Annotated in this window: 60 protein-coding genes (2 of these 60 only partly in view); 36 read left to right on the top strand and 24 right to left on the bottom strand. The window is 67.8% G+C overall.

Annotated elements, in window-relative coordinates; all coding sequences use genetic code 11:
- The 3 genes in view from C8N44_RS09050 to dtd are tightly spaced (at most 19 nt apart) and all read left to right on the top strand, a layout consistent with a single transcriptional unit that may run on beyond the window.
- On the top strand, window positions 1-369 hold the 3' portion of the coding sequence (locus tag C8N44_RS09050; RefSeq protein WP_107975869.1) for a glutathione S-transferase family protein. The gene continues 306 nt to the left of window position 1, outside the view; only the last 369 of its 675 coding nucleotides appear in the window; the start codon falls outside the window, past its left edge; it ends in the stop codon at window positions 367-369.
- Window positions 370-388: 19 nt separating this feature from the next.
- Window positions 389-1,288, top strand: a complete 900-nt coding sequence (locus C8N44_RS09045; protein ID WP_107975868.1) for a carbohydrate kinase family protein — start codon at window positions 389-391, stop codon at window positions 1,286-1,288.
- Window positions 1,285-1,728, top strand: a complete 444-nt coding sequence (gene dtd, locus C8N44_RS09040) for a D-aminoacyl-tRNA deacylase (RefSeq protein ID WP_107975867.1) — start codon at window positions 1,285-1,287, stop codon at window positions 1,726-1,728. Before C8N44_RS09045 ends, dtd begins: the two co-directional genes overlap by 4 nt.
- A gap of 562 nt (window positions 1,729-2,290) precedes the next feature.
- On the opposite strand, the gene C8N44_RS09035 is transcribed toward dtd, so the two are convergent.
- The 4 genes from C8N44_RS09035 to choX all read right to left on the bottom strand — a co-directional run bounded on the left by C8N44_RS09035 (window position 2,291) and on the right by choX (window position 6,564).
- Window positions 2,291-3,331 carry an aldo/keto reductase gene (locus C8N44_RS09035; protein ID WP_107975866.1) on the bottom strand — a complete coding sequence of 347 codons (1,041 nt, stop codon included), beginning with the start codon at window positions 3,329-3,331 and terminating at the stop codon, window positions 2,291-2,293.
- A gap of 305 nt (window positions 3,332-3,636) precedes the next feature.
- Complete coding sequence (choV, locus tag C8N44_RS09030) at window positions 3,637-4,632, bottom strand: choline ABC transporter ATP-binding protein (RefSeq protein WP_107975865.1); 996 nt, start codon at window positions 4,630-4,632, stop codon at window positions 3,637-3,639.
- On the bottom strand, window positions 4,629-5,462 hold the full coding sequence (gene choW / locus C8N44_RS09025; RefSeq protein WP_107975864.1) for a choline ABC transporter permease subunit: 834 nt from the start codon (window positions 5,460-5,462) through the stop codon (window positions 4,629-4,631). The genes choV and choW overlap by 4 nt, the downstream gene beginning before the upstream one ends.
- Window positions 5,463-5,643: 181 nt before the next feature.
- Complete coding sequence (gene choX, locus C8N44_RS09020) at window positions 5,644-6,564, bottom strand: choline ABC transporter substrate-binding protein (protein ID WP_107975863.1); 921 nt, start codon at window positions 6,562-6,564, stop codon at window positions 5,644-5,646.
- A 334-nt stretch (window positions 6,565-6,898) separates the two neighbouring features.
- On the opposite strand from choX, the gene C8N44_RS09015 reads away from it, so the two are divergent.
- Entirely contained in the window at window positions 6,899-7,327 is a 429-nt protein-coding gene (locus tag C8N44_RS09015) for a phasin family protein (protein ID WP_107975862.1), read from the top strand.
- A gap of 101 nt (window positions 7,328-7,428) precedes the next feature.
- On the opposite strand, the gene C8N44_RS09010 is transcribed toward C8N44_RS09015, so the two are convergent.
- Window positions 7,429-8,607 carry a lytic murein transglycosylase gene (locus C8N44_RS09010; protein WP_107975861.1) on the bottom strand — a complete coding sequence of 393 codons (1,179 nt, stop codon included), beginning with the start codon at window positions 8,605-8,607 and terminating at the stop codon, window positions 7,429-7,431.
- Between the two features lie 175 nt (window positions 8,608-8,782).
- On the opposite strand from C8N44_RS09010, the gene C8N44_RS09005 reads away from it, so the two are divergent.
- Window positions 8,783-9,145 (top strand): response regulator, encoded by a 363-nt coding sequence (locus tag C8N44_RS09005; RefSeq protein ID WP_107975860.1) that lies wholly within the window; start codon window positions 8,783-8,785, stop codon window positions 9,143-9,145.
- Window positions 9,146-9,148: 3 nt separating this feature from the next.
- Here C8N44_RS09005 and C8N44_RS09000 read toward each other — a convergent pair whose 3' ends face one another.
- The 9 genes from C8N44_RS09000 to folK form a co-directional block, all read right to left on the bottom strand.
- Complete coding sequence (locus tag C8N44_RS09000; protein WP_107975859.1) at window positions 9,149-10,138, bottom strand: glutathione S-transferase family protein; 990 nt, start codon at window positions 10,136-10,138, stop codon at window positions 9,149-9,151.
- Window positions 10,139-10,252: 114 nt separating this feature from the next.
- The gene (gene fmt, locus C8N44_RS08995; protein WP_107975858.1) at window positions 10,253-11,164 is read right to left on the bottom strand and encodes a methionyl-tRNA formyltransferase; all 912 of its coding nucleotides are present in this window, start codon (window positions 11,162-11,164) and stop codon (window positions 10,253-10,255) included.
- A gap of 154 nt (window positions 11,165-11,318) precedes the next feature.
- A complete protein-coding gene (def, locus tag C8N44_RS08990; RefSeq protein WP_107975857.1) occupies window positions 11,319-11,816 on the bottom strand; it encodes a peptide deformylase in 498 nt (165 codons plus the stop codon).
- Window positions 11,813-12,295 (bottom strand): peptide deformylase, encoded by a 483-nt coding sequence (def, locus tag C8N44_RS08985; RefSeq protein ID WP_107975856.1) that lies wholly within the window; start codon window positions 12,293-12,295, stop codon window positions 11,813-11,815. The genes def (C8N44_RS08990) and def (C8N44_RS08985) overlap by 4 nt, the downstream gene beginning before the upstream one ends.
- Window positions 12,295-12,819 (bottom strand): peptide deformylase, encoded by a 525-nt coding sequence (gene def, locus C8N44_RS08980; protein WP_107975855.1) that lies wholly within the window; start codon window positions 12,817-12,819, stop codon window positions 12,295-12,297. Before def (C8N44_RS08980) ends, def (C8N44_RS08985) begins: the two co-directional genes overlap by 1 nt.
- 52 nt (window positions 12,820-12,871) lie before the next feature.
- Entirely contained in the window at window positions 12,872-13,462 is a 591-nt protein-coding gene (locus tag C8N44_RS08975) for a DUF2062 domain-containing protein (RefSeq protein WP_107975919.1), read from the bottom strand.
- Between the two features lie 85 nt (window positions 13,463-13,547).
- Window positions 13,548-15,686, bottom strand: a complete 2,139-nt coding sequence (locus tag C8N44_RS08970) for a RelA/SpoT family protein (RefSeq protein ID WP_107975854.1) — start codon at window positions 15,684-15,686, stop codon at window positions 13,548-13,550.
- 34 nt (window positions 15,687-15,720) lie between these two features.
- Window positions 15,721-16,074, bottom strand: a complete 354-nt coding sequence (rpoZ, locus tag C8N44_RS08965) for a DNA-directed RNA polymerase subunit omega (protein ID WP_107975853.1) — start codon at window positions 16,072-16,074, stop codon at window positions 15,721-15,723.
- A gap of 99 nt (window positions 16,075-16,173) precedes the next feature.
- Window positions 16,174-16,719: a 2-amino-4-hydroxy-6-hydroxymethyldihydropteridine diphosphokinase gene (folK, locus tag C8N44_RS08960; protein WP_244641045.1), complete on the bottom strand. Its 546-nt coding sequence runs from the start codon at window positions 16,717-16,719 to the stop codon at window positions 16,174-16,176.
- A gap of 179 nt (window positions 16,720-16,898) precedes the next feature.
- Here folK and C8N44_RS08955 point away from each other — a divergent pair, with 179 nt between their 5' ends.
- Both C8N44_RS08955 and C8N44_RS08950 read left to right on the top strand, forming a co-directional pair.
- Window positions 16,899-17,471, top strand: a complete 573-nt coding sequence (locus tag C8N44_RS08955; protein WP_107975851.1) for a LabA-like NYN domain-containing protein — start codon at window positions 16,899-16,901, stop codon at window positions 17,469-17,471.
- A gap of 36 nt (window positions 17,472-17,507) precedes the next feature.
- On the top strand, window positions 17,508-17,945 hold the full coding sequence (locus C8N44_RS08950; protein ID WP_107975850.1) for a YqaA family protein: 438 nt from the start codon (window positions 17,508-17,510) through the stop codon (window positions 17,943-17,945).
- On the opposite strand, the gene C8N44_RS08945 is transcribed toward C8N44_RS08950, so the two are convergent.
- Window positions 17,942-18,370: a c-type cytochrome gene (locus C8N44_RS08945; protein ID WP_107975849.1), complete on the bottom strand. Its 429-nt coding sequence runs from the start codon at window positions 18,368-18,370 to the stop codon at window positions 17,942-17,944. The two genes, C8N44_RS08950 and C8N44_RS08945, sit on opposite strands and share 4 nt — an antisense overlap.
- A gap of 114 nt (window positions 18,371-18,484) precedes the next feature.
- Between C8N44_RS08945 and ispH the strand changes: the two genes are divergently transcribed.
- From ispH to C8N44_RS08915, 6 genes are all read left to right on the top strand, one after another.
- Complete coding sequence (gene ispH, locus C8N44_RS08940; protein ID WP_107975918.1) at window positions 18,485-19,447, top strand: 4-hydroxy-3-methylbut-2-enyl diphosphate reductase; 963 nt, start codon at window positions 18,485-18,487, stop codon at window positions 19,445-19,447.
- 131 nt (window positions 19,448-19,578) lie between these two features.
- Complete coding sequence (locus C8N44_RS08935; RefSeq protein ID WP_107975848.1) at window positions 19,579-20,052, top strand: pyridoxamine 5'-phosphate oxidase family protein; 474 nt, start codon at window positions 19,579-19,581, stop codon at window positions 20,050-20,052.
- Entirely contained in the window at window positions 20,049-20,663 is a 615-nt protein-coding gene (locus C8N44_RS08930; protein WP_107975847.1) for a LysE family translocator, read from the top strand. Before C8N44_RS08935 ends, C8N44_RS08930 begins: the two co-directional genes overlap by 4 nt.
- Before the next feature lie 112 nt (window positions 20,664-20,775).
- Window positions 20,776-21,228 carry a DUF3429 domain-containing protein gene (locus C8N44_RS08925; protein ID WP_107975846.1) on the top strand — a complete coding sequence of 151 codons (453 nt, stop codon included), beginning with the start codon at window positions 20,776-20,778 and terminating at the stop codon, window positions 21,226-21,228.
- A gap of 42 nt (window positions 21,229-21,270) precedes the next feature.
- Window positions 21,271-21,732: a ribonuclease HI gene (rnhA, locus tag C8N44_RS08920; protein ID WP_107975845.1), complete on the top strand. Its 462-nt coding sequence runs from the start codon at window positions 21,271-21,273 to the stop codon at window positions 21,730-21,732.
- A 145-nt stretch (window positions 21,733-21,877) separates the two neighbouring features.
- On the top strand, window positions 21,878-23,179 hold the full coding sequence (locus tag C8N44_RS08915; protein ID WP_107975844.1) for an acetoacetate decarboxylase family protein: 1,302 nt from the start codon (window positions 21,878-21,880) through the stop codon (window positions 23,177-23,179).
- Here C8N44_RS08915 and C8N44_RS08910 read toward each other — a convergent pair.
- A complete protein-coding gene (locus C8N44_RS08910) occupies window positions 23,161-25,110 on the bottom strand; it encodes an FAD-dependent oxidoreductase (RefSeq protein ID WP_107975843.1) in 1,950 nt (649 codons plus the stop codon). The genes C8N44_RS08915 and C8N44_RS08910 overlap by 19 nt on opposite strands.
- A gap of 59 nt (window positions 25,111-25,169) precedes the next feature.
- Between C8N44_RS08910 and C8N44_RS08905 the strand changes: the two genes are divergently transcribed.
- From C8N44_RS08905 to C8N44_RS08885, 5 genes are read left to right on the top strand one after another with little or no spacing between them, the layout of a single operon-like run.
- The gene (locus C8N44_RS08905) at window positions 25,170-25,469 is read left to right on the top strand and encodes a hypothetical protein (protein ID WP_107975842.1); all 300 of its coding nucleotides are present in this window, start codon (window positions 25,170-25,172) and stop codon (window positions 25,467-25,469) included.
- 11 nt (window positions 25,470-25,480) lie between these two features.
- On the top strand, window positions 25,481-25,972 hold the full coding sequence (locus C8N44_RS08900; protein ID WP_107975841.1) for a hypothetical protein: 492 nt from the start codon (window positions 25,481-25,483) through the stop codon (window positions 25,970-25,972).
- Window positions 25,954-26,940 carry a polyprenyl synthetase family protein gene (locus C8N44_RS08895; RefSeq protein ID WP_107975840.1) on the top strand — a complete coding sequence of 329 codons (987 nt, stop codon included), beginning with the start codon at window positions 25,954-25,956 and terminating at the stop codon, window positions 26,938-26,940. The genes C8N44_RS08900 and C8N44_RS08895 overlap by 19 nt, the downstream gene beginning before the upstream one ends.
- 1 nt (window position 26,941) lies before the next feature.
- Window positions 26,942-30,094, top strand: coding sequence for an ATP-binding protein (locus tag C8N44_RS08890; RefSeq protein ID WP_107975839.1), 3,153 nt, complete (start codon window positions 26,942-26,944; stop codon window positions 30,092-30,094).
- Between the two features lie 51 nt (window positions 30,095-30,145).
- Complete coding sequence (locus tag C8N44_RS08885) at window positions 30,146-30,829, top strand: Crp/Fnr family transcriptional regulator (RefSeq protein ID WP_107975838.1); 684 nt, start codon at window positions 30,146-30,148, stop codon at window positions 30,827-30,829.
- A 38-nt stretch (window positions 30,830-30,867) separates the two neighbouring features.
- Here C8N44_RS08885 and C8N44_RS08880 read toward each other — a convergent pair whose 3' ends face one another.
- On the bottom strand, window positions 30,868-31,323 hold the full coding sequence (locus C8N44_RS08880; protein ID WP_107975837.1) for a hypothetical protein: 456 nt from the start codon (window positions 31,321-31,323) through the stop codon (window positions 30,868-30,870).
- Between the two features lie 702 nt (window positions 31,324-32,025).
- Here C8N44_RS08880 and C8N44_RS08875 point away from each other — a divergent pair.
- Window positions 32,026-32,481 carry a universal stress protein gene (locus C8N44_RS08875; protein ID WP_107975917.1) on the top strand — a complete coding sequence of 152 codons (456 nt, stop codon included), beginning with the start codon at window positions 32,026-32,028 and terminating at the stop codon, window positions 32,479-32,481.
- Window positions 32,482-32,502: 21 nt separating this feature from the next.
- On the opposite strand, the gene C8N44_RS08870 is transcribed toward C8N44_RS08875, so the two are convergent.
- Both C8N44_RS08870 and C8N44_RS08865 read right to left on the bottom strand, forming a co-directional pair.
- Complete coding sequence (locus C8N44_RS08870) at window positions 32,503-33,111, bottom strand: class I SAM-dependent DNA methyltransferase (protein WP_107975916.1); 609 nt, start codon at window positions 33,109-33,111, stop codon at window positions 32,503-32,505.
- A gap of 50 nt (window positions 33,112-33,161) precedes the next feature.
- Window positions 33,162-33,623 (bottom strand): GFA family protein, encoded by a 462-nt coding sequence (locus C8N44_RS08865; protein ID WP_107975836.1) that lies wholly within the window; start codon window positions 33,621-33,623, stop codon window positions 33,162-33,164.
- A gap of 150 nt (window positions 33,624-33,773) precedes the next feature.
- Between C8N44_RS08865 and C8N44_RS08860 the strand changes: the two genes are divergently transcribed.
- The 8 genes from C8N44_RS08860 to C8N44_RS08825 all read left to right on the top strand — a co-directional run bounded on the left by C8N44_RS08860 (window position 33,774) and on the right by C8N44_RS08825 (window position 41,041).
- Window positions 33,774-34,340, top strand: a complete 567-nt coding sequence (locus tag C8N44_RS08860; protein ID WP_107975835.1) for a NifU family protein — start codon at window positions 33,774-33,776, stop codon at window positions 34,338-34,340.
- 101 nt (window positions 34,341-34,441) lie between these two features.
- The gene (tsaB, locus tag C8N44_RS08855) at window positions 34,442-35,017 is read left to right on the top strand and encodes a tRNA (adenosine(37)-N6)-threonylcarbamoyltransferase complex dimerization subunit type 1 TsaB (RefSeq protein WP_107975834.1); all 576 of its coding nucleotides are present in this window, start codon (window positions 34,442-34,444) and stop codon (window positions 35,015-35,017) included.
- Window positions 35,007-35,417, top strand: coding sequence for a GNAT family N-acetyltransferase (locus C8N44_RS08850; protein WP_107975833.1), 411 nt, complete (start codon window positions 35,007-35,009; stop codon window positions 35,415-35,417). The genes tsaB and C8N44_RS08850 overlap by 11 nt, the downstream gene beginning before the upstream one ends.
- Window positions 35,418-35,557: 140 nt before the next feature.
- Window positions 35,558-36,562 carry a BMP family lipoprotein gene (locus C8N44_RS08845; RefSeq protein WP_107975832.1) on the top strand — a complete coding sequence of 335 codons (1,005 nt, stop codon included), beginning with the start codon at window positions 35,558-35,560 and terminating at the stop codon, window positions 36,560-36,562.
- 112 nt (window positions 36,563-36,674) lie between these two features.
- A complete protein-coding gene (locus C8N44_RS08840) occupies window positions 36,675-37,157 on the top strand; it encodes a hypothetical protein (RefSeq protein ID WP_107975831.1) in 483 nt (160 codons plus the stop codon).
- A gap of 29 nt (window positions 37,158-37,186) precedes the next feature.
- Entirely contained in the window at window positions 37,187-38,758 is a 1,572-nt protein-coding gene (locus tag C8N44_RS08835; protein WP_107975830.1) for an ABC transporter ATP-binding protein, read from the top strand.
- Between the two features lie 125 nt (window positions 38,759-38,883).
- Window positions 38,884-40,005 carry an ABC transporter permease gene (locus C8N44_RS08830; RefSeq protein ID WP_107975829.1) on the top strand — a complete coding sequence of 374 codons (1,122 nt, stop codon included), beginning with the start codon at window positions 38,884-38,886 and terminating at the stop codon, window positions 40,003-40,005.
- A gap of 4 nt (window positions 40,006-40,009) precedes the next feature.
- Window positions 40,010-41,041, top strand: coding sequence for an ABC transporter permease (locus C8N44_RS08825; protein ID WP_107975828.1), 1,032 nt, complete (start codon window positions 40,010-40,012; stop codon window positions 41,039-41,041).
- 431 nt (window positions 41,042-41,472) lie between these two features.
- Here C8N44_RS08825 and C8N44_RS08820 read toward each other — a convergent pair whose 3' ends face one another.
- Both C8N44_RS08820 and C8N44_RS08815 read right to left on the bottom strand, forming a co-directional pair.
- On the bottom strand, window positions 41,473-42,582 hold the full coding sequence (locus C8N44_RS08820; RefSeq protein WP_107975827.1) for a Gfo/Idh/MocA family protein: 1,110 nt from the start codon (window positions 42,580-42,582) through the stop codon (window positions 41,473-41,475).
- Window positions 42,579-43,280: a GntR family transcriptional regulator gene (locus tag C8N44_RS08815; protein WP_107975826.1), complete on the bottom strand. Its 702-nt coding sequence runs from the start codon at window positions 43,278-43,280 to the stop codon at window positions 42,579-42,581. The genes C8N44_RS08820 and C8N44_RS08815 overlap by 4 nt, the downstream gene beginning before the upstream one ends.
- A gap of 89 nt (window positions 43,281-43,369) precedes the next feature.
- On the opposite strand from C8N44_RS08815, the gene C8N44_RS08810 reads away from it, so the two are divergent.
- The 6 genes from C8N44_RS08810 (at window position 43,370) to C8N44_RS08785 (ending at window position 48,988) form a co-directional block, all read left to right on the top strand.
- Window positions 43,370-44,524: an LLM class flavin-dependent oxidoreductase gene (locus tag C8N44_RS08810; protein ID WP_107975825.1), complete on the top strand. Its 1,155-nt coding sequence runs from the start codon at window positions 43,370-43,372 to the stop codon at window positions 44,522-44,524.
- Window positions 44,524-45,411 carry an aldo/keto reductase gene (locus C8N44_RS08805; RefSeq protein WP_107975824.1) on the top strand — a complete coding sequence of 296 codons (888 nt, stop codon included), beginning with the start codon at window positions 44,524-44,526 and terminating at the stop codon, window positions 45,409-45,411. Before C8N44_RS08810 ends, C8N44_RS08805 begins: the two co-directional genes overlap by 1 nt.
- Before the next feature lie 9 nt (window positions 45,412-45,420).
- Window positions 45,421-45,930 (top strand): flavin reductase family protein, encoded by a 510-nt coding sequence (locus C8N44_RS08800; RefSeq protein WP_107975823.1) that lies wholly within the window; start codon window positions 45,421-45,423, stop codon window positions 45,928-45,930.
- Between the two features lie 44 nt (window positions 45,931-45,974).
- Window positions 45,975-46,559 (top strand): TRAP transporter small permease, encoded by a 585-nt coding sequence (locus tag C8N44_RS08795; protein ID WP_107975822.1) that lies wholly within the window; start codon window positions 45,975-45,977, stop codon window positions 46,557-46,559.
- A 4-nt stretch (window positions 46,560-46,563) separates the two neighbouring features.
- Window positions 46,564-47,856: a TRAP transporter large permease gene (locus C8N44_RS08790; RefSeq protein WP_107975821.1), complete on the top strand. Its 1,293-nt coding sequence runs from the start codon at window positions 46,564-46,566 to the stop codon at window positions 47,854-47,856.
- Window positions 47,857-47,929: 73 nt separating this feature from the next.
- Window positions 47,930-48,988, top strand: coding sequence for a TRAP transporter substrate-binding protein (locus C8N44_RS08785; RefSeq protein WP_107975820.1), 1,059 nt, complete (start codon window positions 47,930-47,932; stop codon window positions 48,986-48,988).
- A 34-nt stretch (window positions 48,989-49,022) separates the two neighbouring features.
- Here C8N44_RS08785 and C8N44_RS08780 read toward each other — a convergent pair whose 3' ends face one another.
- Window positions 49,023-49,409 (bottom strand): hypothetical protein, encoded by a 387-nt coding sequence (locus tag C8N44_RS08780; RefSeq protein WP_107975819.1) that lies wholly within the window; start codon window positions 49,407-49,409, stop codon window positions 49,023-49,025.
- Between the two features lie 86 nt (window positions 49,410-49,495).
- Between C8N44_RS08780 and C8N44_RS08775 the strand changes: the two genes are divergently transcribed.
- The gene (locus C8N44_RS08775) at window positions 49,496-50,224 is read left to right on the top strand and encodes a Crp/Fnr family transcriptional regulator (RefSeq protein ID WP_107975818.1); all 729 of its coding nucleotides are present in this window, start codon (window positions 49,496-49,498) and stop codon (window positions 50,222-50,224) included.
- 96 nt (window positions 50,225-50,320) lie between these two features.
- On the opposite strand, the gene C8N44_RS08770 is transcribed toward C8N44_RS08775, so the two are convergent.
- Complete coding sequence (locus C8N44_RS08770; RefSeq protein WP_107975817.1) at window positions 50,321-50,830, bottom strand: tetratricopeptide repeat protein; 510 nt, start codon at window positions 50,828-50,830, stop codon at window positions 50,321-50,323.
- Here C8N44_RS08770 and C8N44_RS08765 point away from each other — a divergent pair.
- Complete coding sequence (locus C8N44_RS08765) at window positions 50,822-52,117, top strand: cytochrome-c peroxidase (protein ID WP_107975816.1); 1,296 nt, start codon at window positions 50,822-50,824, stop codon at window positions 52,115-52,117. The genes C8N44_RS08770 and C8N44_RS08765 overlap by 9 nt on opposite strands.
- Before the next feature lie 11 nt (window positions 52,118-52,128).
- On the opposite strand, the gene C8N44_RS08760 is transcribed toward C8N44_RS08765, so the two are convergent.
- Window positions 52,129-52,581: an NUDIX hydrolase gene (locus C8N44_RS08760; RefSeq protein ID WP_107975915.1), complete on the bottom strand. Its 453-nt coding sequence runs from the start codon at window positions 52,579-52,581 to the stop codon at window positions 52,129-52,131.
- Window positions 52,582-52,874: 293 nt separating this feature from the next.
- On the opposite strand from C8N44_RS08760, the gene C8N44_RS08755 reads away from it, so the two are divergent.
- Window positions 52,875-53,415, top strand: partial view of an NAD-dependent epimerase/dehydratase family protein gene (locus C8N44_RS08755; protein WP_107975815.1) — the start only. The gene runs 644 nt beyond the window's last position; the window shows 541 of its 1,185 coding nt (coding positions 1-541); the start codon lies at window positions 52,875-52,877; its stop codon lies beyond the right edge, outside the window.

Genomic DNA, 53,415 nt, shown 5'->3' with positions numbered 1-53,415 from the left:
GGCTCGGCCATGCCGCTGCTGGTCATGAAGCTCGTCTTCTCCGCCATGCCCGCGCGCCTGCCCGCCCTCCTGCGCCCGCTCGGCCGCAAGATCGCCCAGGGCATGGACGAGACCTTCCTCGACCCGCAGCTGAAGGACCACCGCGCCTTCTGGGAGGCGGAACTGGAACGCGACGGCTTCTTCGCCGGGCCCGCCTTCACCGCCGCCGACGTGATGATGAGCTTCCCGGTCGAGGCGGGCCTGTCCCGCATCCCGGGCCGGACGCCCACGCCCGCGCTCGACAAGTGGCTCGAAACCATGCGCGCGCGCCCGGCCTACCAGCGGGCGCTCGACCGCGGCGGCGCTTACCGCTATGGCAAGGCAAAGTGACGACCCAAGGACCCGGACCATGATCCTCTGCTGCGGCGAAGCCCTGATCGACATGCTGCCCCGCGAAACCGCACAGGGCGACCCCGCCTTCGCCCCCCTCGCGGGCGGCGCGGTCTTCAACACCGCCATCGCGCTCGGCCGCCTCGGCGCGCCGGTGGGCTGGTTCGGCGGGCTCTCCACCGACCTCTTCGGCGACGTGCTGGCCCGCGCCATGACCGCCTCCAACGTCGACTACACCCACGCCGACCGCAGCGACCGGCCCACCACGCTCGCCTTCGTCACCCTCACCGACGGCCAGGCCCGCTACGCCTTCTACGACGAGAACACCGCCGGGCGCATGCTGACCGAGGATGACCTGCCCGAGCTTGGCGAGGAGATCACCACGCTCTTCCTCGGCGGCATCAGCCTCGCCGCCGAACCGGGGGCCGACACCTACGCCGCGCTGGCCGAACGGGCCGGCGACCGCATCGTCATGGTCGATCCCAACATCCGCCCCGGCTTCATCCGGGACGAGGCCACCTTCCGCGCAAGGCTCGACCGCATCCTCGCCCGCGCCGACATCGTCAAGCTCTCGGACGAGGACATGGACTGGCTCGGCACCACGCCGCAGGATCTCATCGCGCGCGGCACCACCGTGGTGCTGGTCACCCGCGGCGCCGAGGGTGTCGACATCGTCACGCCCAAGTCCGACGGCCACGCCGACGCCCACCCCGTCACCGTCGTCGACACCGTGGGCGCGGGCGACACCTTCAACGGCGGCTTCCTCGCGGGCCTTTCGCGCGAGGGGATCCTGACGCGCGGCGCGCTGCGCATGGCCAAGATGGAGGTGCTGGAGACCGCAGCCGCCCTCGGCACCCGCGCCGCCGCCGTCACCGTCAGCCGCGCCGGCGCCAATCCCCCGTGGGAGAGCGAACTGTGAGGGCGCTCATCCAGCGCGTCTCGCAGGCCCGGGTCGAGGTCTCGGGCGCCACGCTGGGCGAAACCGGCCCCGGCGTGCTCGTGCTGATCTGCGCCATGCAGGGCGACACGCAGGCGCAGGCCGACAAGCTCGCCGCCAAGATCGCCAAGCTGCGCATCTTCAAGGATGACGCGGGCCGCATGAACCGCTCGCTGCTCGATACCGAGGGCGGCGCGCTGGTGGTCAGCCAGTTCACGCTCGCCGCCGACACACGCAGCGGCAACCGCCCCGGCTTTTCCACCGCAGCGCCCCCGGACGAGGGCGAGAGGCTCTACGAGTATTTCGCGGCGCAACTGCAGGCGCAGGGCGTGCCCGTGGCCACGGGCCGCTTCGGCGCCGACATGCAGGTGAGCCTCGTCAACGACGGCCCCGTGACCATCTGGATGGACACCGAGGCCTGAGGGGCAGACCGATACGCACTCGCACCGAGCCGCGCATCGCAGCCGCTCGCGGTGGCCTTCCCGAGCTTTGATCACGCCGCACTAGCTGCGCAAGACCCAACCGAGCGGGACAAGGGCCGAAGGCCCGCCGGGCGAGCGCCGGACCGTCCCGTCGCACCAGAGGTGCGCCGACTATCCTGTCGGCACGCCTCCGGCGTGACGGTCTGGCGCTTTGGCAATTAAAGCATGTCGATCAGATGTCATCCGGATCTGGCCAACATAAAACACCCACCCCGAAGGTCGCAGCGCCAAACCACGGTCCGGCGCCCGCCCGGCTCAGCGCCCCACCAACCCCAGGCGCAACAGGTCCCCTCTCCCCTTGGGGGAGAGGGTTAGGGTGAGGGCTTCCGAGCGCCCGGAAATCATGCCGGGGGCATGATTTCAGCGAGGAAGGGTCGGAGACCAGGCACGCTCGGAAAACAGCCCCCCCACCAGCCGCCAAGCGCAACACATCCCCTCCCCCTGCCAGGGGGAGGGCTAGGGAGGGGGCAGGCAGTGGGACGGGGTAGCTCGGCCGCGACCCTCAGTAGGGCAGCGGATGGGCCCGGTGCACCTCGTCGAGCTTCTCCAGAAGCTCCTCGCTCAGCGTCACGTCCGCCGCTCCGAGCGACCGCTCGAGCTGCGCCACGGTGGTCGCCCCGAAGATCGACGAGGACACGAAGGACCGCCGCGCCGACCACGCGAGCGCCATGTGCACCGGATCCAGCCCGAAGTCCTCGGCCACCTTCAGGTAGGCGTCCACCGCCTCGAAGGCGCGGGGATACTTGCGCCCGCCGAGATCGCCGTTGATCGCCATGCGCGATCCCTCGGGCAGCGCGCCGCCCTGGTACTTGCCCGTCAGCAACCCGCAGGCCAGCGGCGAGAAGGGCAGCAGGCCGACCTGCTCGTTGATGAGCGCCTCGGCAAGGTCCGTGTCGGCCAGCCGGTACATCAGCGAATACTCGTTCTGCACCGACACCACGCGCGGGCCGCCGGTCTCCTCGGCCATGCGCGCCCATTGCGCCGTGCCCCAGGCGGTATCGTTCGACAGGCCGAAATAGCGGATCGTGCCCCGCTCGACTTCGCGCTGAAGCGCGCCCAGCGCATCCTGCATGTGCTGCAGGTTGGCGGCCTTGTCCTGCCCCGCCGGATCGTAGCGCCAGTTCTGGCGGAAGTGGTAGCTGCCCCGGTTCGGCCAGTGGAACTGGTAGAGGTCGATCACGTCGGTCTTGAGCCGCTTCAGCGATCCCTCGATCGCCTGCGGGATGGTCTCGGAGCTGATCGCCGTGCCCTCGCGCCAGAGCGAGCCGACACCGGCCTGCTTGGTGGCGAGGATCCAGTCGTTGCGCTTCCCGCTCTTCTCGAACCAGTCGCCGAGGATCTGCTCCGTCAGGCCGATGGTCTCTTTGCGCACCGGGTTCACCGGGTACATCTCGGCGGCATCCATGAAGTTGATGCCCGCCGCCTGCGCCATCTCGATCTGGGCGTAGGCATCCTCGGGCGGGGTCTGGTTGCCGTAGGTCATCGTGCCGAGGCACAGTTCCGAGACCTGAAGGTCGGTCCAGCCCAGTTTCCGCATCTGCATCGTCGCGTTCCCCTGTTCGTTTGCGCGCGCAGCATAGGCACCTTTGCGGCGGTGCCAAGAGCACCCTTGGTGCCTCCTTGCACGAGGTCCCTGCGCAGCGCATCTCACGGGCCCATCCCGCGGGACATTCCTAAGATCTGGTTAAGCAGAGTTATTAAGCCATTGATTTTACTGGGGTGCGCGAATGTCCCGGCCCGGGACACCCTTGGGGAGCGATTATCCCTCCGGGAAAATCGAAGGGGGCTCTGCCCCCTCCCGCCCCTTCGGGCCGGTTCACCCCCGGAGTATTTCTCCCAAGAAGAAGCTCAGGCAGACAGCCTCTCGACCACGCTCTGGGCCGTCACCCGCCCGAGGTGGTGATCGCCCTCCATCACGCTCAGCGGCCCCTCGCGCAAGAGGGGCATGACCTCCCGGATGGGGGTCTCCGCCGCGATGGACCGCTCCCCCTCGCCGGGTTCCAGAACGTCGCGGGCGGTCAGCACGCCGAGCGGGTTCATGTTGGCCACGAAGTCGGCCACGTAGTCCGAGGCGGGGTTCGAGAAGATCTCGCGCGGGGTGCCGCACTGCACGATCCGCCCGCCCTCCATGATGGCGATGCGGGCACCGATCTTGAAGGCCTCGTCGAGATCGTGGCTGACGAAGATGATGGTCCGTTTGAGTTCATCCTGAAGCTGGATCAGCTCGTCCTGCAACCGGGTCCGGATCAGCGGGTCGAGCGCGCTGAAGGGCTCGTCCATGAGCAGGATCGGCGCGTCCGTGGCGAAGGCGCGGGCGAGGCCCACCCGCTGCTGCATGCCCCCCGAAAGCTCGCCCACCTTGCGCTCCCCCCAGCCGTCGAGGCCCACGAGATTCAGCTGCCGGGCGACGCGCTCGCGGCGGTCCTCGGCCCCGGCCAGTTCCAGCCCGAAGCCGACATTTTCCGAGACCGTCCGCCAGGGCAGCAGGCCGAACTGCTGGAAGACCATGGCCACGCGGTTCTGCCGCAGCTTTCGCAGGCGGGTGGCGGAGCAGGCGGTGACGTCGACCTGCTCCTCGCCGTCCTTGACCAGCACCCGGCCGCGGACGACCGGGTTGAGGCCGTTCACGGCCCTCAGGAGTGTCGACTTACCCGAGCCGGAGAGGCCCATGAGCACCAGCGTCTCGCCCTCCTCGACCTCGAGGGAGGCATCGTGGACGCCGAGGACCTGGTCGGTGGCCTGCTGGATCTCGGCCCGGCTCTGGCCCTGATCGGCGAGCGGCAGCGCTTTCTCGGGGGCGTCGCCGAACATGATCGAGACGTTGTCGAAGGTCACGGCACTCATTTGTCGATCCTCAGGGCGCGGTCGAGAAGGATGGCGACGACGACGATGATGAGCCCCGCCTCGAAGCCGAGGCCGGTGTCGACGCGGTTGAGGGCCCGGACCACCGGCACGCCGAGGCCGTCGGCGCCCACGAGGGCGGCGATGACGACCATGGAGAGCGAGAGCATGATGGTCTGGTTCAGGCCCGCCATGATCTGCGGCAGGGCCGAGGGCAACTCGACCTTCCAGAGCTTCTGCGAGGGGGTCGCGCCGAAGGCGTCGGCGGCCTCGATCAGCGAGGTCGGCGTCGAGGAGATGCCGAGGTGGGTCAGGCGGATCGGGGCGGGCACTACGAAGATGACCGTGGCGATCAGGCCCGGGACCATGCCGATGCCGAAGAAGACGATGGCGGGGATGAGGTAGACGAAGGTGGGCAGGGTCTGCATCAGGTCGAGCACCGGCCTCAGCCAGCGGTAGAGGGCGGGGCGGTGGGCGGCGGCGATGCCGATGGGGACCCCCACCCCCATGCAGACCACGCAGGCCGAGAGGACCAGCGTGAGGCTTTCGGAGGTTTCCTCCCAGTAGCCCTGGTTGAGCACGAAGAGGAAGCCGGCGGCGACAAGGGCTGGCACCTGCCAGTTGCGGTGCAGCGCCCAGGTGGCGGCGGTGAGGATGGCGACGACGATGAAGGGATGGGGCGCCTGGAAGAGGAAGAGGATCCAGTCGATCAGCCATTCCATGGCCAGCGCCAGGCCGTCGAAGAACCAGCCGCCGTTGGCCTGCAGCCAGTCGAAGACGGCCTCGGCCACGTCGCCCACGGGGAGCTTGTATTCGGTCAGCCAGTCGAGCATCGAGGCCGGTCCTTTGCAGGGCCGCACGGGATGTCCCGGGCCGGGACATCTTTCGCGACATGAAAAATCAATGGGTTACAGAGACGGATTCACCAATCATTAGGAATGTCCCTGATCGGGTCTCGCCCGGAGAAGGCCGGAGGCGGGCACGGGGAACCCCCCGCGCCCTGCCCTGAAACCCTTACTCGAGCGCGGCCATGACGGCCTCTTTCGCGTCGCCACCGTCCTTGGTGGTCACGCCGTCGAGCCAGCCATCGAGCACGCCGGTGTTCTCGGAGAGCCAGGCGGCCGCCGCCTCGTCCGGGTCCATGCCGTCGTCGAGGATGGAGCCCATGATCTGGTTCTCCATCTCGAGCGAGAACTCGAGGTTCTGCAGCAGGGTGCCGACGTTCGGGCATTCCTCGACGAAGCCGGCGGAGGTGTTGGTGTAGACCGTCGCGCCGCCGAGGTTGGGACCGAACCACTCGTCACCGCCGGTCAGGTAGGTGAGGTCGTAGTTGGCGTTCATCGGGTGCGGCTCCCACGCGAGGAAGACGATGGGTTCGTCCCGGTCCGAGGCACGGCCGACCTGCGCCAGCATGCCCTGTTCGGAGCTTTCGCGGATGTCGAAGTCCGACAGGCCGAAGGCGTCGGCCTCGATCATGTCCATGATGAGCCGGTTGCCGTCGTTGCCGGGTTCGATGCCGTAGATGGTCTCGTCCAGCGCGTCGGCGTGATCGACGATGTCCGAGAAGTCGGCGATGCCCGCCTCGGCGCCCGCGGCGTTGGTGGCCAGCGTGTACTTGGCCCCTTCGAGGTTGGCGCGCACGGTCTCGACGCTGCCGTCCTCGCGGTACGGCGCGATGTCGGCCTCCATCGTGGGCATCCAGTTGCCGAGGAAGACGTCGACGTCGCCGTCGGCCATGGCGCGGTAGGTCACCGGCACCGAGAGCACCTCGATCTCGGTGTCGTAACCCAGCGCGTCGAGCACCTTGGTGGTTGCGGCGGTGGTGGCCGTGATGTCGGTCCAGCCCACGTCGGAGAAGGTAATGGTCTCGCAATCGGCGTAGGCGGCGGTGCCGGACATGGCGAGCGTCGCCGCGATGATGCGGGTCATGGTCATGGCAGTCTCCCTATCTTGTTGTCGCTGTCGGTTTGGCGCGCAGTGAACGCGGAAACCCGCCAGTTTGCAACCGGACTGCCATGGGGATGACCCATCGGGGGCGCCTGACACGCCCCGCGTGTGTCCGGGTGATGCGGGACCAGAGACCGGGGCCGGACAGACCCCGGCATCGGGCCCCACCGGGGAGGGTTTGCGACCTGCCCGTGCCGAGAGCAGGAATTTCGGAGGTGTGTTGCTTCCCGGGGGTCGAAATGCTGCACTGCAGCATTATTTTCCGGTCAGTAGCGCGGGACAGCGCGAGAGACACCCGATCTTCTTTGAAAGGAGACCCGACATGACCAAGCAGAACACCAAATCCGCAATGGCCGACATGCAGTCCCTGTTCGACCCGCAAGGCTACCAGGACGTCTTCAAGACATGGGCCCAGAACAGCGAGCGCATGATGGCGCTGACCACCGACGCCGCGAGCCAGTCGACCGACATCGCAAGCGAGACCGCCAAGGAAGCGTTCTCGAACCTTCGCGAGGTCACCAAGGTCCGCAACGAGCCCGCCGACTACGGCAAGGCCTTCAGCGATTTCGCGCAGAAGCAGATGGACCTGTTCATGCGCACCGCTCAGACCATGTCCGAGGTCGGCCAGAAAACCGGCGCAGAGGCGCGCGAACTGGCTACCAAGGCCGGTGAGGACATGAGCCAGAAGGCACAGTCCACCGCGCAGAGCGCCGCCGACAAGGCGACCTCGGCTGCCAAGAAGGCCGCCTGAGGCGAGAGCGTCTAAAGGCCAGAATGAAAGACGGCGGGTCCCTTCGGGCCCGCCGTTTTCATGTCTGGCGCGCGGGACGGATCGCCCGCCCCGGCTCGCGTTCAGAGCCGGTTGAGAAGCTGCGGCGTGGGCCACGCGTCGGCGGGCATGCCGAGCTGGCGCTGCACCTCGCGCACGGCGTCGCGCGTACCGGCCCCGAGGATGCCGTCGGCGCCGCCCACGTCGTAGCCGCGCGCCTGCAGCTTACGCTGGAGCTGCTGCATCTGGTTGCCCGAGAGACCCGGCTCGGGGTTGCCCGCGTCATAGACCGGCGCCCCTTCGAGCCGCGTGGCGAAATAGGCCGCGGTCAGCACGTAGGTGAAGCTCTGGTTCCACTCGAAGAAGACGCGGAAGTTCGGGTAGGCGATGAAGGCCGGGCCGTTGCGGCCCTGCGGGATGATGATCGAGGCCTGCAGGCGCCCGTCGTCCAGACGCCCGCTGCGCGCACGCACGCCCATGCGCTCCCACTCGGCCACGCTTTTGGTTTCGTGCACGCCGGTCTGGTACCAGTCGAAGTTCTGCGGCAGCTGCACCTCTTGGAGCCAGGGCTCGCCGTGCCGCCAGCCGAGGCTGGAGAGCATGCTGGCCCCGGACATCAGCGCATCAGGGGCCGAGGTCTTGAGCGTCACATGCCCGTCGCCGTCGCCGTCGACGCCGTTCTCGATGATGTCCTTGGGCAGCATCTGCACCATGCCGATCTCGCCCGCCCAGGCGCCGGAGGTGGTCGCCGGGTCGAAATCGCCCCGTTCAAAGAGCTCGAGCGCGGCGAAGACCTGCGGGCGGAAGATCTGCGGGCGGCGGCAGTCATGGGCCAGCGTCACCAGGGCGTTGGCGGTGTTGAAGTCGCCCTGCACCGCGCCGTAGTCGGTCTCGAAGGCCCAGAAGGCCAGCAGCACGCCGCGCGAGATGCCGTACTGGCGTTCGATCCGGTCGAAGACGCTGTCGTAGCGCTGCGCCATCTGGCGGCCGCGGTCGAGGCGGCTCTGGCTGATGAGCTTGCGCGAGAAGATGATGAAGGGATCCTGGAAGATACCCTGCTGGCGGTCGGCGCGCAGCACCGACTGATCCAGCGAGACCTGGCCGAAGAAGCGCGCGGCGGCCTGCGGGTCATGGCCCCGGCGCACGGCTTCCTGCTGCAGGTCGGAAACGAAGCCGGAGAAGCTGCCCCCGCAGGGCACCGACTGCGCCTGAGCGGCCGTGGCGCCCAGGACGAGGGCAAGGATCGCTGGTCTTGTGAACATGGGTCTCTCCGCCTGTTTGGCGACAAAGGTAGCAGGCAATCACGTCTCCGCAACCGGACATGGTTTGCGATTCCTTGCCGGCCCCGGGGCGCAGTAAGACAAAATTAACCAAATATTGAGGAAGATGACCCAGAACTTCGATCGACGGTCCGGCGCTTTCACAAGGACATGCCGCATGGACGTACTCATCATCGAGAGCCGCAAAGCGCTGGCCGACCTCTGGAGCCGCCATCTTGACCGGATGGGCGCCGGTGTCGTCTGTGCGACCGGCGAGGCCGAGGCGGTCGCGCATCTCGAGAGCGAGCATTTCGACGTCGTCATCCTCGATCTCGTGCTCGAGGAGGGCAGCGCCTTTGCGGTGGCCGATTACGTGGCCTACCGTGACGCGGCCACGCGGATCATCTTCGTCACCAATACCACGTTCTTCTCGGACGGGTCGATCTTTTCGCTCTTCGCCAATGCCTGCGCCTACCTGCCCCGGGCGACCCCGCCCGAGGACCTGTCGGCCATGGTGGAGCATTACGCTCGCCCGCATTGATCTTCAGGCGGCGTCGAGCCTGTCGCGTCCGTGCGGCGCCATGAGGTCGAGCACCGGGCCGATGGGGACGATCCGGTTGGGATTCACCGTCTCGTGGCTGTAGTGGTAGTGGCGCACGATATGGCCGAAATGCACGGTCTCGGCCACGCCGAGCCACTGGTAGAGCTCGCGCAGGTAGCCCCAGAGCGCGGGGAAATCGACGATCCGGTTGCGATTGCACTTGAAGTGGCCGTGGTAGACCTTGTCGAAGCGGATCAGCGTGGTGAAGAGCCGCCAGTCGGCCTCGGTCACGCGGTCGCCCATGAGGTAGCGGTTGCCCGAGAGCCGCTCCTCCAGCCAGTCGAGCGTCTCGAACAGCGGGAAGACCGCCTCCTCGTAGGCATCTTGCGTGGTGGCGAAGCCGGCCTTGTAGACCCCGTTGTTGACCGTGTCGTAGATCCGCGCGTTCACCGGCTCGATGTCCTCGCGCAGGTATTGCGGCCAGTAGTCGTCGTGGTTGCCGGTGATCTCGTCGAAGGCGCTGTTGAACATGCGGATGATCTCGGCGCTCTCGTTCGACACCATCGTCTCGCGCTTGCGGTCCCAGAGCACCGGCACCGTGACCTTGCCCGAGACCTGCGGATCGGCCTTGGTGTAGATGTCGCGCAGGTAGGGCAGGCCGTACAGGCGGTCACCCGTCGCCCCGTCGAAATCCGTACCGAAGGTCCAGCCCTCGTCGAGCATGTCGGGATGCACCACGCTGACGCCGATCAGGTCATCCAACCCCTTGAGCTTGCGGAAGACCAACGCCCGGTGCGCCCAGGGACAGGCATAGCTGACATAAAGATGGTAGCGGTCGGGCTCGGCGCGGAAGCCGCCTTCGCCGGTGGGCCCGGCGCTGCCGTCGGCGGTGATCCAGTTGCGGAAGCCCGTGTCCGAGCGCACAAAGGCCCCGCCTTCGTTGCGGGACGTGATCGATCCCTTTTCCCACTTGCCGTTGACGAGCTGACCCATGGTGCCTCTCCTGGTGCCTCTCCTGTTCGCTTGAGAGGAAACCTAGGCTGCGCCCGGGGTTTCTCAAACAAGGGCCACAGCGCAGCCTCCCTGCGCAGCCGCACAGGCGGCGGATCAGGCGCCCAGCACGGTGCCCTTCGGGACCCTGTGGCCCAGCAAGAAGGTCGCTGCATCCTGCGCGCCGCGCCCCGCCCGCTGCGCGCGCGTCACCTGCACGGCACCCTCTCCGCAGGCCACGCTCAGCGCGTCGTCGAGAACCTCGCCCGGCGCGCCATCCCCGGGCACCACACGCGCCCCCAGCAGCTTGATGCGGTCGGTGCCATGCTCCGTCCAGGCCCCCGGAAAGGGCGCAAGCCCGCGGATCTGGCGCGACACCGCCTCGGCATCCTGCGTCCAGTCCACGCGCGCCTCGGCCTTGTCGATCTTGGAAGCATAGGTCACGCCGTCCTCGGGCTGCGCCTCCGGCACCAGCGCGCCGAGGTTGTCCAGCGCCTGCACGATCAGCCCCGCGCCCATGGCGCTCAGCCGGTCATGCAATTCCGCCGTGGTCTCCTCGGTCCCGATCTCCGTCTCCTCGCGCAACAGCACCGGCCCGGTGTCGAGCCCCGCCTCCATCTGCATGATGCAGATGCCGGTCGTCTCGTCGCCCGCAAGGATCGCGCGGTGGATCGGTGCCGCCCCGCGCCAGCGCGGTAACAGAGAGGCATGGATGTTCAGGCAGCCCCGTTCGGGCGCATCGAGGATGGCCTGCGGCAGGATCAGCCCGTAGGCCACCACCACTGCCACCTCGGCGCCCAGCGCCGCGAACTCGGCCTGCTCCTCCGCGCCCTTCAACGATGTCGGATGCCGCACGGGCAGGCCCAGCGCCTCGGCCCGCGCCTGCACCGGGGTGGGCCGGTCCTTCTTGCCACGGCCCGCCGGGCGCGGCGGCTGGCAGTAGACACAGGCGACCTCGTGGCCGGCCTCGACCAGAGCCTCCAGCACCGGGACGGAAAAATCGGGTGATCCCATGAAGATCAGACGCATGACAGGCCCTCCGCTCAACAGGGTTCAGGCATGGCCCCGCCCGATCCGGATCGCAAGCCCCGCGCGCTTCTTCTTGGTCCAAATACTCCGGGGAGTCGCCCGGAACGGGCGACGGGGCAGAGCCCCTGCCTCGCCCGCCGCAGGCACGACCGCCTCAGAGGCGCGCCTTGCGGAATCTCTTCAGGATCATCTCGCGCTTCACCCGGCTCAGACGGTCGATGAAGACATGCCCGTCGAGGTGGTCGATCTGGTGCTGCACCGAGGTGGACCAGAGCCCTTCGAACTCCCGCTCGGCCTGCGCGCCGCCTTCGTCGAGGTAGCGCACGCGTACCTTCGCCGGGCGTTCGATCTTGGCCGAGACGCCCGGCAGGTTGGGGCTGGCTTCCTCGTGGGGGCGCATCTCGGCCGAAGCCCAGAGAAGCTCGGGGTTGGCAAGCCGCACCGCCTGCCCGCCCGTATCCGAGCCGTCGACCACGGCAAGGCGCAGCATCACGCCGATCTGTGGCGCGGCGAGGCCGACGCCGGGCATGGCCACCATGGTGTCGACCATGTCGTCCCATATCGTCCGGATCTCGTCCGTGACTTCCGTGACCGGCTCGGCGGGCGTGCGCAGCCGCTTGTCGGGCCACATGACAAAGGGGCGCGGGCTCATACCCCCGGTCCGGCCCCGGGTCCGGGATCGGGCTTGTCGGTGATGAGCACCCCGTCGAGGTGGTCGCGTTCGTGCTGCACGCAGACCGCGTCGAAGCCCTCAAACCGCGCCTCGTGCCAGTGGCCGGACAGGTCCTGCCAGCGCAGGTCCACCCAGGCGGGCCGCGCCACGCGGCGGGGCGTGTCGGGGATCGACAGGCAGCGTTCCTCGTGCGGGACAAGCTCTTCCGCCGCGCCGATGATCTCGGGGTTCACGAAGACCTGCGGCGCGGGCGTGCCCTCTTTCCAGGTGGTGTCCATGACGAACAGCCGCCGGGTCACGCCCACCTGCGGCGCGGCAAGGCCCCGGCCATGCGCGGCGTAGAGCGATTGCAGCATGTCCACGGCCAGCACGCCCAGCGCGCCGTCGAACACCTCGGCCGGTTCGCACATGGTGCGCAGCGCCCGGTCGGGATCAAGCAGGACCGCAAGCCGAGTCATCAGCCAGCCGCCCGGGCGCGCTCTTTCTTGAGCTTGAGCATCTTGCGGGTGATCATCTGGCGCTTCAGCGGCTTGAGGTAGTCGATGAAGAGCTTGCCATCGAGGTGGTCGATCTCGTGCTGGACGCAGGTGGCCCAGAGCCCGTCGAAGTCCTCGGTCTGCAGGGTCCCGTCGCGGTCGAGCCATTCGACCGTGACCTCGGCGGGGCGCTCGACCTCGGCGTATTGATCCGGGATCGAGAGGCAGCCTTCCTCGTAGGTGCTGCGCTCGTCCGAAGCGGCGATGACGCGCGGGTTGAACATCACCAGGGGACGCGGGGCGGCGCCTTCTTCCTTGACGCAATCGAGCGTGATGAGGCGTGTCGAGACGCCCACCTGCGGCGCGGCCAGCCCGATGCCCGGCGCGTCGTACATGGTTTCGAGCATGTCGTCGGCCAGCTTCCGCAACTCGTCGGAGATGTCCTCGACGGGCGGCGCGGCCTTCTTGAGGCGCGGATCGGGATGGATGAGGATGGGCCGTTTCATGGGGCTGATGTAGGCAAAAGAGGGCTCTGGAGCAAGCGAGGGTGTGACGTCATTACTCGGCGCCGCCACCGCCCTCGGCGCGCTTCTTCTTGATCATGGCGAGCCGCTCCTGGATCAGGCCCTTGCGGCGGTTCTGGTAGGCGGTGATGAGCGGCAGCGAGACGTAGTAGGCGACGCTGGCGGCGATCAGGCCGGGGATGATTCCCCCGATCATGTAGGGGAAGAAGACCTCGTGATAGAAGATCGACAGCGCCGACCAGTTGGCCTCGGTGTCGTTGAACATCGCCTCGAAGTTGCCCCAGAGATCGCGGCCGGCCATGACGAACTTTTCGCCCAGCCCCCCGTGTTCGGGATCGTCCTCGAGCCCGAGCATCCAGTAGCCGGTGGTGAGCGAGATCACCCCGATGGGCACGTAGGTGAGCGGGTTGCCCACGAAGGTGGCCAGCAGCGACGCGATGACATTGCCGCGCATCATCATCGCAATGCCGGCGGCGATGAAGAAATGAATGCCGTAGAAGGGCGTGAAGGTGGTGAACACGCCGGCGAAGATGCCGCGCGCGATGCGGTCGGGCGGATCGGGCAGACGGTTGACGCGGTGCTTGATGTAGACCGCGGCGCGGCCCCAGCCGCCGCGGGGCCACATCGCCTCGAAGACGATACGCCACAAGGGTCGTCTGTCGCGCCTCTTGAACACGGGGACCCGTCCCTTTCCAGTTCGCTGCGTTCGCTTACTCGGCCGCGTCGGGCATCGCCGTCAGGCCCGGATCACGGCGGCGTGCCACCGCGGCCACGTTGCTTTCCGCATCCAGGGTCACCATCACCGAATGCAGCTGCTCCGCGTCGCTTAGCTCTACATCCATTAACAAACGATAGAAATCCGGCTTTCGATCCAGGAAGCGCAGGTCCGAGATATTGGCCTTCCGCTCGCCGATCAATGTGCAAATCCGACCAAGTACGCCCGCGTCGTTGGTGATCACGAGTTCGAGCGAAACGGGATAGACCGCGGGGTGGCGGCCCTCGGCCCAGTGGAGGTCGAGCCAACGTTCGGGTTCGTCCTCGTATTCGGCCAGGCGGGTGCAGTCGATGGCGTGCACCTGCACGCCCTCGCCGCGATGGGCGATGCCGACGATGCGTTCGCCGGGGAGCGGCTGGCAGCAGGGTGCGCGTTCGAAGCCCTGGCCGTGTTCGAGGCCGACGACGGCGCGCTTGGCCTCGACCTCGGAATCGTCGTCAGGGACGAGGTCGGGATAGACGGCGTCGACCACCTGCCGGGCGGTGATCTCGGCGCTGCCGAGGCGCGCCAGAAGCGTGTCGGTGTCGGCGACGCCCAGCGTGCGCGCGGCGGTGGCGAGCGCCTTGTCGGTGGCCTTCTTGCCGACGTTCTCGAAGGCAGCGCGGGCGAGTTCGTGGCCGAGCTTGATGTAGCGGCCGCGGTTGGCCTCGCGCAGGGCGCGGCGGATGGCGGTCTTGGCCTTGCCGGTGGTGGCGATATCGAGCCAGGTGGCCTGCGGGGTTTGGCCCTCGGCTGTGATGATCTCGACCGACTGGCCGTTCTTGAGCCGGGTCCAGAGCGGCACGCGGATGCCGTCCACCTTGGCGCCGACACAGGCCGAGCCGATCCGGGTGTGGATGGCGTAGGCATAATCGAGCGGCGTCGCGCCCTTGGGCAGCTTCACCACGTCGCCCTTGGGCGTGAAGCAGAAGACCTTGTCCGAGTACATCTCGAGCTTCACGGCCTCGAGAAATTCCTCGTGGTCCTCTTCGCTGCTGAACTGTTCGGTCAGCGAGGAGATCCAGCGCGAGGGATCGACGGCGAAGGGGTTCTCGGCCCGGACCCCGTCGCGGTAGGACCAGTGCGCGGCCACGCCGGTCTCGGCCACGTCGTGCATCTGGCGGGTGCGGATCTGCACCTCGACCCGCTTGCCGTCACGGCCCGAGACGGTGGTGTGGATCGAGCGGTAGCCGTTCGATTTCGGGTTGGAGATGTAGTCCTTGAAGCGGCCGGGGACGAGCTTCCAGCGGTGATGGATCACGCCCAGCGCGGTGTAGCAGTCGGCCTCGGTCCGGGTGATGACACGGAAGCCGTAGATGTCGGACAAGCGCGAGAAGCCGATCTTTTTTTCCTGCATCTTGCGCCAGATGCTGTAGGGCTTCTTGGCACGACCGAAGACCTCGGCCTCGACCCCGGCCTCGTCGAGTTCATGACGCATGTCGCTGGTGATCCGGTGGATCACGTCGCCCGCTTCCTTCTGGAGCGTTATGAAGCGGCGGATGATCGAGCTGCGGCCCTCGGGGTTCAGCACGCGGAAGGCGAGATCCTCGAGCTCTTCGCGCATGGACTGCATGCCCATGCGTCCGGCGAGGGGCGCGAAGATGTCCATCGTCTCGCGCGCCTTCTGCATCTGCTTCTCGGGCTTCATGGCGCGGATGGTGCGCATGTTGTGAAGCCGGTCGGCGAGCTTGACCAGGATCACGCGCAGATCCCTGGACATGGCCATGAGCAGCTTGCGGAAGTTCTCGGCCTGCTGGGTTTCGGAGCTGGAGAGCTGCAGGTTGGTGAGTTTGGTCACGCCGTCCACGAGGTCCGCGACCTCACGGCCGAACCGCTCGGAAATTTCCTGGTAGGTGGAGCGCGTGTCCTCGATCGTGTCGTGCAGGAGCGCGGTGACGATGGTGGCATCGTCGAGCTGCTGCTCGGTCAGGATCGCGGCAACGGCGACGGGATGCGTGAAGTAGGGCTCGCCCGACTTGCGCATCTGCCCGTCGTGCATCTCGCGGCCGTAATCATAGGCCGCGAGGATCAGGTCCGCATTGGTACGTGGATTGTAATTGCGAACGAGCGCGACAAGGTCTTCGGCGGCAATCATCGTGCGCCACTCTCCCTCGACGCGTGGTGCGCGATCACCCCTGGCCCTGGGCCTCCATGAGCGCGCGCAGCAGTTTCTCTTCGGACATGTCGTCCTCGGCCGGCTTGTCGGGCTCGGCGCCCATGAGCAGGGCCATGGCGTCGTCCTCGGGCTCGTCGACCTCGATCTGGGTCTGGTTCGACTCGATCAGACGCTCGCGCAGCTCGTCGGCGGACTGGGTTTCCTCGGCAATCTCCCGCAGGGCGACGACCGGGTTCTTGTCGTTGTCGCGATCGACGGTGATCGCGGCACCGGAGGACACCTCGCGCGCCCGGTGGGCGGCAAGCAGCACCAGCTCGAACCGGTTGGGCACCTTGTCGACGCAATCTTCCACTGTGACGCGGGCCATGTGACGCTCCCTCCTGAGGATCGGCTTGGAAAAGGCTGGGATAACGCTGACGCGGCCGGAATACAAGCATGATTCGCCCACTGTGCTCCGGCGGGGACTTCACCTTTGCGGGATCACCTCGGCCAAGGCCACAGGATCCAGAGCCTGCGTCATTTCCGCCACTGTCCACGAAAGAAGCGGATGGCTCCAGTCCGCGGCAATGTCGCGCAGGGGCACGAGAACGAAGGCCCGGTCCTGCAACCGGGGGTGTGGAAGCACGAGATCGTCGGGTGCGTCGTGCAGGCGCCGCTCCTCCGGAAGGTGGCGCCACCTTTCCTGCGTCGCGGTGTCAGGCCAGACCGTGTCATCCGCCGCGAGCAGGTCGAGATCGAGGCTGCGGGCCCCCCAGCGCTGCACGCGCTGGCGTCCGAAGGCTGCCTCGACGGCATGCAGACGCTCAAGCATGGCACGCGGATCGGCGGGCCCGTCCACCGCGGCGCAGGCGTTCACGTAGTCGGGCCCCGCGCCGGGCGGAAAGCAGGGCGTGACGAAAAACCGGCTGAGACGGCGTAGGCGCAGCCCCTCTGTCGCCATCGCGAGGAAGCCTCCGCGCAGCGTTTCGGACGCGTCACCCTCGGCAGATCCGAGGTTGGAACCTGCAGCCACAAGATACGTTTTCGACGTAGGGGAAATGGTTGACCTCTTGTGTCAGGTAGCTCAATCAGCTTGATCGACTTTGATCTTTGCCTAACTTAAGCGGCGGGATCGTGGAACTCACTCACTCACCACTCACACTCACGAACCTCACGGAACGTACCAAGTCCCATTATTAGAAAGGACTTTTGATGTTTTACAAGGATGAAAGGCTGGCCCTATTTATCGACGGGTCCAACCTTTATGCTGCAGCCAAATCACTTGGCTTCGACATCGACTACAAGCTGCTCCGGCAGGAATTCGCCCGCCGCGGGAAAATGGTTCGCGCCTTCTACTATACGGCCCTGCTGGAAAACGACGAATATTCGCCGATCCGTCCGCTTGTCGACTGGCTGCACTACAACGGCTTTTCCATGGTCACGAAACCGGCCAAGGAATACACCGACAGCCAAGGCCGCCGGAAGGTGAAGGGCAACATGGACATCGAACTGACCGTCGACGCCATGGAACTCGCGCCCCGTATCGACCACGTCGTGCTGTTCTCGGGTGATGGCGATTTCCGTCCGCTGATCGAGAGCCTTCAGCGCCAGGGCGTGCGCGTCTCGGTCGTGTCGACCATCCGCAGCCAGCCGCCGATGATCGCCGACGAACTGCGCCGCCAGGCCGACAACTTCATCGAGCTCGACGAGCTGCGTGAAGTCATCGGTCGTCCGCCGCGCGAGCAGCAGGCCGAGCGGAACTTCGAGGTTGCCGGAAGCAAGTGAACAGGCGTGCGGCCGTTATGGGGATGAGGGCCGCTCGTGTGGGATGAGGCCGCCGCTCTGGGCGGCCTTTTCCTTGCCGCCTTCGGGGCGGCGACCATCCTGCCCTTCCAGTCCGAGATCGTCTTCGTCGGCCTGCAGGTGAAGGGGCTTGCCAGTCCGCTCGCGCTGGTCGTCGTGGCAAGCATCGGCAACACGCTGGGCGCGGTGGTGAACTATTTCATGGGCATCGGCGCCGAGCGGCTGAAGGGCAGCCGCTGGTTCCCGGCCTCCGAGCGGCAGCTGGAGCGTGCCCAGCGATGGTATTCGCGCTGGGGCGTCTGGACGCTGCTTCTGAGCTGGGCCCCCTTCGGCGACGCCTTCACTGTGATCGCCGGGATCATGCGCACGCGCTGGTGGGTCTTCCTGGCGCTGGTCGCGCTGGCCAAGACCGGGCGTTACGTGCTGCTCGCCTGGGGCACGGCGGGGATGTCCTAACCGCCGCTGGCGCGGGCGTTCATTTCGTCATGCATCTTGCGGATCTCGTCCGGCCAGGTGCTCTTGATGTAGGCCAGCACGTTCAGGATCTCCTCCTCGCTCAGGATGTCGCCGAAGCCGATCATGGTGGACCGGTAGTCGCCGCCGACGATCGCCTCGGTGCCCTCGGTGACGATCCGCACCAGCAATGGATCGGGGTGGTGCCAGGTATGGCCTGTCTCGTCGTGGGGCGGCGCGGGCAGGTAGCCCTCGGCATCGGGGGTCTGCCAGTCCGGTTCGCCTTCAAGGTCGGCGCCGTGGCAGGAGGCGCAATTCTCTGCATAGAGCGCCCTGCCCTCGGCGACACGCTCCGCGTCCTCGTAGGGCAGAAGCCCCTCCCCCAACGCCGGGCCCGCGACCAGGGCCAGTGCCAATGCCAGTCTCATATCCGTCTCCTCGTGCAGATGGTCGCACAGATATGACCGCCTTCCCGCAGGTGGAAGCCAATTCAAGAAAGCGTGGGTCTGGACGGCCCGGCGCACAGCCACTACCTCGGGAATATGGAAACGCCGACCCCGAAACCGCCGCTGACACTCTACCTCGCCGCGCCGCGCGGATTCTGCGCGGGCGTGGACCGGGCAATCAAGATCGTCGAGATGGCGCTCGAGAAATGGGGCGCGCCGGTCTACGTGCGCCACGAGATCGTCCACAACAAGTACGTCGTGGACGACCTGCGCGAGAAGGGGGCCGTCTTCGTCGAGGAGCTCGAAGAGTGCCCCGACGACCGGCCGGTGATCTTCTCGGCCCATGGCGTGCCCAAGGCCGTGCCCGCCGAGGCCGCCAAGCGCGAGATGATCTACGTGGACGCCACCTGCCCGCTGGTGTCGAAGGTCCACATCGAGGCCGCACGTCACCACGAGAACGGGCTCCAGATGATCATGATCGGCCACGCCGGCCACCCCGAGACCGTTGGCACCATGGGGCAGCTGCCCGAGGGCGAGGTGCTGCTGGTGGAGACGGTCGCGGACGTGGCGGGGGTCGAGGTGCGCGATCCCGACAAGCTCGCCTTCGTGACGCAGACGACGCTCTCGATCGACGACACGGTGGACATCGTGACCGCGCTGCGGGCGCGGTTCCCCAACATCGTCGGCCCCCACAAGGAAGACATCTGCTACGCCACCACCAACCGGCAGGAGGCGGTCAAGGCCGCGGCGCCGCATTGCGAGGCCATGCTGGTGGTGGGCGCGCCGAACTCCTCGAACTCGAAGCGACTGGTCGAGGTCGCCCGGAAGGCAGGCTGCAGCTACTCGCAGCTGGTCCAGCGGGCCGCCGACATCGACTGGCGGTCGCTCGAAGGCGTGCGCTCGGTCGGGATCACGGCGGGCGCCAGCGCGCCCGAGGCGCTGATCGACGAGGTCATCGACTCGTTCCGGGCCCGCTACGACACCACCGTGGAGCTGGTCGAGACCGCGCAGGAAGACGTGGAGTTCAAGGTGCCGCGGGTGCTGCGCATCCCCGCCTGAGGAGGATGTCCCGGGCCGGGACATTTTTCAGACCAAGCAGAATCAACGGGTTATCGCCTCGCGTTTACGAAACGTCAGGGATTGGCGCTTTCGGTCTCGCCAAGCGCGCACGGTCCTGACAGTCTGCGCTCATGCCCCGGCCCTTCGATCCAGAAGAGGTGCTGTGCCAGCCGCTGATGGCGATGCTCGCCACCGTGGACGGCGACGGTGCCCCGCGCAACGCCCCGGTCTGGTTCGACTGGGACGGCGCAGTGCTGTCGATGCTGGGCAATCGCGGGGGCAGCTCCGTGAAACGGATCGAGGCCGAACCGCGTGTCGCGGTCGAGATCGTGCAATACGACAACCCGGGCGGCGTGCTGCGCCACCTCGGTCTTCGCGGCCGGGCCGAGATCTCCCCGATGGACCCCGACCTCTTCCGCCGGCTCCTGCACCGCTACCTTGGCCCCGAGCCGGAGTGGAATCGCTGGTTCGTCGATACCATCGCGCGGATCGACGACCCCGACGGACGGCTGATCCGGATGCGCCCCGAGAGCATCTTCACCAACGACGTGAGCTATTTCCGCACCGGGCCCGAGTTCGCCACTGCCACGAAGGACACACCGTGATCTCCTACCAGTTCCTGCTGACCGCCCTGGTGGTCGTCCTCGCGCCCGGCACCGGCGTGCTCTACACCCTCGCGCTCGGCCTCGGGCAGGGCCGCCGCGCCGCGCTGGCCGCCGCCGCCGGCTGCACGCTCGGCATCGTGCCGCATCTTGCGGCTGCGATCCTCGGGCTGGCCGCCGTCCTGCACGCCAGCGCCCTGCTCTTCTCGGTGATCAAGTGGGCGGGCGTGGCCTACCTGCTCTGGCTCGCATGGCAGGCGGTGCGCGAGGGCGGCGCGCTGTCGATCGGTGCGGCCCCCGCGCAGGAGCCCGGCTGGCGGATCGCCCGGCGCGGCGCGCTCATCAACATCCTCAACCCCAAGCTGTCGCTCTTCTTCCTGGCGCTGCTGCCGCCCTTCCTGTCGGGCGATCCGGCGCGCGCCACGGCCGAAATGACGCTGCTGGGCGGCATCTTCATGGCGCTGACCTTCGCGGTCTTCGCGCTTTACGGGATCTTCGCGGCCCGGGCGCGCGACTGGCTGCTGGGCTCCGAACGGGCCATGCGTTGGCTGGGCCGCTCCTTCGCGGCGGTCTTCGCCCTGCTCGCCGGCCGGCTTGCACTCGAACGGGCCTGAGGCACCGCATCGGTCCCCTCGGTGGCCCTGCGCTTCTTTTCGCCCTAAATACCTCGGGGAGCGCGAGGGGCAGAGCCCCTCGCTTCCGACACCTGCCAGACGGAGGCCCCCGTTGAAGGACATCCCCCGCTCCGCCCTGATCCTCGGCCTTGCCGGGGTGCTGCCCTTTGCATGGGGCGCGCTGACCTACCTGCACGGGCCGCTGGGCATCTGGACCACGCAGACCATCGGGCCGCGCTACACCGGGCCCTTCGTGCAGCTGCTCTACGGCGCGGTGATCCTGGCCTTCATGTCCGGCGTGCTCTGGGGCTTCGCCACCAAGGTCGAGGGCCGCCGCGCGGGCGTGGCCTACGCGCTGTCGGTGATCCCGGCGCTCTGGGCCTTTGTCGCGGCGGGCGGCGGGCCGGTCGTTGCCTCGGGCAACCTGATCGCCGGCTACCTCGGGCTGCTGCTGCTCGACTGGCAGTTCTGGCGCTGGGGGCTGGCGCCTCAGTGGTGGATGAAGCTGCGGGTGCTGCTGACCGTGCTGGTGGTGCTCTGCCTCTCGGTGACGCTGCTGCTCTGAGCCCGCTTGACGGCCCGCGCGGGCGCGGGCAAGAGCCGCCCCATGACCGAGCTTTTTGCCTATACCGACGGAGCCTGCTCCGGGAACCCCGGCCCCGGGGGCTGGGGCGTGCTGCTGCGTGCCATGGAGGGCGGGACCGTCCAGAAGGAGCGCGAGCTCAAGGGCGGCGAGGCAGCCACCACCAACAATCGGATGGAGCTGATGGCCGCGATCCAGGCGCTCGAGACGCTGGCGCGGCCCTCGAAGATCACCATCATCACCGACAGCGCCTACGTGAAGAACGGCGTGACGGGCTGGATCCACGGCTGGAAGAAGAACGGCTGGAAGACGGCGGCCAAGAAGCCGGTGAAGAACGCCGAGCTCTGGCAGCGGCTGGACGCCGCCCAGGCGCGCCACGAAGTGCGCTGGGAGTGGATCAAGGGCCACGCCGGCCACGCCGAGAACGAGAAGGCCGACGAACTGGCGCGCGCCGGCATGGCACCGTTCAAGCCCGGCAAGGGCTGACGCGCGGAGCCGGCCTCCGCTGCCCCATTCGCAGGCCTTGTCGGGGACGGGGCGCCACAGTCGGATGCCGCGCGTGACGGTCAGGCTTGGCTGCGCGGGGCAAACTCCCCTAGGGTCCGCAGGACAAGTTGGAGGGAGTGGCAGGATGACCAGGCGGCCCGGGTTCGAGACGCGCCACGTGAGCGCAGAGGATGCCGCGCGGCTCTACCAGGCCTGGGCGCGGCTGGGGCTGGAGATGGTGGAGCGGCCCCTCGGCCTGTCGCGCAGCGCCTGCGAGCGGCTGGCCGGTGCCGCGGTGCAGGGGCTGGTCGGCCCCTGGGCGCCGCAGAGGCTGGCGCAGACGGCGGGGCGCGAGGGCCTCGATTTCGCGACCGGGCTGATGGCGACACCCGCCGAGGCTGCAGCCGCCGCCGTCGAGACACTCGACGCGCCGCGCCCGGCGGTGCCCGAGGTGCTGGAGAAGACGCTCTGCGCCTCGGCGCCGGTGCCGCTGGGCGGGTCGGTCACGGTACGCCCCGGAATCGCGATCGAACAGCTTCACGCGCTGGCCGAGGCGGCCCGGACCACCCGCGGCGACGAGGACATGGCCCGGGTGCGGGCGGGCGTTGCCGACCGCATCTTGCTTCCGGCGCGGATCGTCGATTCCTCGCAGGGCTGGGCCTCGTGGTTCGTGCCGGCCGAGACAGCCGAGGCGCTGATGCGCGAGGCGGTGGAGCTGGGCCACCAGCCGCCCGAGGTACTGGAGGCGTTCGAACCGGTCATGGTCGGCCGCGGCGCGGCGATGGTGACGCTGATGGCGACGGACTACCGGACCTCGGATTTCGGCAAGCTGACCGAGATCGGCCTGACACTGACGGTGACGCCGCGCGGCGCGGGCTTTCCCGATCCGGGGCAGATGTTCCTGCGGCTGATTGTCGACGATCCGTGGTCGCTGGCGGTGGCGCGGCGGGTCTGGGGCATCCGGAAGGATTACTGGGACACGCACGAAGGGCCGCGCATCGACGTGGCCTACAGCGCGGATGCGGTGCGCTTCGGATCGGCGCTGGTCCGGGCGCCCAAGGCCGTGCGGGGCGACGTGCTGGCGATGACCTTCCCGCGGTTCGGCCGGGGCCGGAGCCAGGAAATGCGTAGCGGGATCTATTCCATGCGCGAGCGCGGACCCGAGCCTGGCGGCCCCTGCGAGCCCGTGCGCGCCAGCCTCTGCAGGACGAACGAGCGCGAGGGGACGCAGTACGGCGGCAAGGTCGAACTGGAGCTACCCCGGTCGAAGGCCCTGGGCAGCGGCGGCGGGTGCCTCTGCTCGGAAGGCATGGCCTGCCTGTGCGAGACGCTGCGGGGCATCGGGCTCGACCGGCGACGGCCAGCGGCGAACGGCTGGACCGACCGGATGACCGGCACGCTGGCGGCGCCGGAGCCGGTGACCCCAGCCTATTCGCCCGGGAAGTAGCGCTTGAAGGTGCGGCGCAGCGTGGTGTCGGTCTCGGAGACCGCCCGCGCGGCATAGGCCAGGGGGCGCAGGCTGTTGGCCGCGGTGGCGACCATGGGACCGGGCAACGTGTCGGGCACCGTGATCTCGACCGGGTCGCCCTTCCCCGTGCGGCGCCGGACCGCCTCGGCCGCCATCAGACCGCTCATGGCCGCGCCCTCGATGGTGACCACGTCGACGGGCGTCTGGACGAAATCGCCGGCGACGAAGAGGTCGGGAACCTCGGTCGTGGTGGTTGGACGGAAGTGCCAGGTGTTGACCGCGTTGACGAAGAGCTCGCCGCCGGCGTTGGTCTGCAGATGCGTGCGGCAGGGCACGATGTCGGTCTCGCGGTCGAAGTCGATGTAGCGGCTCAGTTCGTCGAGCATGAGCGAGACGATGACCTGCCCGCCGTCCTCCTGTTCGATGTAGGGCATGAGCCCGTCGGCGTCGGAGGCGCAGATGCTTATCTGGGTCAGATCCGCGTCGTCCTCGTTGCCGTCGCGCCAGAGCTGGCTGTTGTCGTAGAGGCTCATCTCGTAACGGGAGCCGAGCAGGATGACGATGCCCTTGGGCAGCGGCGTCTTCGGAGGGTGCCGCAGGAAGACGTCGAGCACCATGATCGGCGCGCCCTTCAGACGCGGAGACTGGGCAAGGCGGTTGTCGATGCCGGCAAGCGTCGCGCCGCGGTCGGCCGGGCCGTCCTTGGCGCGCGCATAGACGATCCGCGAGAGCTGGCGCGGCGGCACCGCCAGCACCACCTGCCCGCCGAAACGCCAGATCTCGGACTTGTCGGCGGTGATCCGGCCCGGGGCGGGCTGCGCGTAGGGCGAGCCATCGAGCGTGGCGATGCGCAGGAGAAAGTCGCTGGTGTCCGGGTCGATCTCGAGCCCGGTGAGCGCGGTCAGCGGCATCAGCGTGAAATCCGGGCGGTCCGAGGGTGGCTCGGCGGCCTTTTCGGCGTCGTTCTCGGCCTGGATGCGGCGGAATATCTCGCGCGGAGGCTCGCGGTGGTCGAGGATGCGGAACTTTCCCGAAAGCCGCGAGAGGGCCTTCAGCCACGGGGAGAAGAGCGCCTCTTCGGTATTGCCGGTGAGCAGCCACATGGCGGGCGCAGGCAGACGCGCCCCGTATTTCAGGAAGGATCGGTAGGACGCGGCCGAGGCGACCGCCGTGGGTGCGGCGAAGGCCTTGGCCAGCACCTGGTGCGAGGCTTGGCGCGATTTGGCCGTGGTGTAGCCGAGCTCTCGCAGGAAGGCCGCGACGCTAATCTGGTCGAGCCGGTGGTCCGCATGCTCGGGCTTGGCCAGCAGGTCGAGAATCGACTCGCTGTGCAGGAAGACATCCGGCGCGGGGGCGACGCCGCTGGTCATGTTCTGCCAGGCAGTGCCGGGAGAGCCGGGGTTGTCGGCGTGAAGCGGGGGCGAACCCGGAGGACCGGTGAAATAGCTGATGCGGGTCATCGGCTCGAACCGGTCGGCGATGCCGATCTCCTCCACCAGTTTCCAGAAATTATGATACCAGTTCAGGTACATGTGGTAGCAGTGCTCGTGCCAGTCGGTCTCGCGCGCGGAGCGGCAGCCGGGCATGTCGCAGCGCGCGCATGTGCCGCTGCCGAAGGGCCGCGCCATCTCGCGCGCGGTCTTTTCCGTGCGGCTGCGCCGGAAGCCGAACCTTTCCGAGACATGCTCGACCCGTTCGTCGGCTTCCTGGTGGGCGCCGAGCTTGCCGCCGAGATAGGAATTTGCCTCAAGCATGGTCACATCGTGGCCACGTTCCAGCAGACGCTGTGCCGTTGTCATGCCCGCGACACCCCCGCCGACGACAATCACGTGCGGGCGCCCCGTTGACACAAAGGGATACCGCCTGATTGCCGGACCGGGCCCGTCGGCCTCCGAGTTTGGGGTTGTCATGGAACACACCATCGTTAAGATTTTGACGCAAAGTAACACCGGGGGAGTGACGGGCCAGCATGAAATCGGAACGCGGTGACATGGTTGCGACCATCGGCAGGGCCTATGCCGCCTGTCTGGGCGCAGGCGCGGAGGTCGGCACGTTGGCCGTGCGCTCCGCGGCGCAGGAAAGCCGGACGGTGGCGCTTGCCACCGCGCAGGCCCTGCGGGCACCGATGACCGAACGTGGCCCCGCGCTCGAGCACGCCGTGCGTCTGACCTACGACGCGCAGGCCCGGCAGTTGCACGCCCTGCGCGGTGCGTCGAGCCTGTTTGGCATGGCTTTCCTGCACCGGCTGGACGCTGAACGAGAAGATTGAAGGACCCAGACATGGCTTCGAGCGGACCCGAGGACGGGCAGAGCCCGCCACACGACGGGGCGGACCCCTTGCGCATGATCGCCGACAAGCTTGCCGGGGGTTTCGAAACCTACGCGCGCCTGATGGAGCAGATCGCCGGGACCGCGGGCGGCACCGGTGGCGATGGCAAGGGCGCGGAGGCGCCGCTGAAGGAGGCCTGGCTGATCGCCTCGGCCAGCACGGTGCGTTACGGACAGGGCCTGACCGAGGTCTTCGGCCGCCACCAGGGCGTCCTGACCACGGCGGCGTCGCGCAAGCTTGGCGCGCAGGAGCCGACCCCCGAAGAGTTGCGCGCGGAGGCCGAGCAGATCCGCGGCTTCCTGCGCGAGGTCGGCGAAACCGCCGTCTTCGAGGCCCGGCGGCTGGAGCGCGAGCTTGCCGCGCTGGGCGAGAGCGTGGCGCAGCGGGCCTCGGAGCCCTGGCCCGAGGGCGCCGACCACCGGACATGGAACGTGAAGCGATGATGGACACGGTTGCCGAAGTGGACACCACCGCAAGCGTCGACGAGACCAGCGGCGCGGTCATCGACGCGCTGGGCTTTCCCGATGAGATGGCGGCCCTGCGCGAGACCATCACCGGATGGGTGCGCACCTGCGATCCCGAGATGCGCGAAGCGCTGGAGTGGCAGTTCTTCGGCGGGTCCAAGTATTTCCGGCCGCTGACGATCTTTGCCTGCTACCGCGCGGTGCACGGACCTGGACCGATCCCGCCTCACATCATGACCTCGGCGCTCGTGATCGAGTTGTTCCACAACATGTCGCTGGTGATCGACGACATCGTCGACCGCTCGCCCGAGCGGCGCGGCCGGTCGACCATGCACACCCGCTTCGGCGAGCTGAACGCGCTGATGACATCGGGCTACATGGTGGCCGAGGGCTACCGGCTGCTGGGCGCGGACCTGGACGGGATCGCGCTCTTCTCGGAGCTGATGCGGCGGCTGGGCGTGGCGGAGGTCATGCAGTGGCGGCTGCGGCGCAAGCCGCTGGGCTTCGAGGACTGGATGACGATCGCGGGCGAAGACACCGGGTCGATGTTCGAGGTCTGCGCCTGCCTTGGCGACCGCAGCGGCAACCTGCGCACCTACGGCGGGCTGCTGGGCCGGCTCTACCACGGTTGCGACGACGTGGCCGACGTGCGCGGGCTGCCGGCGCTGGGCGGCGGCGGCAAGGAGGATCTGCGCGACGGCATCCTGACGCTGCCCGCGAGCCTTGCGATTGCCGAGGACGACGTGCGCACGGCCTTCTGCCAAACGGACCCGAGCGACGCGGATCTGGACCTGACGGCCGAGGCCTTCACCCGGGCGCTGCCCGCCTCGGAGGCGAAGCTCGACGAGATCGCCGCGCGGGCGGTGGCCGAGGCGCGACAGTTCTCCAACGATCCGGCGCCGCTCGAGGCGCTGGTTGCCCAGACCCGACAACTCAGCGGGCGCTGACATGGCAGCGTCCGAGGCACTTCGCAGGTTTCTCGCCGGGCTCGGCCTGGAGGATTACGCAGAGGCCCTTGGCGCCGAGCGGATCGAGCCCGAGGACCTGCCGCTGCTGTCGGACGAGGACCTGAGGTCGCTGGGCCTGCCGCTGGGCCCGCGACGCCGTTTGCAACGGGCCCTGACCGAGCAGCCCCCTGCCCCGCCCGTCGCGCCACAGGGACCGGCCGCGCCCGAGAGGCCGGCCATGAGCGTTCCGGACCAGGAACGGCGGAACCTGACGATCCTGTTCTGCGACATGGCGAATTCGACCTCGGCTGCGGTGGCGCTCGATCCCGAGGACCTGCGCACGCGGTTCCGGACCTTTCGTGCAGCCTGCACCGCCGCCATCGAGGCGGAGGAGGGGTTTGCCGCGCACAGGCTCGGCGACGGGATCATGGCCTATTTCGGCTACCCTGCGGCCTCGGAGGACGCGGCGATCTGCGCGGTGCGCGCCGGGCACGAGATCGTGGCGCGGGTCGGCCGGCTGGAGGCCCCGGGCGGGCGAATGTCGGTGCGGGTGGGCATCGCCACCGGGCTGACGGTGATCGAGGATTTCCGCGACAGCATGGTCGAGCGCGACGAGATCGCCACGGGGGCGACGCTGGCGCTCGCCTCACGGATGCAGTCGATGGCCGAGCCCGGGCAGGTGCTGCTGGCCGACACGACGCGGCGGCTCCTGCGCGACCAGTTCGCGCTGCGCTCGCTCGGGCACCAGAAACTGAAGGGGTTCTCCGAGCCCGAGGAGGTCTGGCTGTCCGAGGGCCCGCGCGCCGGGACGACGCCCGGACAGGGACCGGAGCACGACCGCATGGTGGGGCGCCGCGCAGAGCGGGACCGCCTGCTGAAGGCCTGGGAGGCCTGCCGCGCGGGCGTCGGCGGCGCGATCGTGATCGAGGGCGACGCGGGTGTCGGCAAGTCGCGGCTGCTGGCCGAGGTGGCGCAGGCCGGTCGCGAGACGGGATCGCTGATCTCGCTCCAGTGTCAGCGGCACCGGCACGGCGCGACGCTTCACCCGGTGACCGACTGGCTGGAGAAGGCCGCGCGGGACGTTGAGGGCGGGCTTGCCGCCCTGCCCGGCGTCACGCCGGAGACCGCGCCTCTGCTGGGCACGCTGATGGGTGGCGAGACCGGCCTGCCCCCGCCGCCTGCCGACGATCCCAGGCCCCTGCAGGATTCGATCCTCGCCGCGGTCACGTCGCTGCTCTCCACGCCGCCCCCCGATGCCGCGGCACCCTGCCGGATGGTCCTGGTCGAGGACCTTCACTGGGCGGACGAGGCGACGCGGACGATGCTGGGGCGTCTCGTCGAACGGGTTTCGGACGAGCCGGTGCTTCTGGTCGGGACGGCGCGGCCGAAATCGGGCTATTCCGCGCCCGAGGGGGTCGAGACCATCGGCCTGTCGCCGCTGCCCCCCGAGGCCACGGAAGCGCTGATCGCGCGGCAGACCGGCGCCGAGGCGCTGACGCCGGGGCTCCGCCGGGTGATCGCGGAACGGTCGGGCGGGGTGCCGCTCTTTGCCGAGGAACTGACCCGGGCGATGCTGGAGTCGCCCGCAAACGGCAGCGAGGTGCCCTTCACGCTGCAGGACACGCTGATGGCGCGCCTCGACCGGCTGGGACACGGCAAGCCGCTGGCGCAGCTCGGGGCACTTTTCGGGCGCGAGTTCTCGCACGAACTGCTGGCCGCCTGCACCGACATGGACGGCGAGACCCTTCAGCAGGGGCTTGCCGCGCTGACCGACTCCGACCTTGTCGCCGTCAGCGACAACGGCGGGCGCATCTACACCTTCCGCCACAGTCTCATCCGGGACGTGGCCTACGATTCGATGCTGCGGACGCGGCGGATCAACCTGCACCGGCTGGTGGCGGGCGTCATCGGGGAGCGGTTCCCGCAGCTGGCCCGGAGCCAGCCGGAACGGCAGGCGCATCACTACACCGAAGCCGGCGACTTCGGGCAGGCCGTGCCGCACTGGGAACAGGCCGCCGAGCTGGCGCTGACCAAGGGCTCGTCGGAGGCGGCCGCCGAGTACTTCGGCACGGCCCTGTCCCTGCTGGAACGGACCCCCAGCTCGGCGCAGCGCACCGAGACCGAGATCACCCTGCGCGTACGGCTGAACATGGCGCTGACCGTCACCACGGGCTTTTCCTCGGCCGCAACGGAAGAGAACCTCGCGAGGCTCGAGACGCTCTACGACGAGCTGAAACCTGACCCGGCGGCGCTGCAGCTGCTGTGGAGCAACGCAATGTCGGCACTGGTGAAGTCGGACCTCGTGCGCGCGCGCTCGGCGACGCTGCAACTCGAACGATTGTCACGGCAAGCGAGCCTGCCCAACGCCACCCGCCTGCCCGACCGGCTGCTTGGCTACATCTCGCTGCTGGAGGGCGAGACCGAACAGGCCGAGGCCTTCTTCGGTCGGGTGTTCGACGGCTACGCGCCCGACGGGCCGGACCCGATCCTGCAGGGGCACCCCTTCGACGTTCTGGCGGCCTCGCTGTCGCAGTACGCCATCCTGAAGGCGCTGCGCGACGATCCCGCCGCGGTCGAGGACTGCCAACGGCGCGCGATGCAGCGGCTGGAGAGTTTCGACAGCCCGGCAACGACCTTCCAGGTGCTGGTGCATCTCTGCGTGGCGCGCTTCGAGATGGAGGATCATGACCGGGTGCCGCCGCTTGTCGCGGGGCTGCGGGAGGTGGTCGACAAGAACGGGATCGTGCCGCTTTACGTCGAGATCTGGGAAGGGTGGCTGCAGGCCCGGGCGGGCGACCTGGAGGGCGGGTTGCACGCCATGGAGGTGGCGCAGACCCAGCGGCAGCAATACGGGCTCTGGATGCCGGGATGCACGCTCTTGCGGGTGCGGCTTCTCGCGGACGCAGGGCGCCACGATGCGGCGCTCGAGTTGCTGAACCGCTGCGACACCGAGATTGCCCGCTATCGTCATGCCTATCTCCGCCCCGAGGCCCTGCGACGGCGCGCGCTGTCGAGGCGGGCGCAGGGGGCGCCGGCCATCGAGGTGAGGGACCTTCTGGAGCGCGCCGCCGGCTCTGCCCGGCGGCAGGGCATGCTCCGGTTCGAGCGGCTGGCGCGCGAGGCGCTCTCGGGCCTGCGGTCCGCGCCGGTCTGAGCGCCGCGCGGTGACGCTTGCGTGTGCGCAGGTGACCCATATAACCGGTGCATGGCCAAGTCTCAGTCCTCTCACCGGAAATCCCAGTCCGCCACCACCGTCGGCGATCCCGCCCCGGTCCTTGAGGTTCTGTCGAAACTTGGCCGGACGGAATCCGTGCCGCCCGGGAGGACGCTTTTCCGGCAGGGCGACCTGGCGGACGCGCTCTACGTGCTGCAGTCGGGATCGCTCGAGGTCAGCATCCTCTCGGAAGAGGGGCGCAAGCTGACGCTTAACCACATGACCGCCGGCACGATCTTCGGCGAGATCGGCCTGATGGACAGCGGACCACGCAGCGCGACGGTCACCGCGGACGACGCCTGCGAGATCCTGAAGGTGCCGCGCGAGGTGCTCTTGAACGAGATCCGCGCAAACCCGGATTTCGCGCTCGCCATCATCCAGCTCTGCGTCGAACGTCTGCGCTGGGTGAGTTCGCAGCTCGAGGAACATGTCTTCCTGCCGCTGCCCGTGCGGATGGCGCGACGACTGGAGTTCCTGATGCGCTCCATGGACCGGGGCCCCGAGATCCCGATCTCGCAAAGCGCGCTGGCCGATCATGTGGGCGTCACGCGCGAGGCTGTGGCCAAGGTCCTGTCGGAGTGGAAGGCCTCGGGCATGGTCGCGCCCGGGCGCGGCAAGATCCAGATCCTTGACGCGGCTGCGCTGCGCGAGATGACCCGCGTCGGGCAGGTCTGACCCGGCGTCGGGCCGGGCTGGAAATTCACGCTTGCCCATCAGGGCAAGCGTCCGCCCGGGACCAGGATCCCGGCTTGCCAGAGCAGCAGGACAATTCCCACCACCGACAGAACCAGTGACCCGGCTTCGACCGGGCGGAGCCAGCCCCGCCCTTCCGACAGCCACTGACAGAGCGACATGATCGGGCGGAGACCGGAAACGGAAAGGGTCTTCGCGGCGCGGCGGCACCGGGACAGCACGCGAAGGATGACGAGGCGGTGCAGGACCGGGCGCGCCGCAAAGAGCGGCAGGGCCTGATCCTCGCCGCGGCGCGCCGGGCGGAAGGTGCCGGCGGCGGAGGCCACGGTCAGCGCGAGGGGCACGGCCACGAGCGCGTGTCCGATGAGGGCCAGCTCGGCAGGCCAGAGATCGGCGTGGTGATCGAGGGAACCCGTGCCGAGCGATGCCAGCAGCGCGGCGGGTACGAGGACGAGGAAGATCTCGGGGTGGGTCATGTCGTCGGTCCGGGTCGGTATCGAGAGCGGCAGGCCGGCGTCCCGGTTTTCGGGGCGGCCTTGCGGCGCAGAGAGGGGTGAAAGGTGTCGCAAGGCGGGGCGGACCCTACCGGGAGGTGCCGATCCCGGTTGGCGCGGCTTCCCGGCAGAAGCGCGCGCGGCCCGGGACCGGCCGAGGGGCACCCGGGGGCCGGGGCGTCGGCGGGACGTCCGACGGCCCGGAACACCGGTGCACCAGGGGGGAGGTTGGGACGCCCCGGGATACGGCATTCCACGACGGGCAGGCCGGAAGCGTGCGGCACGTCGCGTGACCGTTCTGCTCCGATGCATGCCATGTCGTCGAACCCCGTTAACCAAGAGACAGGGGGTAGATGGCGCATTCCGGCAGCGGCGTATGTGAAGCAGTTCACTCAGCACGACGAAATTGTGCCACGGGGTGCCCGGCGCGCCCGCCCACTGCACGTGTTGACGGCCCAGGGCTGCTCCCGACCCAGGGAAGCCCCCCCGAGGCCGCGCGTTCAGTCGTCTGGTCGGGCCTGCTCTTGAGGTTCGCCACGTGCCTCGGGCGGAACATGGCGAGGACTCCGCCCCGGGCATGATCGCCGCGGGCCAGGATTGCTGCCGGCCGCGCTTCCTTGCGCGCCCGGCGGATCTTGCCACTTCCCGCGCTCTGCGCCACACTCCGCGCGTCAGGAGACCATGATGCGCAAGTTCCTCGTCGTGCTCGACGACAGCCGAGAATGCCTAAACGCCATGCGGTTCGCCGCGATGCGGGCCGCCAAGACCCAGGGCGGCGTCAAGATCCTCTCGATCATTCCGCCCGACGAGTTCCAGCATTGGATCGGCGTGGGCGAGGTCATGCGCGAGGAATCGCGCGAGCGGATCAACGCCCACTTCGAGGTTTTCGCCAAGTGGATGCGCGACAAGCAGGGGGTCGATCCCGAGCTTGTCATCCGCGAGGGCGAGGCGGTGCCGGAAATCGTGGCCGAGCTGAAGGAAGACGAGGAGATCGGCGTGCTGGTGCTGGGTGCCGCAGCCGACAAGAAGGGCCCGGGGCCGCTGGTCAACCAGCTGACGCGGACCGCCGGGTCGCTGCCGGTCCCGATTACAGTGGTGCCGGGGGATCTTTCCAAGGAACAGTTGGAAGCGATCACCTGAGCGGAGGCGCCGGGGGCAGGCTCAGTCCCCCCGGCGACGCGCCAGCCAGACGGTGTGCCCGGTGCAGGCCGGGTCCTCGGGGACATGATCCACCACGTAGAAGCCGTTCGCGTCTAGAAGGTCGCGATATTCGTCCGGGTCGAGGCTGGCATGGTAGAGCGGCTCGCCGGCCAACGTGCCGATGGCCTCGCCGCCGGAGGGGCCGCTCGTGAAGAGCAGCGGGGCCCCGGGTTCCGCGTGGATCCGGAAGACGGGAAACATACCGCGCTGATCACCGGGGGCGAGGTGGAAGAAGCTGTCCCAGGCGATCAGCCCGCCGAAGGCGCGCCCCAGGTCGAGGCCCCGCATGTCGGCTTGTTCCGCCGTCGCGTCGGGCAGGTTTTCCCGGAACAGGGCCAGCATCTCGGGGGCGGCGTCGACGCCGGTCACCGGGTGGCCCTTGTCGCGGAGGTAGCGGGCAATGGGGTCGCCCGCCCCGCAGCCGATGTCGAGCAGGGTGGCACCCGGGCGCGCGAGGGTGGCGAAACGGTCGAGCCAGCCGCGTTCGTACAGCCGCCGGTTGCGCGCCGCGGCCCATGCGGGCCCCTGGCGGCGGTAGAGGGCGATGATGTCATCCGCAGCGCCGGTCATGAGCTCCTTCCCCTGCTGCTGCCCCGCCTGCGCCTCGCGCGGCGCGCCGATCAAAGGGTTTCGGCGAACTCCGCGAGCAGCTGGCCGAAGTCTTCCATCGGAGGAAAGCCCGCGTAGCTGCGGGTGGCGGGGACCTCGACCCAGCGCAGTTTTTCGGAGGTCATGGTTTCCATGTAAGGCGCGGGCCAGTCGACGCCGTCGAACATGGGCGCGCGGACGTTGACGAAGAAATCCACGCCCTCGATGCGGGTGAACATCCAACTCATGCAGTGGGGGCAGAACATGTGGTGCTGGTCGGGACCATGGAGGCCGCCGACAACGGGGGTGCCGGCGGTGACCGCGAAGGCCTCGGCCGGGATCATGGCCGAGAGCGAGTAAGCGCTGCCGGTCATCTTCCGGCATCCCGTGCAATGGCAGGCCGAGGTCATGATCGGCGCGGCGCGGGCTTCGATCCGGACCTGACCGCAACGGCAGCTTCCGGTCATGGGCAGGGGGAGGTGGAGGCTCTGCATCGGGGGTCCTTTCCACATCCAGGGGCGCAGGCACCATACACCGGACGGGGGGCGCCGCAACGGCACTCACAGTTTAGAATGGTTCCAAGGTCTTGACGGGCGGCGCCCGACTGCGCATATTCATGACAACTGACGAAAGGTGTCTGCGAGATGTTCATTCAGACCGAATCCACGCCGAACCCGGCGACCCTGAAATTCCTGCCCGGCCAGACCGTGCTGGAGGCCGGCACCGCTGATTTCCCCGCGCCCGAGGGGGCCGTGGCCTCGCCTTTGGCGCAGCGGCTCTTTGCCGTCGAGGGCGTCACCGGCGTCTTCTTCGGCACCGATTTCGTGACCGTGACCAAGGCCGACAGCATCGACTGGGACCACATGAAGCCCGCGGTTCTGGGCGCGATCATGGAGCATTTCCAGTCCGGCCAGCCGGTGATGGCGGACGGGGCCATGCAGGCCTCCTCGGGCCATGCCGATCATGACGGCGAGGATGGCGAGATCGTGGGCCAGATCAAGGAGCTGCTGGACAGCCGCGTGCGGCCCGCCGTCGCGCAGGACGGTGGCGACATCACCTTCCACGGCTTCGAGCGTGGCGTGGTCTACCTGCACATGCAGGGTGCCTGCGCGGGCTGCCCTTCGTCGACGCTGACGCTCAAGATGGGGATCGAGAACCTGCTGCGGCATTACATCCCCGAGGTGACCGAGGTTCGCCCCGTCGGCGTGTGAGCCGACCCGCATAGAGTTTCGAGGGCCCGCTGGCATGTGCCGCGCGGGCCCTTTTCGTGTCGCCCCTTCATGCGGGCGGCGAACGGGGTTAAGAGCGGCGCATGAATGCTGACGCCCCCATCCTCGCCTTCGACACCTCGGCCGCGCATTGCGCCGTCGCCCTTCTGCGCGGTGACGCGCTGCTGGCGAGCGCTGCCGAGGAGATGACCCGCGGGCAGGCCGAGCGACTGATGCCCATGGTGATGGAGGTGCTGCGGCACGCGGGCGTGCCGCTGGCCGAGGTCGGGCGGATCGGCGTGGGCACGGGGCCGGGCAACTTCACCGGGCTGCGGATCGCGGTGTCGGCGGCGCGGGGGCTGGCGCTGGCGCGCGGCATTCCGGCGATCGGCGTGAGCACCTTCGAGGTCATTCATCATGGCGCACCCGGGGCGCTGGCCGGCGTGCCTGCGCCGCGGGGGCAGCTTTACGTCATGGCCCCGGGCAAAGAGCCCCGGCAGGTGGCGCAGGAGGCGGCCCTCGACGCGGTGCTGCCCCCTGCCCCGGCCGCGCTGGCCGAGGGAATCGCGCGCATCGCCGCGACGAAGGCCCCGGGCGCCCGTCCCGCGCCGCTTTACCTGCGGCCCGCCGATGCGGCGCCCGCGCGCGATGCGCCGCCACGGCTGCTCGATGACGCCTGAGGAACTGGCGGCGATCGCGGGGGCGGCCTACGGCCACGCTACGCCCTGGAGCGCCGCGGATTTCGCCGGGGCGCTGGCCCTGCCCCGCACTTTGCTGGCGACCGATGGCGCGGCCTTCGTGCTGGGCCAGGTGATCGCCGACGAGGCCGAAATCCTGGCCTTGGCCACCCGCCCCGAGGCGCAGCGGACCGGCGCGGCGAGCCGGGCACTGGAGGATTTCGAAACCCAGGCTCGCGATCGTGGCGCCGTCGAGGTCTTTCTCGAGGTGGCCGAGGACAACGTCCCCGCCCGAGCCTTTTACGACCGCCACGGCTATGGCGTGACCGGGCGACGGAAGGGCTACTATCCCCGCACCGCGGGCCCGGCGGCCGACGCGCTGCTCATGCACAAGGCGCTCTGACACAGGGTCCCGCGAGGGCATACGAACGCCACGGAACCAAAGTTAAAAATCGGTTGACCCTTGTGCCCGCTCCGGTCCTAAACTGCCTTCATCTTTCGAAAGGCGGTGCGCAGACCCGCCGCGATCACTGGGAGCACCACATGACGATGATGAAAACTGTCCTCGGCACCGCCGCGGCCCTGGCGCTGTCCGCCGGCGCGGCGCTGGCCGACCCGGCGCTGATCTACGACCTGGGCGGCAAGTTCGACAAGTCGTTCAACGAGGCAGCCTTCAACGGCGCCGAGCGCTGGTCCGAGGAAACCGGCGGCTCCTACCGCGACATCGAACTGCAGTCCGAAGCCCAGCGCGAGCAGGCCCTGCGCCGCTTCGCCGAGCGCGGCTTCAATCCGATCATCACCACCGGCTTCTCGATGTCGACGCCGATCGCCAACATCGCCGCCGACTACCCGGACACCAAGTTCGTCACCATCGACGGCTTCGTGGATCCCGAAGAGCACCCCAACGTGCTGTCGATCCTCTTCTCCGAGCATCAGGGCAGCTTCCTTGTGGGCATGCTGGCCGCCATGGCATCTGAATCGGACACCGTCGGCTTCGTCGGCGGCATGGACATCCCGCTGATCCGCAAGTTCGCCTGCGGCTATGCCCAGGGCGTCAAGGCCGTGAACGAGGATGCGACCGTGATCTCGAACATGACCGGCACCACGCCGGCCGCCTGGAACGACCCGGTGAAGGGCTCGGAACTGGCGCAGGCGCAGATTTCGCAGGGCGCGGACGTGATCTTCGCCGCGGCCGGCGGCACCGGTCTCGGCGTGTTGCAGACCGTGGCCGACGAAGGCGCCCACGGCATCGGCGTGGATAGCAACCAGAACTACCTGCACCCCGACCAGATGCTGACCTCGATGCTCAAGCGCGTGGACGTGGCCGTCGCCGACGCCATGGAAGCGGGCGCCGACCTCGAAACCGGCGTCCAGGTGCTGGGCCTTGCCGAGGACGGCGTGGGCTATGCCGTCGACGAGTACAACGAAAGCCTGATCACCGAGGAGATGGCCGCCGCCGTCGAAGAGGCCAAGGCGCAGATCATCTCGGGCGAGATCGAGGTGCACGACTACACAAGCGACGACAGCTGCCCGGTTCTCGACTTCTGAGCCGACCTGTCTTGATCATGCTGCGGGGGCTGGCCATGGCCGGCCCCCGTGTCCTTCCGACGACGGCGCGGCGGCCCGAGCCCTGCGTCCCCAAAAGCGAGAGCCTTTCACGATGCCGCGGGTGCTGCCTTCCCTGCTGATGCTGACAGTCCTGATCGGGTGCAGCCCGGTGGAGCTCTGGCACCGCGACGGGGCACCGCGACAGGCGCTCGCCTCCGACTTCACCGCCTGCCGGGTCCGCGGCGTCCAGGACGTGCCCGCCAACACCCAGATCGGCCGCACCCCGCTGGTGCAGACGCCGCCTCAGACCAGCTGCTATCGGTCGGGCGACAAGACCCGCTGCACCACCACAGCGGGACGGATCTACGGCGGCGAGGTCTACAGCTACGACGCAAACGCGGGCCTGCGCGACGACGTGGTCGCCCAGTGCATGGCCGCGCAGGGCTATCGCCGGATCTCGGTGCCGCGCTGCACCGACGCGCAGGTGAGGTCCGGCACGCCCGTCGCGGGTACGCTGCCGGCGCTGACCGAAAGCTCCTGCGCCGCGCAAACCAAGGGCGGGGGGTGGGCCCTTCTGTCGCCCCGCACCGAGTAACGGCCCAGAATACGAGGAACGCCCGCCCCATGGCAGCACCAGAGCAGACACGCCCGGCGATCGAACTCAAGGGCATTTCCAAGGCCTTTGGCCCCGTGCAGGCCAACAAGGACATCTCGATCCGCGTGATGCCCGGCACGATCCACGGGATCATCGGCGAGAACGGCGCCGGCAAGTCGACGCTGATGTCGATCCTCTACGGCTTCTACAAGGCCGACGCGGGCGAGATCTTCATCAACGGCACCCACACCGAGATCCCCGACAGCCAGGCTGCGATCAAGGCCGGCATCGGCATGGTCTTCCAGCACTTCAAGCTGGTGCAGAACTTCACCGTCCTCGAAAACGTCATCCTCGGCGCCGAGGACGGCGGATTGCTGAAGCCGAGCCTCGCCAAGGCGCGCGGCGTGCTGAAGCACCTGGCGGAGGAGTACGAACTCAGCGTCGACCCCGATGCCAAGATCGAGGATCTTTCCGTCGGTCACCAGCAGCGCGTGGAGATCCTCAAGGCGCTCTACCGCGAGGCCGACATCCTGATCCTCGACGAGCCCACCGGCGTGCTGACCCCCGCCGAGGCGGACCACCTGTTCCGCATCCTCGAGGGGCTCAAGCGCGAAGGCAAGACGATCATCCTGATCACGCACAAGCTGCGCGAGATCATGGAGATCACCGACACCGTCAGCGTCATGCGGCGCGGCGAGATGACCGCCACCGTCAAGACCGCCGAGACCACGCCCGAACAGCTGGCCGAGCTCATGGTGGGGCGCAAGGTGCTGCTACGCGTCGACAAGGTGCCTGCGCAGCCGGGCCGCCCCGTGCTCGAGGTCGAGAACCTGCGCCACGTGGACGAAAGCGGGGTGGAACGCCTCAAGGGCGTGTCCCTGGACGTGCGCGCGGGCGAGATCCTGGGCATCGCGGGCGTGTCGGGCAACGGCCAGTCGGAACTACTCGAGGTTCTTGGCGGCTATGCCGATGCCACCGGCACCGTGCGCGTCAACGGCCAGGAGATCCCGCTTTCGGGGCCCGGCTCGGACGGGCGGGCGCGGCGCCACGGCGGCATCGCGCACGTGCCCGAGGACCGGCAGCACGAGGGGCTCATCATGCCCTTCTACGCCTGGGAGAACGTGGGCTTCGGCTACCACGACGATCCGCGCTTCAACCGCGGCCTGCTCATGGACAACGCCGCCCTGCAGGCCGACGCCACCGACAAGATGAAGCGCTACGACGTCCGCCCGCCCAATCCCTGGCTTCCGGCCAGCAGCTTCTCGGGCGGCAACCAGCAGAAGATCGTGCTCGCGCGCGAGATCGAGCGCGACCCCGAGGTTCTTCTAGTCGGCCAGCCCACGCGCGGCGTCGATATCGGCGCCATCGAGTTCATCCACCAGGAAATCGTGCGCCTGCGCGACAGCGGCAAGGCGATCCTGCTGGTCTCGGTCGAACTTGACGAGATCCTGTCGCTGTCGGACCGCATCGCGGTGATGTTCGACGGCACGATCATGGGCGAGCGCCTGCCCGACGAGACCGACCAGACCGAGCTCGGCATGCTCATGGCGGGCATGACCGGCGCCACGCAATCCCGGTCGCAGGGCGCCGGGCATGCGTGACGCTGTGATAATCACGCCGCGCCCCCGCTTCTTCTTGGCAGAAATATTCCCGCCGGAGGCATCCGACGGCGCAGCCCGCGCTGCCGCCCGCCACTTCCGCGCAACGCATTCCGGAGAGTCCCGTCATGGATAGGATGCCCGCCTGGGCCGATGCGGTCCTCGTTCCCCTCTTCTCGATCGTGCTGGCCGCGATCCTGTCGGCGCTGGTGATCCTCGCCATCGGCGAGAACCCCGTCGAGGCCTTCTCGCTCATGGTGGACGGCGCGCTCATGCGCAGCGCCGGCTGGGGCTACACGCTCTACTACACGACCAACTTCATCTTCACCGGACTTGCGGTCGCGGTGGCCTTCCACGCCAAGATGTTCAACATCGGCGGCGAGGGCCAGGCCGCCATCGGCGGGCTTGGCGTGGCCCTGATCTGCCTGTTCATCCCCTGGCCGCATTGGTCGCTGGCGCTGATCGGCGCGACGCTGGGGGCGGCGGCCTTCGGCGCGGCATGGGCCTTCATCCCGGCCTACCTGCAGGCCAAGCGGGGCAGCCACATCGTCATCACCACGATCATGTTCAACTTCATCGCCGCGGCGGTGCTGAACTACGTGCTGGTGAACCTGCTGCGCCCGGCGGGCGCCATGGACCCCGCGACCGAGATCTTCCCGCAGGCCACCCACCTGCCCAGCTTCCAGGACATGTTCGCGGGCGGCGGGTCACTGTTCCGCGGCGCGCCTGCCAACATCACCTTCTTCGTCGCGGTGCTGGCCTGCGTCGCCGTCTGGCTGCTGATCTGGCGCACGCGGCTCGGTTACGAGATCCGCGCCTTCGGCCATTCCGAGACCGCCACCCGCTACGCCGGCATCTCGACCGTGCGGATCACGGTGGTGGCCATGCTGATCTCGGGCGGGCTGGCCGGGCTGATGGCGATCAACACCACCATGGGCGAGGCCGAGCGCCTGGTCATGAACGCCACCGAGGGCGCGGGTTTCATCGGTATCGCGGTGGCGCTCATGGGGCGCTCGCACCCCTTCGGCGTCTTTCTCGCGGCACTGCTGTTCGGGTTCCTCTACCAGGGCGGAGCGGAGCTTGCGCTCTGGACCGACATCCCGCGCGAATTGATCACGGTAATCCAGGCGCTGGTGATCCTCTTCACGGGTGCGCTGGACAACATGGTGCGGATGCCGCTGGAATCGGTCTTCGGGACCCTGCGCCGCCGCCGTTCGCCCAAGCCAGCCCCCACAACGCCGTCGGAGTGAGATCATGGACTTCGCAACCATCCTGCAGGTACTCGACTCCACCGTCCGGCTGGCCACGCCGCTGTTGCTGGCCTGTCTCGCGGGGCTCTTCTCCGAACGCTCGGGCGTGATCGACATCGGGCTCGAGGGCAAGATGCTGATCGCGGCCTTCGCCTCGGCGGCCTTCGCCTACTATTTTTCGCAGAACCCCGTGGCGGGCATCGGCCCGATCTGGATGGGGCTGCTGATGGGGGTGCTTGCCTCGCTCGCCTTTTCGGGGCTGCACGGGCTGGCCTCGATCACCTTCCGCGGCAACCAGCTGATCTCGGGGGTGGCCCTGAACTTCCTCGCCTCGGGACTGTCGGTGCTGGTCGCGCAAAGCTGGTTCCACGAGGGCGGTCGCACGCCGTCGCTGCCCGACGAAGGCCGGTTCGACGGGATCGTGCTGCCCGGCGCGCTGGGGCCCGCGGATGCCGAGGCCGCGGGGCGTCCCCTGTCGGAGCTGATCGCGCAGGCGAACCCGATCCAGCAGATCTATTCCGAGCTGATCTCAGGCCATTCGATCCTTGTCTACGTGGCCTTCCTCATGGTGCCGGCCACATGGTGGGTGCTGTTCCGCACCCGCTTCGGCCTGCGGCTGCGCGCCGTGGGCGAGGCACCCGAGGCGGTGGACACCGCGGGTGTGTCGGTCACGGCGCTGCGCTACGGCGCGCTGGTGATCGCGGGCGTGCTGTGCGGGCTGGCGGGCGCCTATCTCGCCACGGGTCTTCAGGCGGGTTTTGTGCGCGAGATGACGGCGGGCCGGGGCTACATCGCGCTGGCGGCGCTGATCTTCGCCAAGTGGCGGCCCTGGTACGCGCTCATGGCCTGCTTGCTGTTCGGCTTCCTTCAGGCGATCGCACTGCGCTACCAGAACATCGACCTTGGCGCGTTTACCGTGCCGGTGCAGTTCATGGACGCCCTGCCCTACATCCTGACGGTGGTGATCCTGGCGGGCTTCGTCGGCAAGGCCATCCCGCCCCGGGCAGGCGGCGATCCCTACGTGAAGGAGCGGTGAGAGGGGGCGTAAGCCCCCTTTTTCCATTCCGTGCAGAGTGAGCGGGGTATCAAAGGACTTTCGCCTTCACTGCAATAGTCGACCTGAGGGGTAAGCGCCCGTCTCGGACCCCGGTTCTTATGAAACAGTCGCCGGGCCAGCGCCGGACCGTGGTTTGGCGCTGCGACCTCCAGGGTAAGCGCTTTATACCAGCAAACCCGAATGACCTCTGATCGCTGCACGCCAATTGCAAAGCGCCAGACCGCGGGGACGGTCCGGCGTTGGCTCGGCGGGGCTGGAGCCCCTTGTTCCGGGCCTGTCAGGGCGTGGCCCTGAGTTCGGCTTCGTGAGTCCACCCGACCATGACCGGCACCGCGCTCAAGGTCCGATCGGCTCAAAGACACTCGACATTCCACACCAGGCCGCGTGTCAGAGCGCGCGCCAGGTTGCCATCAAAGCTCCACCACCCGGCCTTCCATCGCCGACTGCTGCGCGGCGAGGCCGATGCGGACGGCCCAGCCGCCGTCCTGCAGCGTGACTTCCGGCCCGCCCTGCCCGCGCACGACCTCGAGGAAGCGCTGGTGCTGGTAGAAGGTCGACCCGTTGTGGTCGCCCGCCTCCAGTAGCGCCGCCTCGACGGGGAAAAGCTCGGTCCTCGGGCCCTTGGGATCGCGCGGGCTGGTGACAAGCTGCGGCACGGGCGCTTCGCCCAGATCCCCCGGCCAGAACCGCGTGGGCCCGGGCACGAAGGCCTCGATCTTGCCGGTGGGGCCGGTAGCGGTGAGTTCCTCCTGCCAACGGCTGCCCTCGGCGAACATGCACAGTTCCAGCATGGCGCGGGTGCCGTTGGCGAAATCCACGATGACATAGGCGTTGTCCCAGATGTCGGGCGTCTCGCCGTCGTAGCTTTCGTCCTTGTGGTTCACCGCCTGCCCGGCGCTGGCCATGACGCGCACCGGATTGGATTTCAGACAGAGCCGCATGAGGTCGAAGAAGTGGCAGCATTTCTCGACCAGCGTGCCGCCGGAATAGCGGTTGAAGCGGTTCCAGTGGCCGACCTTGTGCAGGAAGGGAAAGCGGTGCTCGCGGATGGTGAGCATCTTGATCCCGCCAGTGGCCGCCTCGGCCTGTTCGAGGAAGGCCGCGACGGGCGGCATGTAGCGGTATTCCATCGCCACCCAGACCGGCGCCGGATAGCTCTCCGCGAAGCGCGCGATGCGCTCGGCATCCTCGGGCGCGGTGAAGAGCGGCTTTTCCACGAGGATCGGCAGCGGACGGCCGTTCGCGATCATCTCGAGCTGCGGGACGTGCAGGTGGTTGGGCGAGACGATGACCAGCGCGTCGAGGTCGTCGCGCGCCAGAAGATCCTCGACGGTTTCGACGATCTCGGCCCCGGGGGCCTGCGTCTGTGCGGCGGCGCGCATCTCGGCGTCGGGTTCGAAGATGGCGGCAACCTGCGCCTCTTCCAGAAGGGCGATGTTGCGCAGGTGTTCCTGGCCCATCATGCCGCAGCCGATGATGCCGTAGCGGACGGTTCCTTGGGTCACTGAGATATCCTTCATGCGATCCGCGCGACGTAGGTCGCGACCTCCGTGTCGATCCAGTTTCGGGAAAATTCGATGGCCCGTCCGTCCTGGGCCCAGGACAGGCGGCCCGCAATCAGGCAGGGGGAGCCGGGTGCCGCCCCGAAGGCGTCGGGCGCCCAGTCGGGAACCGGGGCCTGCCCCAGCCGGTCCTCGGCGCGCGAGATCCAGATGCCCAGACGCTCGCGGTAGAAGAGGTAGAGCGATTCCGAGAGGTCCTGCGCCTCGAGGCTGTCGGCGCAAGCGCCATCGAGCCACATTTCCTCGAGCACCGCGGGCCTGCCGTTCAGACGCCGCAGGCGGCGGATGCGAAAGGCCTGTTCCGATGCACCGAAGGGCGGCAGGTCGCGGGGCTTGTCCATGTGGTCGAGCGAGAGCAACTCGGCCGTGGGCAGTCCGCCGCCGTCCAGCAGCTCGACCCGGAAGAAGGCGTAGACCGAGCGCGCGTCGGGTTTTGCACGGATGTAGTTACCCGAGCCCTGGACGCGTTCGAGCATGCCCTTCTCGGTCAGGTCGGCCAGCGCACGGCGCAGGGTGCCCACGGAAATCCCCAGTTCCTGCGCCATCTGGCGTTCGGGCGGCAGCCGGTCGCCATCGGTGCGCCGGCCCGCCTGGATCTCGCGGATCAGCATTTCGCTGATCTGGATGTGCAGCGGAAGGGCATGGGGATCGGGCATCCGGGCTCCGGCGGGAAAAATTGATACAGTATTGATCTACATCAAGGACAGTGCTACGCAAGCCTTAAGTGACAGATGGAAGGCATCTTATGACCGTCGTGCCCATTACCTCACCGGATCTCGACGCGGCCGAGGTTTCCTGGTTCTCCGCTCTCTGCTCGGACGATTACGAATATCTCGGCGTGCCGGACGGCGCGCTGCGGTCCTCGTTCGAGCATTGTAGCGACATCGTGAAGGAAGCCGAGGTCCAAGGCTTCCGCAACATTCTGTGCCCCTCGTCCTACCAGGTCGGGCAGGACACGCTGAGCTTTGTCGCGGGCAATGCGCCGCTGACCAAGCGGATCAACATGCTGGCCGCCATCCGCTGCGGCGAGATGCAGCCGATCATGTTGGCCCGCACGGTGGCGACGCTTGACCACATGCTGGAAGGGCGGCTGACGCTGAACGTGATCAGCAGCGATTTCCCCGGCGAGAAGGCCGAAAGCGCCTACCGCTACCAGCGGTCGCGCGAGGTGGTGGAGATCCTCAAGCAGGCGTGGACCCAGGACGAGATCAACTACAATGGCGAGATCTACAATTTCGAGGGTCTGACCACCGACCCCGCGAAGCCCTACCAGACCGGCGGGCCGCTGCTGTATTTCGGGGGTTATTCGCCCCACGCTCTGGAGCTTTGCGGGCAGCACTGCGACGTCTACCTGATGTGGCCCGAAACCAAGGACATGCTGGCCGAGCGGATGAAATCCGTGAACGCCGTGGCCGAGAAGTACGACCGCACGCTGGACTACGGCCTGCGGGTGCACGTGATCGTGCGCGACACCGAGGCGGAGGCCCGCGAGTGGGCCGAGCACATCGTCAGCCAGCTTGACGACGAACAGGGCGAGGCGATCCGCAAGCGGGCACTCGACGCGGGCAGCCTCGGCGTGTCGCACCAGGCGCGCAACCGCGAGCTAGCCGACATGGAGGGCTTCATCGAGCCCAATCTCTGGACCGGCGTCGGCCGGGCGCGGTCGGGCTGCGGCGCGGCGCTGGTGGGCTCGACCGACCAGGTGCTGAGCAAGCTCGAGGAATACCAGAAGATGGGCATCCGGGCCTTCATCCTGTCGGGATATCCGCATATCGACGAGTGCCGGCATTTCGGCAGCCGCGTGCTGCCGCAGATGAAGACCTGCTCGCTGCCCGAAGCCTACGGCCGCGTGCCGACAGACACACCGAAGACGCCGCTGGGCGTGGGAGAAAGACGCTGATGGACCGTATCGCCCTCAACGACGACCTTGAGCTGAGCCGCCTTGTCTACGGGATGTGGCGTCTTGGCGATGCCGAGGACACCAGCCCCGAGCACGTGCGCGCCAAGATCGAGGCCTGCCTCGACCAGGGCATCACGACCATGGACCAGGCCGACATCTACGGCGGCTACATGGCCGAGGAGATCCTGGGCAACGCGCTGACGCCCGAGCTGCGCGACCGGATCGAGATCGTGACCAAGTGCGATATCGTGGCGCCCGCGGGCCGCTACGAAAGCGCCAAGGTCAAGCATTACGACACCAGCCGCGCGCATGTGGTCGGATCGGTCGAGCATTCGCTGCGGCTGATGCAGACGGACCGGATCGACCTGCTGCTGATCCACCGCCCCGACCCGCTGATGGACCACGAGGAAACCGGCGCCGCGCTGGACGAGGTGGTGAAGTCCGGCAAGGTGCGCGCGGTGGGCGTGTCGAACTTCCGTCCGTGGGACTGGGAGCTGCTCCAGTCGGGGATGAGCACGCCGCTGGTCACCAACCAGATCGAGATGAGCCTTCTGAACCACGCGCCCTTCACCAATGGCGACGTGGCCTTCCACCAGCGTCAGAAGCAGCCGCTGATGGCGTGGTCGCCGCTGGGTGGCGGGGCGCTGTTCGCGCCCGAGAACGCCGCGCTGCGCACGCGACTTGGCGAGATCGCGGAAGAACAGGGCGTGGACGACGCGGCGGTTGCCGTGGCATGGCTGCTGGCACATCCCGCCCGGATCCTGCCGGTGATGGGGACCAACAACCTCGACCGGATCGCCCGCATCGGCGATGCCGCGAAGGTGACCATGGACAGGGAGACCTGGTTTGACCTCTACACCCATGCCCTCGGCCACGAAGTGCCGTAAGGCGGCGACATGAGCGCCGAGACGCCCGCCACCTTCGACCCCGCCGCCGCGGCCGAGCGCGCCTTTCGCGACGCGCTCGGCCAGTTCGGCACGGGCGTCACCATCGTGACCTGCATGACGCCCGACGGGCCCATCGGGATCACGGCCAACAGCTTTTCCAGCCTGTCGCTGGAGCCGCCCATGGTGCTCTGGGCGCCGGCGAAATCCTCGTCGCGCTACCCGTTCTTCATGGCGGCCGAACGGTTCGCCATCCACGTGATGGGGGCCGACCAGTTCGACGTCTGTCGCGGCTTCGCAAAGCGCGGCAACGCCTTCGACGAATTCGACTGGGAAGAGGGGGAGGACGGCGTGCCGCTTCTGACGCGCTGCCTGTCCCGGTTCGAATGCACCCGGGCCGCCGCCCACGACGGCGGCGATCACTCGATCGTGGTGGCACGTGTGACGCGCGTGACCTTGAATTCCGGCAAGCCGCTGTTGTTCTTCGGCGGAGAATACGGAAGTTTCGAAAAAGCGTCGTGATCCGCGTGACATAGGGTGTCGTGCGGCAAGGGAGGGGACGGCCGATGGGCCTATTGCTGGGGGTTCTGAAACCCTTGCAGATGGTGAACGATGTCATCCTGCGGCTTGGCCGCGGGATCGGAATTGTGGCCATCGCACTCATGGTGATCTGCATCCTTCTGCAGGTCGTCATGCGCTATGTCTTCAACAATGCCCTGCCCTGGCCCGAGGAAGCCGCGCGCTTCCTCATGCTGTGGATGACCGGCCTCATGGCGCCCTCGGCCTACCGGCGGGGCGGCTTCGTCGCCATCGAGATGCTGGAGCCGGTCCTGCCGCGCCGCGTGGGGGCCCTGCTGGCACTGGTGCTGCTGGTGCTGTCCGGGCTGGTTCTGTGGATGGGGCTGCAGCTGGGGCTGAAACACGTCAATTCCGGCTGGCTCTTCGCCTCTTCCTCGCTCTACGTGCCGATGGAGGTGATCGGGCAGAAGGGCTTCAAGCTGAAGCTCGCATGGATGTACCTGTCGCTCTACGTCGGGCTGATCCTGCTGCTTGTGGTGAATGTCGAGCTGATCCTGCGTGCGCTGGTCCGCATGCTGGGCGGCGAAAAACGGCTGCGGCCGCAGATGCATGCCGAACTGACGGCGGAGTAGAACGATGGTCCTTGTCTGGTTCCTGCCCCTCTTCCTCGTGTTCCTGATGATCGGCCTGCCTGTCTTCTTCGGAATGCTCGCCGCGCCGGGCATCATGCTGCTGCTCAACGGGCAGGAGCGCGATCTCGCGCTCATGTATCGCAACGTCTACAACGGGATGGACAGCTTCCCGCTGATGGCGATCCCCTTCTTCATGCTTGCGGGCGAACTGATGAACCGCGGAGGCATCACCACGCGGCTGGTCGAGTTCAGCCAGGCGCTGATGGGCCACCTGCGGGGCGGTCTGGCGCATGTGAACGTGCTGTCCTCGATGCTGTTCGCGGGGCTGTCGGGCTCGGCGGTGGCCGATACCTCGGCGCTCGGCTCGATGCTCATCCCCGCGATGGAGCGCGAGGGCTACACCCGCCGCTTCGCCGCGGCGATCACGGCGGCAAGCTCGGTCATCGGGCCGATCATCCCGCCCTCGGGCATCATGATCATCTACGCCTATGTCATGGGCGAAAGCGTCGCCGCGCTTTTCCTTGCGGGCATCGTACCGGGCGCGCTGGTGGGCCTCGGGCTCATGGGCATGATCTATTTCATGGCCAACCGCTACGACTTCCCGGTCTCGCGCCGCAAGGCGACGTGGGGCGAACGAGGGCAGGCCTCGCTCAAGGCCTTCTTCCCGCTGCTGACGCCGGTGATCATCCTTGGCGGCATCCTGGGCGGGGTCTTCACGCCGACCGAGGCGGCCGCCGTCGCGGTGGCCTATGCCGTCATCATCGGCTTCTTCGTGCTGCGCACGCTGCGCATGTCCGAGATGCCCGAGATCCTTGGCCGGGCGGCGATGACGAGCGCCGTGGTCCTGCTGCTGGTGGGGGCCGCCATGGCCTTCAAGACGGTGGTGAGCCTGTCGCACACGCCCGAGATCCTGGCGGAGTTCATCCTGTCGCTGTCGCAGAACCCGCTGGTGCTGCTGTTCCTCATCAACCTGCTGCTGTTCATCGTGGGCATGTTCCTCGACGCGGGGCCGGCGATCATCATTCTGGGGCCGATCCTCGGGCCGATCTTCACCGACCTCGGCATCGACCCGATCCACTTCGCGATCATCATGAGCGTGAACCTGACCGTCGGCCTCGCCACGCCGCCCATGGGGCTGGTGCTTTTCGTGGCAAGCTCGGTCAGCAACGAGCGGGTCGAGACGATCTCGCGCGCGATCCTGCCCTTCCTGGCGGTGGAGATCGCGGTGATCTTCCTCATCACCTTCGTGCCGGAACTGTCGATGACCGTTCCGCGCCTCTTCGGATTCGCCGACTGATGCGCCGCCCGGCGCCTCGCGGCGGGGGGCTTCGGCCCCACCCCACGACCAGAACAGCTACAGGGAGGACGACATGCTGAAAGGTCTCTTGCAGGCGACGCTTACCGCGGGCCTGATCGCGGGCGGCACGCTTGCGGCCACCGCGCAGGAATACACGCTGCGCGCCACGGCCAACTCGAACGAGAACGACGAGGACTACGACGGGCTCGTGGTTTTCAAGGACTACGTGGAAAAGGCCTCGAACGGCGCCATCGAGGTGGAACTCTTCATCGGCACGCAGCTGTGTTCCGGCGGTGCCGAGTGCCTTCAGGGCGTCTCGGACGGGTCGATCGACATCTTCGTGACCACCTCGGGCGGCGCGGCGGGGATCTTCCCCTACGTGCAGGTTCTCGACCTGCCCTACCTGATGTCGGGCGACCGGGTGGCCGAGAAGGTGCTTTCGGGCGATTTCGTCCGCACGCTGCGCGACATGGCGCTCGAGGATTCGGGCGGCACCATCCGCGTCATGACCGTGGGCAACACCGGGGGCTGGCGCAACTTCGCCAACACCGAGCGCCGCGTGCAGACGCCCGAGGACCTGGCCGGGCTGAAGATCCGGACCGTGGTTGCGGACCTGCCGCAGGAGCTGGTGAAGGCGCTTGGCGCATCGCCCACGCCGATCTCGTGGCCCGAGCTCTTCACCTCGTTCCAGACCGGCGTGGTCGAGGGGTCAAAGAACGGCATCACCGATATCATGAACATGCGCTTCCCCGATGCCGGGCTGAAGTACCTGACGCTCGACGGGCACGCCTACATGGGCGCGATCTGGGTCATGAACAACGACGCCTTCCTGGGGATGCCCGAGGACATGCGCCGCGTGGTGATGGACGGGTTCTACGCGCTGCAGCAGGCGACCTTTGCCTCGCCCAAGCGCAAGTCGATCGAAGCCTTCAACGAGTTTCAGGCCGAGGGCGGCGACATCTACGTGCCCAGCCCCGAAGAGATGGAAGCCTTCTCCGAAGCGGCGTCGCCGGTCTATGACTGGTTCCAGGAAAATGTCCGTGGCGGGCCCGAGATCTTCGAGGCCCTCAACAGCGCCGTCGAGGAGGCCGAGGCCGAGCTCGAAAGCGCCTACGAAGCGGATCTGAACTGATCCACCTGCGGCCGCGCCCCTCCGGCGCGGCCGTCTATCTCAGGGCCCAGACCTCGGCGATCAGGGCCGCGAGCGATGCCTGTGTGAAGGGCAGTTCCCCCCAGAGCGTGCGACAGGCAAGCTGATCTCCGTCCTCGAGCGGCTCGGCACTGAGAATGACCATAAGCCCGTCCCGCGCGCCCACGAGCGTCGCAAGCGCATGTCTCGCAAGGTCCCAGCGCGGGCCGATCATCCAGACATGAACATGCTCGTCGGTGAGCTGCAGCGCGCTAGCGGCGCTATCGGGATGGTCGAAAAGCTGCACATCGCATTCCGGCAGCGATTCGCGCAGGACCTGCGCCGCGTCTTCGGCAATAAAGCTATTTGAAGCAACGACATAGCATTGCTTCGCCGCGGGGGAGGCCCCGCTTGTATCGGGCATTAGGCCCTCCTTTCCGGTCCGGTTGTCATCCGAATGGAACACGAGCCGCCGCCTTGCATTTAACTATGACATAGGAGGAAGCGCGTATGGCCACCAAGTGCAGGGACTGCCCGATCCGCAAACTTTCGCTGTTCGAGCAGATGTCTGCCGAAGACGTGGAGGTGATGGAGCGCTTCAAGGTGGGCGAACTCACCATCGAGGCGGGCACCCCGATCCTCTCGGAGGGCTCGAACGCCCCGCAGTTGTTCACTGCGCTCTCCGGAATGGGCCTGCGATACACCATTCTTCCCGACGGGAGGCGTCAGGTTCTCAACTTCGTTTTTCCCGGAGATTTCGTCGGTTTGCAGGCCGGGGTCATGCGTGAAATGACGCACTCCGTCGAGGCAACGACACGTATGAGATTATGCGTTTTTGACCGCAAGGAGTTGTGGAACCTGTTCCGCCATCAACCAGAGCGGGCGTTTTCCCTGACCTGGCTCGCCGCGCTCGAGGAGCGCTTCATGAGCGAGGCGCTCACCACCGTCGGCCAGCGCTCGGCGCCCGAGCGCATCGGCTGGGCCTTTTCGCGCATCTTCCGCCGCCTGACAGAGCTCCGCATGCGCGAGGACCACAGCGTACCCCTGCCCTACCGCCAGCAGGATCTGGCGGACGCGCTGGGGCTTTCCCTCGTGCACACGAACAAGACGCTGGCGGCGATGCGGCGGAACCAGAAGGCGACATGGTCCGACGGGCGCCTGAGGATTCCCGATCTCGAGGAGCTCGAAGCCTACGCGATGGTCGAGAACCCCGAACTGCCGAAACGACCGCTTATGTGAACGCGACTGCGCCTTCGGGGATGGAATAAAAGAGCCTGCAGAACGGAACAGAAACGCGGCAAGGCCGCAATTGCGATCACGGGAAAGTGCGTTACCCTAGCGGAAAGGATACATCCACGCCCGATAGTCATCGATCAATTTATGCGCTTCTTCCATTTCCTCTGCGGTCATCTTTTTCCCAAGCTCCTCGACCGAGATCGCGGCGTCGGGATCGCCGCCGATGTCGCTGAGCCGGTACCAGAGGTAGGCGCGCACCCTGTCGGGCTGCGCCATGCCGAGGCCGAGCTCGTAGTACCAGCCGACACCCGACTGCGCGCCGGGGTGGCCCTTCATGGCGCTGCGCAGATACCATTCGAAGGCACGGACGTGGTCCTGCTCGACCCCGAGGCCCAGCGCGTAGATCACGCCGATCAGTTCCTCGGCATCGGCGTTCCCGGCGCGGGCCAGCGGCCTGAGGGCCTGGTGCGCCGCATCGAAGTCCTTGTCCACGATGAGTTCGCGCGCCTCGCGCAGCGTCTGGGCGTGGACCGGGGCCGCGAGGGTGAGCGACACAAGAAGTGCCGCCGCCGTTTCGCGCAGCCCTGGTGTATCGCAGGGATGGGGCATCTTCTCGTCTCCTCCGTGATCGCCCTGCCGGCCGCCGCCGACGCCATAGACCCCGATGATTTCCTGCCCTTCGACGCCGATCAAGCACGGATCGGGCAGTTGCTCTTCTACGACAAGATCCTGTCGGGCAACCGCAACATCAGCTGTGGCACCTGCCATCATCATTCACTGGGCAGCAGCGACGGGCTGAGCCTCGGCATCGGCGAAGGCGGTGCCGGCCTCGGGGCGGACCGCACGCCGGGTACCGGCGCCGACCGCATCCAGAAGCGCGTGCCGCGCAACGCCCCGGGGCTCTGGAACCTCGCCCATCGGGGAATCCAGACGGTCTTCCACGACGGGCGGCTGCAGAAGATCGACGACGACGAATACGTCTTCGATTCGCCGGCCGGGTCCGACATTCCCATGGGGCTCAACTCGATCATCGCGGCGCAGGCGCTGTTCCCGATGACCTCGGACACCGAGATGGCGGGCAGCCCGGGCGAGAATGACGTGGCCACCGCCGTGGCGGCGGGCGTTCACCTGGGCTGGCCGATCCTCGCCCGGCGCGTGGCGACGATCCCGGCCTATGCCGGGATGTTCTCCGAGGTCTTCGAGGACGTGGAGGGGCAGGACGACATCACCATCGTGCACGTGGTGAACGCGCTTGCGGCCTTCATCGGTACCGAATGGCAGAGCTACGACACGCCCTACGACCGCTGGGCGCGCGAGGGCGTGCCGCTGCCGGCGCGCGCCGAACGGGGGCGGCGGCTCTTCTTCGGCGAGGCGGGCTGCGCGCAGTGCCACAACGGGCCGCTGTTCAGCGATCAGCAGTTCCACGCGGCGGGGCTGCCGGCCTTCGGGCCGGGGCGGAATCGCAAGTTCGACCCGATCAACCGCGACGTCGGGCGCATGGGCAAGACGGACCGGCTCGACGATGCCTACCGCTTCCGCACGCCAAGCCTGCGCAACGTGGCGGTGACGGCGCCCTACGGGCACAACGGCGCCTACCCGACCCTGCGCGACATGATCCGCCACATGGCCAATCCCGTGGGCAGCCGTATGCTCTGGCGCCCCGAGATGGCGCGGCTTCCGGCGGTGCCCTGGCTTGCGGCGGGGGACTTCGCAGTGATGGAGGACCGGTTCGAGATGGCGCGGCAAGCGCAGTACCTCGAGATCCTGCCGGTGCGGCTGAGCGACGAGCAGGTCGGCGAGATCGAGGCCTTCCTGAGCGCGCTGACCGATCCCAACCCCTTCGACCGGCCGCTGGGACGACCCGAGAGCGTGCCGAGCGGCCTGCCCGTTGACTGAGCCGACGGGTCTCAGGTCTTCAGCAAGTCTCGGATGATAGGCTGCTTGTGGGGCTTGTGCTTGGCCTTGAGCCCGAGCAGCAGCGCGCTCAGTTCGGGTTCGTGCACCCGCTTGGCGGCGGCGCTCGGCGTGAACCACCGGCGCTTGCGCTGCTTGCGCTCCTTCCAGCGGCGTTTCAGCTTTTCCACGATCATCGGGTAGACCCGGACCGTACACGGCAGCGCAGTGCCATCATCAAGGATCTTGTCGTAGCTGTAGCTGCCGATCTGCTCGCTGCCGATGTAGCCCTGTGCCCCGGCCTCCTCCAGCGCCTCGATCTCGGCCGCGCGCCAGGGTTTCTTGCCGTCCATCTCCCAGCCCTTGGGCATCACCCAGCGCCCGGTGTCGCGCGACGTGACCATCAGGACCTGCACCTGGCCCTTCTTGTCCCAGTGCAGCGGCAATGCCGCGATCTGTTCGGCCATCGGCATGTCACCTGTCATCGCGAGAAGTCTGGAAGGATAGCACGGGGGCGTCAAAGTGATATGACGGCCTCGCAAACGAAAACCGCGCCCGGCAGAGGCGGTCTTCCTCCTTCATCCGTTCAGGAGGGGAGAGTTCCAGTTCGCAACGGCCCGGTCGCGGCTCGACTGGAACATTCTACCCTTTCCACGGCCCGGACGAACCGATGGGTTCAAGAGTCATATTGCCTGGACAGGCCCATATGACATATTCTCTCCTTATTAGATTATTTTTTTTTGTTTTAAGGGATTGGAGCATGGGTAATTTCGAAAGCCCGCGTCTTGCGGCAGGGCAGACCGTGTTGATCTTGGGCGGCGACGGTTTTTGCGGCTGGCCCACCGCCCTTCGCTTCTCGTCCATGGGGGCACAGGTCGTCATCCTGGACAACGGCGCGCGTCGTGAGACGGACCGGAACCTAGGCGTCGCGTCACTGACGCCCATCCAAAGCCTTCACGACCGCGTCGAGGCATGGACTGCGGTAGAAGGCTCCGTGATACGGACCCACAACGTGGACCTCGCGGAAAACTATGCCGGGCTCTTGCGGGTCCTGCTCGAAACACGTCCCGACATCATCATCCATTTTGCGGAGCAGCGGTCCGCTCCCTATTCGATGAGGTCGTCCGAGGGCGCCCGGTATACCGTGGACAACAATATCCGGGCGACCCACAACCTGCTGGCCGCCCTGGTCGAAACCCGGCTCGATCCGCATCTCATGCACCTTGGCACCATTGGGGTCTACGGCTACGCCACCGCCGGCCTGCAGCTGCCGGAAGGCTACCTGAAGGTCAAAGCCCTCG

Source organism: Allosediminivita pacifica, from assembly GCF_003054175.1.
Lineage (GTDB): Bacteria > Pseudomonadota > Alphaproteobacteria > Rhodobacterales > Rhodobacteraceae > Allosediminivita > Allosediminivita pacifica.
The sequence above is the reverse complement of the archived record's forward strand: the minus strand, read 5'-3'. Positions and strand labels throughout refer to the sequence as shown.

What these genes read in the sequence shown, in the direction of transcription:
- C8N44_RS09045 (WP_107975868.1), top strand. Translation starts at nt 389, where the DNA reads ATGATCCTCTGCTGCGGCGAAGCCCTGATCGACATGCTGCCCCGCGAA.
- C8N44_RS09035 (WP_107975866.1), bottom strand. Translation starts at nt 3,331, where the DNA reads ATGCAGATGCGGAAACTGGGCTGGACCGACCTTCAGGTCTCGGAACTG.
- choV (WP_107975865.1), bottom strand. Translation starts at nt 4,632, where the DNA reads ATGAGTGCCGTGACCTTCGACAACGTCTCGATCATGTTCGGCGACGCC.
- choW (WP_107975864.1), bottom strand. Translation starts at nt 5,462, where the DNA reads ATGCTCGACTGGCTGACCGAATACAAGCTCCCCGTGGGCGACGTGGCC.
- choX (WP_107975863.1), bottom strand. Translation starts at nt 6,564, where the DNA reads ATGACCATGACCCGCATCATCGCGGCGACGCTCGCCATGTCCGGCACC.
- C8N44_RS09015 (WP_107975862.1), top strand. Translation starts at nt 6,899, where the DNA reads ATGACCAAGCAGAACACCAAATCCGCAATGGCCGACATGCAGTCCCTG.
- C8N44_RS09010 (WP_107975861.1), bottom strand. Translation starts at nt 8,607, where the DNA reads ATGTTCACAAGACCAGCGATCCTTGCCCTCGTCCTGGGCGCCACGGCC.
- C8N44_RS09005 (WP_107975860.1), top strand. Translation starts at nt 8,783, where the DNA reads ATGGACGTACTCATCATCGAGAGCCGCAAAGCGCTGGCCGACCTCTGG.
- C8N44_RS09000 (WP_107975859.1), bottom strand. Translation starts at nt 10,138, where the DNA reads ATGGGTCAGCTCGTCAACGGCAAGTGGGAAAAGGGATCGATCACGTCC.
- fmt (WP_107975858.1), bottom strand. Translation starts at nt 11,164, where the DNA reads ATGCGTCTGATCTTCATGGGATCACCCGATTTTTCCGTCCCGGTGCTG.
- def (WP_107975857.1), bottom strand. Translation starts at nt 11,816, where the DNA reads ATGAGCCCGCGCCCCTTTGTCATGTGGCCCGACAAGCGGCTGCGCACG.
- def (WP_107975856.1), bottom strand. Translation starts at nt 12,295, where the DNA reads ATGACTCGGCTTGCGGTCCTGCTTGATCCCGACCGGGCGCTGCGCACC.
- def (WP_107975855.1), bottom strand. Translation starts at nt 12,819, where the DNA reads ATGAAACGGCCCATCCTCATCCATCCCGATCCGCGCCTCAAGAAGGCC.
- C8N44_RS08975 (WP_107975919.1), bottom strand. Translation starts at nt 13,462, where the DNA reads ATGTGGCCCCGCGGCGGCTGGGGCCGCGCCGCGGTCTACATCAAGCAC.
- C8N44_RS08970 (WP_107975854.1), bottom strand. Translation starts at nt 15,686, where the DNA reads ATGATTGCCGCCGAAGACCTTGTCGCGCTCGTTCGCAATTACAATCCA.
- rpoZ (WP_107975853.1), bottom strand. Translation starts at nt 16,074, where the DNA reads ATGGCCCGCGTCACAGTGGAAGATTGCGTCGACAAGGTGCCCAACCGG.
- C8N44_RS08955 (WP_107975851.1), top strand. Translation starts at nt 16,899, where the DNA reads ATGTTTTACAAGGATGAAAGGCTGGCCCTATTTATCGACGGGTCCAAC.
- C8N44_RS08945 (WP_107975849.1), bottom strand. Translation starts at nt 18,370, where the DNA reads ATGAGACTGGCATTGGCACTGGCCCTGGTCGCGGGCCCGGCGTTGGGG.
- ispH (WP_107975918.1), top strand. Translation starts at nt 18,485, where the DNA reads ATGGAAACGCCGACCCCGAAACCGCCGCTGACACTCTACCTCGCCGCG.
- C8N44_RS08935 (WP_107975848.1), top strand. Translation starts at nt 19,579, where the DNA reads ATGCCCCGGCCCTTCGATCCAGAAGAGGTGCTGTGCCAGCCGCTGATG.
- rnhA (WP_107975845.1), top strand. Translation starts at nt 21,271, where the DNA reads ATGACCGAGCTTTTTGCCTATACCGACGGAGCCTGCTCCGGGAACCCC.
- C8N44_RS08915 (WP_107975844.1), top strand. Translation starts at nt 21,878, where the DNA reads ATGACCAGGCGGCCCGGGTTCGAGACGCGCCACGTGAGCGCAGAGGAT.
- C8N44_RS08910 (WP_107975843.1), bottom strand. Translation starts at nt 25,110, where the DNA reads ATGACAACCCCAAACTCGGAGGCCGACGGGCCCGGTCCGGCAATCAGG.
- C8N44_RS08905 (WP_107975842.1), top strand. Translation starts at nt 25,170, where the DNA reads ATGAAATCGGAACGCGGTGACATGGTTGCGACCATCGGCAGGGCCTAT.
- C8N44_RS08900 (WP_107975841.1), top strand. Translation starts at nt 25,481, where the DNA reads ATGGCTTCGAGCGGACCCGAGGACGGGCAGAGCCCGCCACACGACGGG.
- C8N44_RS08895 (WP_107975840.1), top strand. Translation starts at nt 25,954, where the DNA reads ATGGAACGTGAAGCGATGATGGACACGGTTGCCGAAGTGGACACCACC.
- C8N44_RS08890 (WP_107975839.1), top strand. Translation starts at nt 26,942, where the DNA reads ATGGCAGCGTCCGAGGCACTTCGCAGGTTTCTCGCCGGGCTCGGCCTG.
- C8N44_RS08885 (WP_107975838.1), top strand. Translation starts at nt 30,146, where the DNA reads ATGGCCAAGTCTCAGTCCTCTCACCGGAAATCCCAGTCCGCCACCACC.
- C8N44_RS08880 (WP_107975837.1), bottom strand. Translation starts at nt 31,323, where the DNA reads ATGACCCACCCCGAGATCTTCCTCGTCCTCGTACCCGCCGCGCTGCTG.
- C8N44_RS08875 (WP_107975917.1), top strand. Translation starts at nt 32,026, where the DNA reads ATGCGCAAGTTCCTCGTCGTGCTCGACGACAGCCGAGAATGCCTAAAC.
- C8N44_RS08870 (WP_107975916.1), bottom strand. Translation starts at nt 33,111, where the DNA reads ATGACCGGCGCTGCGGATGACATCATCGCCCTCTACCGCCGCCAGGGG.
- C8N44_RS08865 (WP_107975836.1), bottom strand. Translation starts at nt 33,623, where the DNA reads ATGCAGAGCCTCCACCTCCCCCTGCCCATGACCGGAAGCTGCCGTTGC.
- C8N44_RS08860 (WP_107975835.1), top strand. Translation starts at nt 33,774, where the DNA reads ATGTTCATTCAGACCGAATCCACGCCGAACCCGGCGACCCTGAAATTC.
- tsaB (WP_107975834.1), top strand. Translation starts at nt 34,442, where the DNA reads ATGAATGCTGACGCCCCCATCCTCGCCTTCGACACCTCGGCCGCGCAT.
- C8N44_RS08850 (WP_107975833.1), top strand. Translation starts at nt 35,007, where the DNA reads ATGACGCCTGAGGAACTGGCGGCGATCGCGGGGGCGGCCTACGGCCAC.
- C8N44_RS08845 (WP_107975832.1), top strand. Translation starts at nt 35,558, where the DNA reads ATGACGATGATGAAAACTGTCCTCGGCACCGCCGCGGCCCTGGCGCTG.
- C8N44_RS08840 (WP_107975831.1), top strand. Translation starts at nt 36,675, where the DNA reads ATGCCGCGGGTGCTGCCTTCCCTGCTGATGCTGACAGTCCTGATCGGG.
- C8N44_RS08835 (WP_107975830.1), top strand. Translation starts at nt 37,187, where the DNA reads ATGGCAGCACCAGAGCAGACACGCCCGGCGATCGAACTCAAGGGCATT.
- C8N44_RS08830 (WP_107975829.1), top strand. Translation starts at nt 38,884, where the DNA reads ATGGATAGGATGCCCGCCTGGGCCGATGCGGTCCTCGTTCCCCTCTTC.
- C8N44_RS08825 (WP_107975828.1), top strand. Translation starts at nt 40,010, where the DNA reads ATGGACTTCGCAACCATCCTGCAGGTACTCGACTCCACCGTCCGGCTG.
- C8N44_RS08820 (WP_107975827.1), bottom strand. Translation starts at nt 42,582, where the DNA reads ATGAAGGATATCTCAGTGACCCAAGGAACCGTCCGCTACGGCATCATC.
- C8N44_RS08815 (WP_107975826.1), bottom strand. Translation starts at nt 43,280, where the DNA reads ATGCCCGATCCCCATGCCCTTCCGCTGCACATCCAGATCAGCGAAATG.
- C8N44_RS08810 (WP_107975825.1), top strand. Translation starts at nt 43,370, where the DNA reads ATGACCGTCGTGCCCATTACCTCACCGGATCTCGACGCGGCCGAGGTT.
- C8N44_RS08805 (WP_107975824.1), top strand. Translation starts at nt 44,524, where the DNA reads ATGGACCGTATCGCCCTCAACGACGACCTTGAGCTGAGCCGCCTTGTC.
- C8N44_RS08800 (WP_107975823.1), top strand. Translation starts at nt 45,421, where the DNA reads ATGAGCGCCGAGACGCCCGCCACCTTCGACCCCGCCGCCGCGGCCGAG.
- C8N44_RS08795 (WP_107975822.1), top strand. Translation starts at nt 45,975, where the DNA reads ATGGGCCTATTGCTGGGGGTTCTGAAACCCTTGCAGATGGTGAACGAT.
- C8N44_RS08790 (WP_107975821.1), top strand. Translation starts at nt 46,564, where the DNA reads ATGGTCCTTGTCTGGTTCCTGCCCCTCTTCCTCGTGTTCCTGATGATC.
- C8N44_RS08785 (WP_107975820.1), top strand. Translation starts at nt 47,930, where the DNA reads ATGCTGAAAGGTCTCTTGCAGGCGACGCTTACCGCGGGCCTGATCGCG.
- C8N44_RS08780 (WP_107975819.1), bottom strand. Translation starts at nt 49,409, where the DNA reads ATGCCCGATACAAGCGGGGCCTCCCCCGCGGCGAAGCAATGCTATGTC.
- C8N44_RS08775 (WP_107975818.1), top strand. Translation starts at nt 49,496, where the DNA reads ATGGCCACCAAGTGCAGGGACTGCCCGATCCGCAAACTTTCGCTGTTC.
- C8N44_RS08765 (WP_107975816.1), top strand. Translation starts at nt 50,822, where the DNA reads ATGGGGCATCTTCTCGTCTCCTCCGTGATCGCCCTGCCGGCCGCCGCC.
- C8N44_RS08770 (WP_107975817.1), bottom strand. Translation starts at nt 50,830, where the DNA reads ATGCCCCATCCCTGCGATACACCAGGGCTGCGCGAAACGGCGGCGGCA.
- C8N44_RS08760 (WP_107975915.1), bottom strand. Translation starts at nt 52,581, where the DNA reads ATGGCCGAACAGATCGCGGCATTGCCGCTGCACTGGGACAAGAAGGGC.